The following is a 55,693-nucleotide window of genomic DNA, read 5'->3' on the forward strand; positions in this document are numbered from 1 at the left end:
ATGCTGAAGATTTTGGAGAAGCGCTCCCCCGCGGAGCGCCACGCCATCGCGCAGCAGTACGCGGACATGAACGGCGGCGTGCCGGCGGGCCAGAAGCCCGAGGACGTGCTGCTCGCCCGCCTGGGCCTGGGTGTACTCCGGCGCGGCCCCGGCTCCCGCCCCGGCCGCGCCGGAGTACACCCAGGCCCAGGCGGACAAGGACGCCAGCGCCCTGCGTGAGGCCATGGACGGCGGCATGACCGGGTGGGGCACCGACGAGGACAAGCTCTTCCGGACGCTCGAGGGCAAGACGCCCGCGCAGATCGCGATGATCCGCCAGAGCTACCAGGACCACTACGGCAAGAACCTGGACGCCAAGATCCGCGACGAGCTGGGCGGCTCCGACCTGCAGCGCGCGGAAGGCCTGCTCCAGGGCAACGGCGCGAAGAGCGACGCGGTCAACCTCCAGTCCGAGATGGACAGCGTCTTCGGCTCCAACGAGGACATGCTGAAGATTTTGGAGAAGCGCTCCCCCGCGGAGCGCCACGCCATCGCGCAGCAGTACGCGGACATGAACGGCGGCGTGCCGGCGGGCCAGAAGCCCGAGGACGTGCTGCTCGCCCGCCTGGGCCGCGAGATGGACGGCGCGCAGCTGGACCGCGCGCGGAGCATGCTCGGCGCGGGTCGGGCGTCCACGCCCGCGGAGGCCAACGCGCTGGAGACGCGCGCGCTCAAGGCCGGCCTGGAAGAGGACATGGCCGGCTGGGGCACCGACGAGGGCCGCATCTTCGAGCGCCTGGAGAAGGCCACGCCCGAGCAGCGCGCCGTGCTCGCCCAGGACGAGGGGCTCAAGGCGAAGCTCAAGGACGAGCTGTCCACCGAGGAGTACGACCGCGCCATCGGCCTGATGCAGGGCAACTCCGCCCAGGCGGACGCGGCCCGGCTGCGCGAGGCCATGGGCGGCTTCTTCGGCGCGGACGAGAGCGGCGTGCGCGACATCCTCCAGGGCAAGCAGCCGGACGAGGTCAACGCCATCAAGGCCGAGTACCAGCGCCAGACGGGCCAGTCGCTGGACACCCAGGTGCGGGGCTGGAGCGGCGGCGACCGCGACGTCACGCTGCGCATGCTCAACCCGCCCGCCGCCAACGACGCGGCGGGGCAGGCGGAGGCCTCCGCGGAGCGGCTGTTCCTGGCCATGGACGGCATGGGCACGGACGAGGACGCCATCCGCGCCGAGCTGGGCGGCAAGTCCAAGGCGCAGCTGGACGACATCGCCGCCGCGTACCAGGACAAGTACGGCAAGGACCTGCGCGCGGAGCTGGACGGCGAGCTGGACGGCCGCGACGAGCTGGAGCTGCTCAAGCAGGACTACGACCTGGGCGCCATCGACCCCAACGCCCCCAACGCCGCGCGGGAGCGCGTGCGCCGGCTGCGCGAGGTCCAGCAGAACGAGTCCGGCTTCGGCGTGAACCTGCTGGACGGCATCCAGCACCTCACCAAGGGCGAGTCCGACAACGACATCCTCAACCGCAACCTGGGCCGCGCGGACCAGGCCATCGCCACGGGGGACACCCAGCGCGCGAACACGCTGACGGGCTACGCCACGGACGACCTGAAGGCGCTCCAGGCCTCCAAGGACTCGCTGGCGGAGACCACGGCCACCGTGGCCGTCGTCGCCGCGACCACCGTCGCCGTCGTCGCCACGGGCGGCGCGGCCACGCCGCTGGCCATCGCCGGTTACGCGACGGTGGGCGCCACCACGCGCGCGGTGACGTACGCCGCCATCCAGGGTGACGCCGCCGGAGCGCAGGACCTGAGCCGCCAGGCGCTCATCGGCGCGGTGGAGGGCGGCACGGCCGTGATTCCCATTGGCAAGGGCGCCACCGCCGTCACGGGCGGCACGCGCGCCGCGGCCACCACGGCCACGGAGGCCGCGGCCCGCACGGCCTTGCGCGAGACCACCGAGGGCACCGTGCGCACCGCCATCAAGCAGGGCGTGAAGGAAGGCGCCTTCGGCGGCGCGGCCGGTGGCGCCGTGGACGCGGCCACCCAGAGCGAGACGTGGAAGGACGGCGCGCTCACGGGCCTGGGCCGCGTGGGCACCCGCGCGGTGACGGACGGCACCGTGGGCGCGGTGACGGGCGGCGTGGTGAGCGGCGGCCTGGCCAAGGGCGGGGAGCTGCTCCGCCCGCGTGAAATCCCCGTGCTGCGCAACCCCGACCTGCCGGGCAGCACCACCAAGGTGCGCTACGACAACGGCCAGGTGCGCATCGAGGCGGGGCCCACCGCCTCCGCCGCGGACATCGCCGCGCACCAGGAGACGGCCCGCCTGCTCCAGAAGTACGAGGGGCCCACCGGGCAGATCCGCCAGCTCAAGGACCGCGTCCAGCAGGCCCTCACCAAGACGCCGGGCTACGGCACGCAGGGCTTCGAGTCCAAGCTGGAGGTGCAGAAGCTCAAGAACATCCTGGGCGGCCTGGAGGCGGCGCAGAAGCGCATCGACGACAGCATCGCCAGCATGAGCGGCAAGCCCACCGCGGCCACCGTCGCCGAGCGCGCGGCGCTCCAGCGCGACATCGCCAACGTGGAGTTCCAGATCGACTTCCACGCGAAGCGGCTGGACTCGCTGGCGCCGGGCTCGGGCTCCGTGGCCATGCACGGCACGCCCACCACCACGACGCCGGACTGGCCGGGCGTGGGCGACTCCGTGAACACGCAGCTCGCGGTGTCGCCGCCGGCGAAGGGGCCCATGTCGCCCGCGGAGCACGCCGCCATCAACGACGTGCGGGCGCCCACGGAGACGAAGGCGCAATTCAAGGCCCGCCAGGCGGAAGGGCACCGCGCGTACGCGGAGCGCACCTACGACCCCACGACGCGGACCCAGGCCCAGCTCAACCGGGACCTGGACCCGAGCCCCTTCACCCAGGTGGATCCGTCCACCGGGAACAAGGTGCCCGTGGAGACGCAGCAGTACGCCAAGGCCCGGGCGCAGCTCGCCGAGCAGGAGATGCTGCGCCGGGCCATCGTCCGCGAGCAGCAGCTGACCGAGGCCTTCCCCAACGGCCCCACGCTCGACGTGGCCGCCAACGACGTGGCCCACGGCTCGGCCCACAACGCGCACACCCTGGACCGGCACGGCGCCCAGCTGCCCTACACCTCCGCGGGCCAGCCGCCGGGGACGCGCACCATCGAGAGCCGCGTCACCACCGGCGACGGCTGGGGCAGCGTGGAGACGAACTCGTTCCAGTGGAACAGCGATGCGCAGATGGACGCGACCATCAACCAGTACGTCCAGGACAACTGGTCCAGCATCAAGGACAAGCTGATGATGCAGGGCTACGCCGACGAGCTGAACATCCCGGCGCCGCCCGGGACGACGGTGGGCCGGGGCTTCACCCAGGTGAAGGACCCGGTGACGGGCGCGGTGAGGGCGGCTCCGGCCAACGCGACCACCTACAACATCAAGCTGCGACTGGTCGACGGCGTGCCGCCCCAAGTGGTGGTATTGACCGCGTTCCCTGGTCCCTGAGGCGAACTCCCGATGACTACCCTCGAACAGCTCAAGGCGCGCATGGAGGACCTCAAGAGCGCGCCCCCGCTGGAGAAGGCGCGCACCTTCCTCAAGGCCTACTGCGCGAACAACTCCACCCTGCAGGAGGTGGAGGACCAGGTCCGGCACGCGCTGGGCTTCAACACCATTCCCCTCATGACGGGGCTCGATGGGCTGGAGGCCGTCCTCGCCGACAAGAAGGTGCCGGGCGCGGCGCTCGTGACGCTGGCGCGTGAGGACGCGAAGCGCCAGGAGCTGCCCGCCACGCCGGACGCCGCCCGGAACTACCTGGGCCAGGTGGTGGCCCTGTTGCGCAAGTACCTGCCGGAGCAGCCCGAACCGGAAGGCGCCGCCGGCTTCGGCATCGACGACGTCTACAACCTGCGCGACCCGGCCGGGAAGCTGGAGCGGCTGCGCTGCACCGACATGATTGGCGTGGGGAGCGAGAGCTTCGCGGTGCTCGTGCCGGAGCACGCCAGCGAGGACAAGGGCCCCTTCACCGTGTACCGCTACCAGGCGGTGCCCGGGCAGCCCTTCAAGTACGACCGCGTGACGGACGCGGCCGTCGTCGCGAAGGTGCTCAAGGCGTCCCGGAGCTGACCCGCGGGGACACCATGCCCCTGCCGCTGCCTTTAGCGGCGCGCGTAGGAGCCGGTGCGCAGCTCGTCGAGGAAGGCCGGCCCCTTGGGCGCCCAGCCCAGCAGCTTCTGCGCCTTCTCCGACGTGAAGCGCTGATCCAACGCCAGCGCGTCCGCGAACGGACCGAACTGCTTGCGGGCCTCCTCCAGGGGCCACGCCACCGTCTTGCCGGGCACGCCCGCGGCCTCGCTCGCGGCCTGGGCGGCGTCCTTCACCTTCACGCCCGGGCCCTGGGTGGCGATGAAGACGCTGCCCGCGGGCGCCTTCTCCACGGCGCGCACGTAGAGGTCCGCCAGGTCGTCCACGAAGACCACCGCCCAGTGGTTCTCCCCCGTGCCCACGTAGCGCACGGCGCCCCCGTCCTTCACGGACGCGCCGAGCATCGCGGGGATGCCGGTGCCCTGCCCGTAGACGACGCCCGGACGCAGGACGATGCCGCGCACGCCCGGCGTGCTCAGCGCGCGCTGCTCGACGGCGGGACGCCACGCGACGATGGGCGTCGAGTTCAGCGGCGAGTCCTCGTGGGCCACGCCCTGCGTGTGGCCGTGCACCCAGACGCCGCTCGTGTAGAGGAACGTCTTGTTCGTGCCCTGGAGCGCGTCCAGCACCGCCGCCACGGCCGGGCCGTCCACGTCCTTGTCATTGGACGTCGCGGTCCAGATGACCGCGTCCACGTCCTTCACCGCGGCGGCCAGCCCCGCCGGGTCCTTCAGGTCGCCCCGCACCACCTGGACGCCCCTGGCGGCCAGCTTGCCCCGAGCCTCGTCCGACCGCGCCAGCCCCGCCACCGTGTGTCCCGCGCGCTTGAGCGCGTCCACGACCGCCGCACCGATGTAGCCCGTCGCGCCCGTCACCAGGATTCTCATGGTCCACCCCTTCTTTGGGTTTCAGGTTCGCGCCCCTGGATGCACCAGGGCCCTCCGGGTTTCACACCGCCTGGAGTACGGTGGGGGCCCATGAGCTTCGCCGACAAGATGCGCGCCTGGATGCCCCTGCATGAGAACGGCGTCAGCCGCACCGCCCACTTCATGGGGGCCTACCTCTTCACGTTCGCCCTGCTGGTGCCGCTGTGCTGGGTGCGCGTCCCCGGCACGCCGCTGACCGCCGCGCACCTGCTGGTGGCCGCGGTGGCCGTGTACGCCCTGACGCTGGAATGGACCGCGGGCCTGCTCATGGCCGTGCCGCTGGTGCCCACGCTGTTCGCCGCGGAAGGAGTGGCCCGGCTCCCCACGGGGACGGCCGCGGGCATTGCCGTAAGCGTGATGGTGTTCCGCTTCGCGATGGTGGTGGGCGCGCACGTCCTCTTCGAGAAGAAGACCCACGGCCTGTCCCTGGGCGGCCCCCTGCTCTTCTTCATCGAACCCGTGTACCTGCTCACCCTGGCGCTCTTCGCGCTGGGCCTCAAGCAGGACCTGCGCTCGCGCGTGGCCGCCAGCGCCTGAGGCGCCCGCCCTCAGGGGGCCCGGGCATTCACCATGGCGATGCCCGCCAGGATGACGCCGATGGCCAGCAGCATGGGCAGCGTCAGGTGCTCGTTGAAGAAGAGCAGCCCGGACACCACCCCCGTCGCGGAGACGACGTAGCCGAACTGGCTGAAGTACACCGGGTCCGCGACGCGCTGGAAGTGGAAGTACACGCGGTAGCCCAGGCTGGTGAAGACGCACTGGGCCAGGATGACCGTCCAGCCCGCCATGCCGGGACGGGTCAGCCCCCCGTTCGCCACGAGCAGCGGCAGGAGCGCGAGCGCACCGCCCAGCAGCATGCCTCCCGCGAGGAGGCTGACGGGCGCGCCCTTCGGCATGCGCAGCTTCCGGTACACGTTGCCCGCCGCGATGCTGATGGGCGTGCAGAGCGCCAGGGCCAGCCACCAGGCGGAGCCGGAGCCCCCCGCCATGCCCCGCCCCAGCACCAGCAGGGCCGCGCCCGCCAGCCCCACCACGATGCCCGCGAGCCGCAGGGGCCGGTACCGTTCAATGCCCAGGCCCCAGGCGAAGGCATACGTGAACAGCGGCGGCAGCGTGTACACCAGCGACGTCACGCTGGTGCCCACGCTCTGCATGACGATGAAGGTGACGCTGTTGGGCACGGCGACGCTCAGCACGCCAGCGATGAGGCTGTAGCGCAGCACGGGCCCGGCCTCCGGCGCCTGGGAGGCGCCTCGCGCCCCCGCGAACGCCAGCGCCAGGCCGCTGCCCAGCGCGGGCCAGAACGCGAACGCCAGCGGCGACCAGCCCTCCGCGCGGGCCACCCGGGACATGGGGAGCATGCTGCCCAGCAGCACGCCGGTGGCGATCAACAAGAGCAGCGGCGCGTCCCCCAGCTGGCGCAGCCGGCTTCCAACGAGCGTCTGGGTTGTCATGGGCGGGCGTCCGTCAGAAGGTGGTGCCCAGCGCCAGCGCCGCCGCCCAGAGGCCGTTGTCGGAGAAGGCGAAGCCCAACGGCGCATCCAGGTTCATCACCAGCCGCCCCTCCACGAAGCCCGCCGTGCCGTACACCCGGACGTGGGGGATGAGCGCCAGGAAGGTGGGGTCCGCGCCCTCCGCCGCCGTCGACACGTAGATGGCCTGGAAGGTGGAGCCCAGGAGGACGTGCGAGCTCAGGTCCACGGCCGCCGTGCCGGAGACCTGGAAGACCGCGTCCACCCGCTGGCCGCGCTTCTCCGACAGCTGGGCGGACATGGGGATGCGCCCGTCCAGGGCGAAGCGCCACCGTCCCTGGCGCAGCGCCGCGTCCGCCCAGGGCGTCAGGCCCAGGAGCCCCGGGGCCACCAGGCTGAAGCCGCTGTTGCCGCGCAGCGTGGCCGCGCGCCGCAGCAGCGCCGAGCCGAAGTCGTCCGGGTCGGTGATCAGCGTGAAGGGCAGCACCAGGTTGCCGCCCGTGCGGACCTTCAGCGCGCCGTCGTCGTACAGCACGCCGCCCAGGCCCACGGACGGGTTGCCCGCCTGGAACGCGGTGGGGCCTCCGGCCCGTGACGGCGCGTAGGCGAACAGCCATGCGGCGTTGAGGCTCACGCGCTCCGACAGCGACAGGGACCCGGAGAGCGCGGGCGCGAACACCGTCGTGGGCTGCCCGTTGAGCGTCCCGGAGTAGGCATACGTCTCATAGAGCAGGGCATTCGGAGGACGCGGCGCGGGGTCCGCGGCCAGGACCTCCGGGGCGGCGAGGAGCAGCGCGGCGGCGCAGAGACAGCGGATGAGTGGGTTCATGGCGAAGGACGCAAGGGAAGCAGGAAGAAGGAAGGAGGAAGGTCACGGGCCCGGGGCCGCCCAGGTGGCGCCGAACTCGAGCAGCTCGGGCAGCAGGTCCCGGCCCAGGGTGAAGGCCATGCCCAGCGGAGCGCACACGCCGCGCTCCAGCGCCGTGGGCGCGTTGGAGGACGCCTCCAGGGGCTCGGGGGTGGCGGGAGGACAGGCGGCATCGAACCGGCCATGGGACGGACGCAGCTGGTGCGGCACGTCCGGCAGCGCCTCGGCCACCGCCCGGACGATGGGGGCCTGCCCGTCGGAGACGACGCCCACGACGGGCACGTCCAGCGCGCGCACCAGCGTCTGGAGGTGCTCCACCAGCGCCCCGGCCCGGGGCTCCGGCAGGCTCCAGGCCGCCAGGACCTCGGAGGACAGGCAGTCTCGCGCCACCCAGAGCACGGCGTCGCCCGCCTCCGGGACCAGGCCGCTCAGGGCCAGCACCACGCGGCCCAGCCTGCGCGTCACCGCCTGGAGCCGCGCGGGGTCCAGGGACCGGGGGGACAGCAGGGCGTCATAGCGCTCCAGCAGGTTGGAGACGCTGCGCGCGGAGATGGGCACGTCCCGGGCACGCAGGGCGGCGTGGATGGCGGGCACGCTGCGCTTCTCCTGGTGGCGCAGCGCCCCGATGAGGGCGATGACGTCCAGGCCGAACTCGTGCTCCGGCAGGACCCACAGCCCCTCCTCCTCCGCGCGGATGGCCTTCTGGCGCAGCGGACACCCCTCGCGGTGACACACCCGGACCTGCACCTTGAGCGCGACGACGCCGTTGAGCGTCACCACGTTGCGGCGGGCCCGGTAGTCCGCCGGCACCCGTCCACCACAGGCGGCGCACTGCCGCCTTCGATTGTCGAGCCCCACAAGCCGGCTGGCCGGGGGATGTCCGGTGGTCCGCGCCATGACGCCACTCCCTGGGAAGGCGGCACCGCCGCAGGCCGGTGCCAGACGTGGCTAGGGCGTGTTGCCCGCGGCCGACTTCACCGGCTGCGCCGGCTGCTTCTTCACGAGCTCGATCTCCAGCGTGATGGAGACCTCCTCGCCCACCGCCACGCCGCCCGTCTCCAGCGCGGCGTTCCACTTCAGGCCGAAGTCCTTGCGGGCGATCTTCGTGGTGGCCGTGCCGCCCCGCTTCACGTTGCCGTACGGGTCCTTCGACTCCACGTCGAACCCGTCCAGCTGCAACACCACCGGCTTCTTCACGCCGCGGATGGTGAGGTCGCCCGTCAGCTTCAGGCCGTCACCGGACTTCTCCACCTTCGTGGACTTGAACGTGAGCGTGGGGAACTTCGTGACGTCGAAGAAGTCCGGCCCTCGCAGGTGCTCGTCGCGCGAGGCGTCGTTGGTGGTGACGGTGGTGGCGTCGATGACGGCCTCCACCGACGACTTCGTCAGGTCCTTCTCGTCCAGCTGCACCGTGCCGGTCACCTTGGAGAAGGAGCCGCGCACGTTGGACACCATCATGTGCTTCACGGAGAAGAGGGCGGACGAGTTCGTCGGGTGGATGTCGTACGCGGTGGCGCCGGCCAGCGAGGGCACGGCGAGGGTGGCCACGAGGGCCAGGGACTTGAGGAACGGCGTCATGGGGCGTGTCTCCAACAGGAAAGGGGAATGGCGCTTCAGGTGGCGTAGATGCGCTTGTGGTCGCGCGTGCCCTGGTAACGGAAGCCGGTGCCGGCGGCGTCCGCGGCGGGCCGCTCGTCCAGGTGCTCGCGCGCCCGCATCACGTCTTCGTATTCGGGGATGGACAGCGCGCGGCGGCGGGTGAGGCGGGCCTCCAGCCCCAGCGCCTTCACGCGCTCCTGCGCGCCGGCCTGCACCACGCCGCTGAAGAACTCCGCGCAGGACCCGCTGCCGTAGGAGAACAGGCCCACGCGCTGGCCGGTGAGGTCCTGGGACGCCGTGGACAGGAGGCTCGCCAGCGCCAGGTACATGGAGCCCGTGTAGATGTTGCCCACCTGCGACGGCAGCACCAGGCTGTTGCCCACCAGCCGGTCGAAGCTCGCGTCCGGCGCGGTGTCCCCGTCCAGCGTGCGCAGGTGCCGGTGCGCCTTGCGGGACATCTTCCCGTAGGGCACGTGGTAGACGAGCGCGGCGAAGCGGTCGCTGTACGCGCCCTCGCCCGCGGGCTCCGCGGCGGCCTCCTGGTAGGCCCGGTACGCGCCCTCCAGCGCGTCCAGGTAGCACTGCACGGAGTAGTGCCCGTCCACCAGGGCGTCCTTCGAGTACAGCGGACGCCAGAAATCCATCACGTCCTTGGAGTAGACGCCCGTCTTGCCCGCCTCCAGGGCCAGCAGCGCGGGCGTGTCCGAGACCAGCATGGCCACCGCGCCGGCGCCCTGCGTGGGCTCGCCCGGCGTGCCCACGCCGTAGCGGGCGATGTCCGAGCACACGATGAGCGCCTTGCGGCCCTTCGCGCTGCCGGAGCGCACCCAGTCGAGCGCCATCTGGAGCGCCGCGGTGCCGCCGTAGCAGGCGTGCTTCGTCTCGAAGATGCGGCAGCGCGTGGGCAGCCCCAGGAGGCCCTGGACGTAGGAGGCCACCGGCTTGGAGTGGTCCACCGCCGTCTCCGTGCCCACCACCAGCAGGCCCACGTCCTCCGGCGAGCAGCCCGCGGACTCCAGCGCCATGCGCGCCGCGCGGGCCGCCAGCGTCACGGTGTCCTCGTTCACCAGGGGCACGCCCATGCGCGTCACCCCCAGGCCCTCCACGTACTTGCCGGGCGCCACGCCGCGCGCCATGGCCAGGTCCGCGAGCTCCACGTAGGTGTCCGGTACGGCGACCCCGATTGCTTCCAGTCCTGCCTGCATGATGTCCCCCTCGACTTGCTGCGAGATGTCTTCTTTTCGCGCGCACGTCTCCCGTGCACCGCGGGATGCGCGGTGTCCGGGGGCGTGGGCGGAGGTGTCTGGGATTGCGGCCCGGCGCGAGCCGGGCCCCTTCGCTTGACGTCAGCCTCGCGCGTACGAGCCGCTGCGCAGCTCGTCGATGATGCCGGGGCCCTTGGGCGTCCAGCCCAGCAGCGACTGGGCCTTCTGGGCGGAGAAGCGCTGATCCAGCGCCAGCGCGTCCGCGAACGCGCCGAACTGCTTGCGCGCCTCCTCCAGGGGCCAGGCCACCGTCTTGCCGCCCGCGCCCGCGCCCTCGCTGGCCGCCTGGGCGATGTCCTTGAGCTTCACGGCCGGGCCCTGCACTGCGACGAGGACGGTCCCCGCGGGGGCCTTCTCCACGGCGCGCACGTAGAGGTCCGCCAGGTCCTCCACGAACACCACCGGCCAGTGGTTCTCCCCGGTGCCCACGAAGCGGGCCGCGCCGTCCTGCTTCGCGGAGGCGGTGAGCATGGAGGGGATGCCCACGGCGCGTCCGTAGACGATGCCCGGGCGGATGACGACGCCGCGCACGCCCGGCGTGTTCAGCGCGCGCTGCTCCACCGCCGGACGCCACGCCACCAGCGCCGCCGCGGCCAGGGGCGAATCCTCCGTGACGACGGCGCCCTGCGTGTCGCCGTGCACCCAGACGCCGCTCGTGTAGATGAACGCCTTGTTCGTGCCCTGGAGCGCGTCCAGCACCGCCGCGACGGCGGGCGCGTCCACGGCCTCGCTGTTGGCCGTGGCCGTCCAGACGACCGCGTCCATGTCCTTCACCAGCGCGGCCAGCCCCTTGGCGTCCGCCATGTCGCCCGCCACCGCCGTGATGCCGCGGGCGGCGAGCTTGTTGCGCGCGTCTTCGGAGCGCGCCAGCCCCAGGACCTGGTGGCCCGCCTGCTTGAGCGCGTCCACGACCGCCCCGCCGATGTAGCCCGTCGCGCCCGTCACAAGGATCTTCATGGTGTGCCTCTTCTCACGTTCAGGTTGCGTCATTCGACCGTCACGCCCGCGTCCTGGCCCTCATGGGCCCAGGCGTAGGAGCGCAGCAGCAGCTGCCACACGACCTCGAGCTCGGCCTCGTCGCGCGGACCAAAGAGCATGGGCGTCCCGGAGCGCGGATGCGGCATGCCCCAGCCCTGCTGGAACACCCGCCGCGCCGTCTCCGGCGGGAACGTCAGGTGCAGGCTGCCGTCCTCCGCCGGGTGGATGTGCGCGAACTCCGTCCCCACCTGGAACGCCGCGCGAGGCCCCCGGGCCGACTCGGGCCGCAGCCAGAAGGCGCGCGCCCCGGGGACGGAGATGCCGCTGGGCGCCACCCGCACGTCCGGCAGCGCGGCGGCGCGCGTGAACAGGCGCTCCTGCAGCTCCGGGGGCGCCAGCTGGCTCAGCTGCCGGTGCGCCAGCGGCGTTCCCGGCGGCGCGTCCGTCGTCTCCGGGCGAGGCCCCTTGCGCGCGGGCAGCCGGAAGGACGGCTCCGGCGCCGTGGACGCCAGCACGCGGGACTCACGGACCTCCGGCGCCGCGCGCGGCACGTCACTGGCTGGCGAGGTGCAGGACAGCGCGGCCAGCAGCACCGCGAGCCCCGGGAGCACCGGGCGTGGGGAATCCATGGCTTTCCTATAGAGCCCGTTGACGTCTGGACACTACGCGCCGATTGGAAAAGGATTGTTTCCTGGAGGTGACCAATCCCCATGGAGCAGGTGGCGCCCTATTTCACGTTCGCGGAGGTGGTGCGCACCGGCAGCTTCACGGTGGCGGCCCGCTCGCTGGGGCTGTCCAAGGCGACCGTCAGCAAGCAGGTGATGGCGCTGGAGGAGGCGCTGGGCGTGCGGCTGTTGCAGCGCACCACGCGCAAGCTGTCGCCCACGGCGGAGGGCCGGGCGCTGGCGGCGCGGTGTCAGCGGATGACGCAGGAGCTGGAGGCGGCGAAGGCGGAGGTGCTGCTCTTGCGCCGCAAGCCGCGCGGGCCCCTGCGCGTGAGCATCCCCATGTCCTTCGGGCTTCTACGGGTGCTGCCGGCCATGCCGGAGTTCCTGGAGCGCTACCCGGAGATCGAGTTGGACATCCAGCTGGATGACCGGGTGGTGGACCTGGTGGAGCAGGGCTTCGACGCGTGCATCCGCATCGCGCAGCTGCCGGACTCGTCGCTGCTCGCGCGGAAGCTGGCCTCCAGCCGCCGGGTCATCTGCGCGACGCCCGCGTACCTCCACCGGCACGGCACGCCGCACCGGCCGGAGGACCTGCGCCAGCACCGCTGCCTCCAGTACACGTACCTGGCCTCCGGCGCCGCGTGGCGCCTGCGCGGCCCGGGGGACGTGGAGTCCCTGGTGGAGACCACCGGCACGCTGAAGGCCAACAGCAGCCTGGCCCTGAAGACGGCGGTGCTGGGCCACGCGGGCATCGCGCAGTTCCCCCTCTTCGCCGTATGGGAGGAGCTGCGGGACGGACAGCTCGTGGAGGTGCTGGACGACCACACGCTCCCGGAGCTGTCCATCTGGGCCGTGCACGCGCAGGGGCGCACCGTGACGCCGAAGGTGGGCGCGTGGATGGACTTCCTGGCGCGGCGCTTCGCGGACGAGCCCGGGTGGAACCTGGGCGCCCAGGCGAAGCGCGGCGCCTGACTTCAGCCCTTGCGGGTGTTCGTCTGCCAGTCGTGACGCATGCGCAGCTTGCTCAGCTGCGCGGACGCCACCTGCGTGCGCGCGCCGTCCGCGGCCAGCTTCCAGGCGTGGCTCTGGGTGAAGATGACGTTGCGGCCGCCGCGCAGCACGGTGGCCTCGAACTCCACCACCGTGCCCAGGGGCGTGGCGGACAGCATCATCGCGTTGAAGTTGCTGGTGAGCGCGTACTCGTCCGGCCCCAGCGTGGGCAGCGTGGCCAGCATGCTGACCACGTCCAGCATGGAGTAGATGACCCCACCGTGCAGCGTGTGGCTGAGGTTGTCGATGGCCTCCGTGACGCGCAGGCGGCACTTGCAGAAGCCGGGGCGCTGCTCCAGCAGCTCCAGGCCGCAGTAGCGCTGGTAGGCGTGCTCCAGGAGGGCGCGGGAGTGCGCCTGGGCGTGCTCGCTCAGGTCCGTCGTCGTGTCGTTCGTCACAGGGTCCGTCCGATGATGTCCAGCATGACTTCCCGGGCGCCGCCGCCAATGCCCAGCAGGCGCGCGTCGCGGTAGATGCGCTCCACGCGCGAGGGTTCGACGCAGCCGTGCGCGCCGTGCAGCTGGACGGCGTCGTGGGCCACCCGCTCCAGCACGTCCACGGCGGTGTTCTTCGCGATGGCGGCCCGCGCGGCGGTGAGCTGTCCTTCCGCCTGCCAGCGCACCGCCTGCTCCACGAAGACACGCGCCACGCTCAATTCGGAGTGCCGCTCCGCCAGGCGCTGGCGCAGCACGGACTTGTCCAGCAGCGCTTCCGGCCCCACGCGCCGCGTGCGGCAGTGCTCCACGGTGTCGCGCAGGGCCAGCTCCGCGGACGCCAGGGCCATCACCGCCAGGTTCAGCCGCTCCTGTTGCAGACACTGCTGGAGGAGCCGGCCCGCCTCGCGGCCGTGGATGAGGAGGCGCGCGGGCGTGGACTCGAAGCGCAGGGCCGCGAGCGGCAGGCAGCGCCAGCCGAGGCACGCCAGGCGTTCATGGCTCAGGCCCGGCGCGTTGCCCTCCACCAGGAACAGCGCCAGGGCCCCATCCAGGAGCGCACCCACCAGGAGCAGGTCCGCGCGTCCGCCGTTGCAGATGAAGCGCTTGTCGCCGGTGAGCCGGTGGCCATCTCCATGAGGTCCGGCACGGCACTCGAAGCCGCGCAGGTCCGAGCCGGCCTGCGGTTCGGTCAGCGCGAGCACGATGCTCTGGTCGCCCCTCAGCACGGAGGGCACCACCCGGGCCGCCACCGCCGCGTCGGCGCCCTGCACCGCCTTGAGGCTGACGAAGTGCGATGCGAGCCCCATGGTGATGCCCTGAGCGCCGCCCAGGGTCAGCTCCTCCACCAGCACCGCCAGCGCGCCCGGGTCGTCCGGGAGCCCCTCCGGGGAGTGCCCCAGCGACAGCAGGCCCGCCCGGCCCGCCTGCCGCCAGAGCTCCAGCGGGTAGGCCCCTTCGCGCTCCCACGCGTCCACGTGGGGCCGCACCTGGTCGTTGACGAAGGTGCGCACCCGCCCCCGGAAGTCGTCCGTCCTGGAGTCCATCTAGAACACCGTGCTCTGGGCCAGCTGCTGGAAGCGCTGGACGATGGGCGCGAGCCTCGCGGGGGACACCTCTCCCTCCGGCTCGAAGTAGTAGAGCCGGGTGAAGTCGTCCATCACCTGGAGCATCTCCCGCGAGCGCCGCGCGGCGCGGATTTCGTAGCGCTGGAGCGCCGCCTCCAGGTCCGCGTCGCAGTGCCCCACCAGGGCCTGCGCCAGCATGAAGCCGTTCTCCAGGCCCAGCGTCAGCCCGTAGCCCAGGGTGGGCAGCATCGCGTGGATGCTGTCACCCAGGAGCACCACCCGGCCCCGGAACCACCGGCCCTCGCCCGTCAGCGCCTTGAGCTTGTGGGTGAGGATGTCCTGTTCGGGCGTCTGGCCCATCATCCGCAGCAGGTCCTGGGGCAGCGGCGCGAACAGCTCCAGCAGCCCCTGCCGGTCCAGCAGCGGCTGGTTCCGGTGCTGGTAGGCGGCGAACCAGTAGCGCAGCGACGTGGCCTTGTTGAGCGGGTACGTCACCACGCGCGAGTGCCGCGACGTGAAGATCTGACAGCGGTCGGAGTGCAGCAGCGGCGAGTCGAAGTTCACCACGCCCCGGCTGGCGACGAGGCCCGTGTCATGGGGCACGAGCCCCGGGTTGACGAAGGCGCGCGTCGTGGACGACACGCCGTCCGCTCCCACCGCGAGGTCGAAGTCGAAGCGGTGGCCGTTGGTGAAGGTGAGGCGCACCTGGTCGCCCACGTTCTCCAGTGACTCGCAGCCCATGCCGTAGTGGATGTCGTCCTCGTCCAGGCGGTCCGCCAGCAGGCGGAACAGCTCCGTGCGCAGGAACATCATCGCGGGCGCGGGCAGCCCCATCCCGGCCGGGCGCACCGGCTGGCTGTGGATGAGCTGCCCGTGCTTGTCGTGCGTGTCCAGGAACTCGATGGGCTGCCCCCGGGAGAGGAAGGCGCGGTCCTTGAGCACGAAGCGCAGCACCTGCATGGCCTGGGGCCAGACGTAGATGCCCGTCCCGGAGTCCCGGGGCCCCGTGCCGCGCTCGAAGACGACGCAGTCCACGCCCAGCCGCTTGAGCATGACGGCGCAGGCCAGCCCGTTGAGGCCCGCGCCGATGATGGCGACCCTCATGCCGCCTCCTCGCGGGCGCTCCACAGGGGCTGGCTGCTGGAGGCGCGCAGCGAGTACCGGTTCTGCAACAGGCACAGGCTGGTCAGCTCCATCAGCATCGGGTCCAGCAGGCCCTGCTCATGCGCGCTCAGCGTGGGCAGCTTCTCCAGCAGGCCGCGCACCCGCGCGGGGTCGAAGAAGGGCAGCGCGTCCAGCTCCGAGCCGTTCAGCACGTCGCGCACCAGCTGGTACAGCCGGCCCTTCTGCTGGAGCGTGGCGGGCGGCGCGCGGAAGTAGTGCTTCTTGCGCTTGTAGAGGGCGTCCGGCAGGTACGGCCGCATGGCCTCACGGAAGACGTACTTCTCCGTGGAGCCGCGCACCTTCATCCAGACGGGCATCTGGCACGCCAGCTCCACCACGTGGTGGTCCAGCAGGGGCACGCGGCCCTCGATGCTGTGGGCCATCTCCATGCGGTCACCCAGCGTGGTGAGCACGAAGTTGGGCAGGTAGGACTTGGCCCACAGGTACATGGACTTGTGGACGGGGTCGCGCCCCTCCAGGTTGCGGTGATCCAACCGGTCGTAGAACTGGCGGTAGGGGTCGCTGCCCGCGAACTGCTCGCGGAAGTCCGGGCGGTAGAGCGCCTCCAGCGCCTTGAACCAGCCGGCCTGGTTGTCCAGCCAGGACACGCCATGGGACAGCTGCTGCACCATCCAGTGGATGTCCTGGGGCATGTCGGGCTGGACGTAGCCGTTCTCGCTCTCCTGGATGCGCTGGCGCAGCCTGGTGACGAGCGCCGGGTCCTGCCGCTCCGGGTTGTAGAGCAGCATGTCGCGGCGGAAGTGCGGGTAGCCGGCGAACACCTCGTCGGCGCCCTCGCCGGTGAGGACGACCTTCATGCCGGCGTCGCGCACCGTCTCACTGAGGATGTACTTGGCCACGCCGTGCGCGTTGAAGAACGGCGTCTCGTTGTGCCAGAGCGCCTGCTCGAAGTGGTCCGCCAGGTCGTCCTGGGACACGGCCACGGTGTGGAAGCGCGCGCCGTTGTGCTCCGCGGCCAGCCGCGCGAACTTGTTCTCGTCGTAGTCATCCATGTCCGTGAAGGACAGGTTGAACGCGTCCAGCGGCTGCCCGGACAGCTGCGTGGCCACGCCCAGCATGGCGGAGGAATCAATGCCGCCGCTCAGGTAGACGCCCATGGGCACGTCCGCGCGCAGGCGCAGGCGCACGGACTGCTCCACCGCGGCGCGGATGGCCTCCACCATGCCCTGCTCGTCCGCGGGGTCCGGCGCGTCCTGGCGGGCGAACTCCATGTCCCAGTAGCGGCCGTGGTGCAGGCCGCCGCTGTCCGCCATCACCCAGCACCCGGGCTGCACGCTCTTCACGCCCTTGAAGAGCGTGTGGTCGCGCAGGTAGAAGGCGCGGCTCGCGTACGCGTGCTCGTCCCACTCCGCGGGGACGCCCGCGGCCAGCAGCGCCTTCACCTCCGACGCGAAGTACCAGGCGCCCCGGTGCTGCGCGTAGAACATGGGCTTGATGCCCAGGCGGTCGCGCACGGCCAGCATCAGGCGGCGCTGCCGGTCGAAGAGCAGGATGGCGAACTCGCCGCGCAGCTGCTTCAGGCCCGCGAGGCCCGAGCGGCGGTACAGGTGCAGGGCAATCTCGCTGTCGGACTCCGTCTTGAAGTGGCAGCCGAGCGCCTGGAGCTCGCGGCGGATCCGCTCGTGGTCATAGAGCTCGCCGTTGACCACCAGCGCGATGTCCCCCTCGTCCGCGACGATGGGCTGACGGCCGTTGTCCAGGCCGATGATGCTCAGCCGGACGTGGCCCAGCACCGCGCGGCCGGCCGGGTCATGCCACAGGCTGCGCTCGTCGGGGCCACGGTGGTGGAGGGTGGTCAGCGCGGTGATGAGGCTGCGCTCGTCGAAGCCGGAGGGGGAACGCTGGTAGACGCCAATGAATCCGCACATAGCAGGGCCGCTTCCTTCAATGGATATGTGTCCGTCAGCGCCAGCGCACGCGGGCCCCCGGGAAAGGGCCTTCGAGGCTGGCGGAGCCCATGGCGGTCCGTCCTGGAATCACGTCCAGACCGGCCACGGGTTTTCTGTCAATGGATTGCAACCCGCTGGAGGAACTGGCGCGTGCTCAGCCATGCCCCGGTCCAGCGGAAGTTGTTCAGGCGGTCATCGAGTGCTTCCGGTACCGCGACAGTCTCTACCCATGATTCCCCCTCTGAAACCCGGCCCACGGCGGTCCTGACGGCGGATGGACGCACCGCGACCGACGGACATTGGACATAACATCATCAAAAACAAATCGATAGCAGAAATCTCGTAACAAGCTTTTTAACAAGTTCAATCCGCCCACACTGGACTGTTTCGCCACCCAGCCCCGGGAGCGAGGGCTTACGGCATTTAACGCCTGCCATTGGGGCAGATATCGCCTGACGTGAAGCCCACGGCAGATAACGCCTGTCTTGAGAGCCCAGCCCATACACAGACATCCACTCCCCGGTGCCGGAGACGTGAAGCGGGCGTGACGGCCCCGTGAGGCGCTCCTTCAAGGAGGGCCCACGAGGATTGAGCGCGGGCCCCGGGCGGGGTTTGTTACGCCCCCCATGGAAGGCCCCGGCATCCTCGTCCGACACCCCGCCGCGCGGTGGGGGCTGCTCACCCTGCTGTCGCTCCTGCTGCTGTCCGCCGTGCCCCTGTCCGGGGTGACGTCGCTGGGGACGCTGAAGGAGGGCTACACGGACCACGTGCGCCATCCGTACGTGGTCTGGGTGGGACTGCACCGGGGGCTCCAGGCCCTCTACACCGCGCCGCTGGGCGAGCTGCGCGAGGGCATCCCCTACCGTCAGGCCATCGACCAGTGGCTGGACGTGCCGTACGTGTATCCGCCCGGCGCGCTGGTGCTCTTCCTGCCGCTGGCGCTCGTGGGCGAGTGGGTGCCCATGACGCCCCAGGCCTTCGGTCAGGTGTGTCTGTTGTACCTGCTCGTCTTCGCGCACGTGGCGCTCTACGCGGTGCTGCGGCTGTTGGACGGGCAACCGGCGGGAGGCCGCTGGGCGGTCGGGTTTCTCTGCTGGCTGGTGCTGATGCGGCTGGCGCTTTATGGCCAGTACGACGGCGCGTGGCTCGTCTGCGGGGTGCTGGCGTTGGCGGCGCTGGCGAAGGACCGGCCGGTGGTGGCGCTGCGCTGGCTGGCGCTCGCGGCGCTGCTGCACTACCGGGCGCTGGTCCTCATCGCGGTGGGCGTGGTGGCGCTGTGGCGCGTGGTGCGTGGACGGCCGGTGCGTCAGTGGCCGTGGGTCACGCTGTTCGGTGTGGCGGCGGCGGGCTTCCTCTGCGTGCGCACGTTCCTGTGGATGGCGCCGCTGGCGGCCCAGACGGACGCGGCGACGCCTTCCATCCTGGGGGAGCCGGGCACGGTGGCCCTGGTGATGGGCTTGAGCGCGGCGGTGCTGGCGCTCTCCTGGCGCGGGTCGGACGGGCTGGTGACCGCGTCGGTGGGGCTGGGCGTGGTGCTCGCGGTCATCGACACGCGCCACTGGTGGCATGCCTCCGCGCTGATGCTGGTGCCCCTGTCCGTGGGCGTGCTGCGGGCTCCGCGCTGGCCGTCGGCGGTGAGGCTGGGGCTCGTCGTCTGGGCGGCGGTGCTGGAGAGGGCCGTGTGGTACGGCAATCCCCTCTGGTTGTTCCGAGACCTCAATCGCTTCCTGCGGCTGATGTGAGGCGGAACCGCGCCTCGTCCCAGGCGAGCCCGTAGCGGCGCAGGAGCGCGTTGACGTCCGCGCCGGGCTGGGGCGGATGCGCGAGGGTGTCGAACCGGTACCACTGGAGCGTCCGGTCGGAGGCCGCGGACACGAGGAACGCGCCGTCCGGAGAGAACGCCAGGGCCGCGAGGAAGCCCTGCTGTCCCGCGAGGATCCCCAGCGGTTCTCCGGACGGCAGGCTCCAGACCTTCACCACTTGCTCCAGCCCTGATGACGCCAGGAAGCGGCCCCCCGGCGACACGGCCAGGGCCAGCACGCCCACCGTCTTCTCATCCAGCGTCTTCAACAGCCGGCCCGCCGTCACGTCCCAGACGCGGATGGGCTGCCGCAGCCCCGCCGTCACCAGGTGGGGTTCGGACGGAGTGAAGGCCACGGCGCGCACGGGCTCGCCCATGTCGAGCCGCAGCAGGGGCTGAAGCCGCTCCACGTCCCAGGTCCGCACCGTCTTGTCCGTGCTGCCCGACGCGAGCCTGCGCCCCGTGCTGTCGAAGGCCAGGGTCCAGACCTTGCCGGTGTGTCCCTGGAGCAGTCCCACGGGCGTGCCATCGGCCACGGACCACAGCTGGATGTCCGGGTCGCCCGCCACCGCGACGAGCGCCCCATCCGGGCTGAACGCCACCGCGCGCACGGAGCCCTTCACCCCGGGCAACTCCAGCAGCACCCGCCCCGAGCGCGCGTCCAGCACGAGCGCCTTTCCCTTCAGGGTGCCCACCGCGATGCGCTCGCGGTCCGGGCTCACCGCCAGGGACACGGCGGCCTCCGTGCCGCCCGGCTCGGAGTGGAGGTCCGTTCCTTCGGCGATGCGCCACCGCCACCATCCGCCCTCACCGCCGGCCAGCAGCTCCCGGTCCTGGGAGAACGCAATCGCCTCCATCCAGCCGCCAGGGCCGTGAACCCGCACCTCCGCGGGGACGTCCGGCCGGCGCCACACGTCGAGCACGCCGTCCATCCCGCCCGAAGCGAACGTGCGCCCGTCCGGAGACAAGGCCACGCTCATCACCGCCGCGTGATGTGCATCCATCCGCTCCAGCAGCGCGCCCCCACGCCCATCCACAAGTTGCACACGCCCATCCCATCCACCCTGGACCAGAAGCTGGAACGCGCCGTCGATGGCGGCCACGGAGACGTTGCCGGAGTTGCGGAACACGTCGGTGAGCTGGCCCGAGCGGGCGTCCCAGAAGCGCACGGCCCGGTCGCCCGCCGCGGTCATGATGCGCTGTCCATCCGAGGAGAACGCGCCCGCCTCCACCTTCTCTTCATGCCCCAGGAGGCGGTGGACCTCCTTGCGTGACGCCAGGTCCCAGACCCGGGCGCTCCGGTCAGCGCTCGTGGACAGCAGCTGCTTGCCGTCCGGGGAGAAGGTGACGTCGATGACGTTGTCGTCATGTTGGAAGCGCAGCAACTCGGCGCGGGTCTCGAGGTCCCAGACGCGGACCGCATGGTCCAGGCCGCCAGAGGCCAGCCGTCCGCCGTCGGGAGAGAAGGCCAGGCCGAGCACGACGTCGGTGTGGCCCGGAATCACCGCGTGCTCCCGGCGCTGGCGCCAATCCCAGATCCGGAGCTCGCCGGGCCTTCCCGCGGAAGCCAACCAGCGGCCGTCCGGAGAGAAGGCGACGGCGTGGACCTCGGCCGTGTGGCCCTTCAGTTCGGCCAGCAGGTCACCGCGCTCCACGTCCCAGAGCCGGACGACGGAGTCATAGTGCCCGGACGCCAGCATCCGGCCGTCCGGAGTGAACGCCAGGGCAAGCACCGACCCCTGGATGTGTTTCGACCAGCGCAGCGTGGAGGCCCGGTCCAACGCCCGGGCCTGTCCCCATTGCGCGCCGGGCGAGTCCCGCGACGTCCGGGCCAGCGCGAACGAAGCCGCCGCCACGCTCCACTGCGAGGACTCGGTGGCCGCTTCGCCCCGGGCCTCGAGGATGCGGGCGCGCAGGTCGCGAGTGTTCGCGGCGTCCAGCGCGCCATTGCCGGAGGAGCGATGCGCGGAACAGGAAGCAAGCAACAGCGCGAGACACCACCACCGCATGGAGCACCCTCCGGAGCCGGGGCACGGCTTGCCAGGGCGCGGAGCATCCGCACCTCTGGGCCAGGACCGTAACCCGAATGAGAGGAAGCCATGCCCGACAAGGCGACCGTGGTTCGAGCGAAGAAGGACCTGCGCGAGGGCAAGAGCCCCAGCACCGCGGCGGGTGAGTTCGTGCGCGAAGAGATGGAGCACATCCGCGAAGGCGAGCACGGCGCACGGTCCACGAAGCAGGCCATCGCCATCGGTTTGTCGAAGGCGCGCCGCGCGGGCGTACCGCTGAAGACACCGAAGAAGGAGCAGGCCTCCGCGAGAACAAGGCGCTCGGCGAAGCAGGACCTGGAGGTGGGCCAGAAGGAGCGCAAGCCTCCAAGCAGGCACTGTCCGCACAGGCCAAGACCGCTGCACGGAAGCGCCAGGGCCCTTGATATTCCCGTGGCCCCCCGCCCGACCCGGTCATCCAAAACCTGTCCGACTGTCGGACAGGTTTTTTCGGTTCGCCTCCGGAGGGCGTGGTCCGTTTGGGCACCACGCGTAGGCAGCGTTCGCGCCTCGGGCCCTTGCGGCTAGAGGCCCGTGGGATAGGTCTCCGGTGCTTCGCCCTGCTCCCAGCCGGTGGTTCGCTCCAGCGGTTCGAGCGCTCGCGTTTCGTCGATGTGGAGCAGCGCGTCGAACTGGTCCGGCAGCCGGGTGTGGAAGTAGTGGCTCATGCGCTCCGTGTCGGGCCGGTAGATGACGCCGATGGCCCGCTGCAGGCGCCGCTCGCGGAGCGCTCCCGTGGCCTCGCCCAGTTCCCGGAGGTCCAGCAGGAAGCCTGGCAGCCCGACCTGATGGAAGAGCGATTCGTAGCTGCCCGCCAGCCCGTGGCGGACCTTCTTGCGCTCCGCGGCCCCACCCCAGTTGGAGGCCGCGGTGACCGTGCCCCGGTACGTGCTGAAGCCGATGAGCCGCGTTGCTCCCGGATGCCGCTGGCGCGTCAGGTGCCCCAGGTTCACCTCGCCCGCCTCGCCCATCTCCGTCGCGTGCGCGTCCCCGACGTGCGAGTTGTGCGCCCAGACGACGACGCGTGCGTGCCTCGACCGCCGCGTCAGGAACCCCAGCAGCGTGTCCAGCGTGTCCGCCATGTGCGTGTCACGCAGGTTCCAGGACGAGATGCGCCCGTGGAACATGGACCGGTAATATTCCTCCGCGTTCTGGACGACCCTCGCGTTCTGCTCCGCTTCGAACTGCGCGTCCTCCGCCAGCTGCCCGTCCCGGTGCAGCAGCGACTCGCGCTCCCGCTGCAGCTCGCGGAGCTGCGCGATGACCTGCCGCTCGCAATCCGGCGACAGTCCCAGTGACGTCGCGTGGCCGTAGTCCTGCGGGTCTTCGCCGAAGTGCTCGAAGCATGCGTAGCGGTGCCGGGCGCGCTTCGCGGCCTCCGGATCCGCCTGCTCCAGGTACTTCAACACCGCGCCCATGGAGGCGTGGAGGCTGTAGAGGTCCAGCCCGTAGAACCCGACCTTCTCACGCGCGGAATGGCGGTCGTTGCGCGTCCGCAGCCAGCCCGCGAAGTCCAGCACGTCCGCGTTGCGCCACATCCACGCGGGGAAGCGCTGGAAGTCGGAGAGCGCCTCCACCGCATCCGCGTCGGTGCCCATGGCGCGCACGTAGCGGTTGATGCGGTACGCGTCCGGCCAGTCCGCCTCCACCGCGACGGCGTTGAAACCCTTCTCCTCGATGAGCCGCCGCGTCAGGAGCGCTCGCAGCCGGTAGAACTCGTGCGTACCGTGGGTCGCTTCGCCAATCAGCACGCACTGCGCCTCACCGACCAGCTCCATCAAGGGATCGAAGTCCTCCCGGGTCCCCCGCAGGGGCCGCACGGACTCCGCGAGCGCCCGCACCAGCAGTCCGTCGTCTCGGTGCGCCATGACGTGTCCTCCCCTTTCTCTTCAAAGGTTGGGACGTACACAGACTGACGGAAGGCAGCAGGCGGGCAGGCAGCGCCCTGCCCTACGGGAGCTCTCATCTTCAGAGAACCAAGCAACTCCTGCCTGGGTCAGACGATAACCTTCGCAAAGGAATCTTCATGACCCAGATCAAATCCCCCACGGGCTTCGTCTCCTCGCTCCAGACCGCGCTGAAGACCGCCAGCACTGCTGGCAAGGCGGTGGGCGCCCCGGCCCTCAAGAAGGCGCTCCAGGGCGCCGACGCGGCCCAGCTGAGCCCCCAGCAGAAGAACCAGCTTCGCGACGCCTTCGAGCAGGTCAAGTTGACCCCGAAGGCCCGGGAGCTCGCGGACAAGTTCGTGGGCGGCAAGGGCGTGGGCCTCAAGCCTCGGGAGAACAACGGCGTGGTGAAGGTCATGATGGACGACCCCACCCGTGGCTCGAAGCTGCCGGACTTCAAGCTGCCGGACGGTGGCCGCGTGAAGATCCGCATGGACGATCCGACCGGTGGCCTCAAGGTGCCGGACTTCAAGCCGCCTCAGGACGGCGGCATGGTGAAGGTCATGATGGATGACCCCACGCGCGGCTCGAAGCTGCCGGACTTCAAGCTCCCGGACGAGGGCCGCGTGAAGATCCGCATGGATGATCCGACCGGTGGCCTGAAGGTGCCGGACTTCAAGCCGCTGGATGGCGGCATCGTGAAGGTCAAGATGGACAGCCCGGTCTGAACGCCGGGCAGGCGAAGTCACGGTTCCCATGACGTCTCGCAAGAAGGTCGTGGTCATCGGCTCGCGCTCGGATGACGCCACCCGCTTCGTCGCCGAAGCGGTGGAGCGGCGCCGCGCGCGAGCCGTCGTCCTGGAAACGGACCGGGTCCCGGACTCCGCCGCGTTGTCCTGGGAGGACGGCGAGGTGCACTGGGACGGTGAATGTCTCAGCGACCTGCGCTCGTTCTACATCAAGCTCGTGCGCCTCTCGCTCCCGGTCCCCGAGCCCGAGGCCCTGTCCGAGCGCAACTTCCCGCGCTGGCAGGAGCAATACCTCGCCGAGCGGGAGCGCCAGTCGTTCCTCCACTCCGTGCTGCGCTCGCTCCACCGGCGCGGCGGCTCGTTCGTCAATCCGATGGAGGCGGTGGAGCTGCACTACCTCAAGCTGCACCAGCTGGCCCTGCTGCGCCGCCATCGCATCCCCGTCCCCAGCACCCTCGCCTCCGCCTCACCGGACGCCGTGCGCGAGTTCGTCGCGCGCCACGGGGCCGTCGTCTACAAGCCGCTGGGCGGCGGCGCGCTGGTGCGCAAGGTGGGGGAGGCGGACCTCACCGAGGAGCGGCTCCAGCTGCTCGCCAACTGCCCGGTGCTGTTCCAGGAGCAGATCCAAGGCGACGAGTTCCGCGCCTACGTGCTCGACGGCGAGCCCGTGTCCGCGTTCCACATCCCCACCGACGGCGTGGTGGACGCGCGGCAGAACCTGCACCGCGTGAAGCCCGCCCGCCTGCCGAAGGCAGCCTGGGAGGTGTGCCTCAAGGGAGCCAGGGCGCTGGGCATGGTCTTCACGGCGGTGGACCTGCGGCGCACCCCGGACGGCGCCTTCGTGGCGCTCGAATTCAACCCCACCCCCGCCATCTCGTTCTTCGATGATCCGCGCGACGGCAAAGTCATCACCCGGCTCGCCAGCTACCTCGTCTCCAAGGCCTGAGCGCCCGAGCGGGTTCTTCATCCCGGACTTCGCCGACAGCATGTTCGGCCCCGTCCCGGCCGCGAAGCCCGAGGTGTTCCCGGCGTCCGCTGCGGGCTGGACGCGGCTGGCCTCCGTGTCCGAAGCACTGCACGCCACCCTCCGCCAGGAGTTCATCGAAGGCGGGCGGGTGCCGCACCTCTGCCTCCGGGACGCGCTCCTCCCCGAGCGCGCCGAGGCCCTGCACCAGGCCCTGCGCGACGCGCACTTCGTGCGCCACCACCACGGGCCCTATCCGCTGCACATCGCGCCGTTGAAGCAGCAGGCCCCCTCCGCCCTGACGGACTTCTGCGCGTGGCTCCAGAGCGCGGATGGCGCGGCCTTCCACGCCGCGCTGGTGGGCTGGCCTGAACCGCTGGAGACGCGCCAGGTGCAGGTGTCGCGCATGGACGTGGGCGAGTTCTTTCCGGAGCACCGGGACACGGACGAGGAGGGGCTGGCCGTCGTCTACAACTTCACGCGCCCGTGGGAGGACCGCTTCGGCGGCGTCCTCACCTTCCGGCATCCCGAGGTGGACGCGGACATGATGCGCGTCCCGCCGCTCTTCAACTCGGTGTTCATCTTCCGCGCGAAGGGCGCTCCCCACCGGGTGACCGAGTGGACGTCCGAGGCCCGGGGTCACCAGCGCTATTCCGTCACGGCGTTCATCCTCGCGAAGCGCTGAGGGCTAGACTCGGGGCCATGCCCCCACGCTCCGCCACGCTCTCCGCGCCACGGCTCGCCGAAGTGACCTCCGCCCTGCGCGGCCACGTCGAGGGCGGCGACCTGCCCGGCGTCGTCGCCCTGATTGCGCGCGGGGACACCGTGCACGTCGACACGCTGGGGACGCAGGGCCTCACGGCCTCGGATGGGCCCATGCGGCGGGACAGCCTCTTCCGCCTCGCGTCCATGGGGAAGCCCATCACGGCGGTGGCCACGCTGATGCTCGTGGAGGACGGGACGCTTCCGCTCGACGGCGCCGTGGACGCGTGGCTGCCGGAGCTGGCGAACCGCCGCGTCCTGCGCACGCCCGACGGGCCGCTGGACGACACCGTCCCCGCGAAGCGCGCCATCACCGTGCGCGACCTGCTCACGCTGCGCTGGGGCCTGGGCGCGGTGATGGCACCTCCCGGCACGCACCCCATCCAGCGGGCCATGGCCGAGGCCCGCTTGACGCCCGGCTTCCACATGCTGACGGATCCGCCCGATGAGTTCATGCGGCGGCTGGGCTCGCTGCCGCTGCGTCATCAACCCGGAGAGCGGTGGGCCTATCACACCGGCTACGAGGTCCTGGGCGTGCTGGTCGCGCGGGCCTCGGGAAGGCCCTTCGACGACTTCCTGCGCGAGCGGCTCTTCGCGCCGCTGGGCATGAAGGACACGGCGTTCGTCGTGCCCACGGAGAAGCTCGACCGGCTCACGACGGCCTATGGGCTCGACGAGGCCACGGGGAGGCTGGAGGCGTGGGACACCCCGGCGGACAGCTTCTGGTCGCGGCCTCCCGCCTTCCCTTCCGGAGGTGGCCAGGGCGGGTTGGTGTCCACGGCGGATGACATCCTCGCGTTCTGCCGGATGCTGCTGAGCGGGGGCCAGGGCCTGCTGTCCTCCGCGAACCTCCAGGAGATGCTGACGGATCAGATCCCGGAGGAGACGAAGGCCGCCTCGCCCTTCTTCCCCGGCTTCTGGGATGCATCCGGGTGGGGCTTCGGCGGCGCCGTGTGCACGAAGCCGGATGGCGTCTCCCCCACCGCGGGCCGCTATGGCTGGGCGGGCGGCTATGGCCCGATGTTCTTCGTCGATCCCCGGCAGGACCTGACGGCCATCCTCATGGTCCAGCGAAGGGCGCAGGGCCCCGACGACGAGGCCCTGGCCCTGGAGTTCTCCAAGGGCGCCTACCGGGCGCTGGAGGACTGAGGCGCGCGCTTCAGCGCGCCTGGGCGCTCGCGCCGGAGGCCGGGGCAGCGCCTCGCGCGATGGCGTCCATGTTCGCGAGGCCCTGCTCGAAGTTCTTGCCGAGCATCGTGTCCATGTTCACGACGAGCGACATCACCTTGCCCATCAGGGTGTTCTCGCCCTCCATCGCCCAGCTCACGCGGGTGCCGCCGTTCTCCGGCGTGAGCGTGAAGATGGCCTGGTTCGTGGCCTCGAACGGCTTGAAGAACTCCAGCTTGATGACGACGCGCTCGCCGGGCTGGCTCTCCAGGATGGTCAGGCGCCCGTCCCCGGACTCACCGCCGGCATAGGAGAAGCTGGCGCCCGGCCCTTCGTTGGGCCCATCCCAGGACTTGGTCACGCCGGGGGCGGGCTCGGAGCGGAACGGGTTCCACGTGTCGAAGCGGTGCAGGTCGTTGATCAGCGCGAAGACGGTGGCCGGGGGCGCGGCCACGTGCGCGTTGCGCTCGATGCGGAAGTGGTCCGGCCGGGTGGCGACGAAGGCGCCCAGGGCGGCGACGAGGACAAGGGCGGCGATGGCGAGCTTGATGGCCATGAAGGGATCCAGGTTCGAGGGTTCAGCTCCACGTCGAACGAGGGGCCGTGGAATCGACACGGCATTTCCGCCCCTATTTCCCGCCCCGGGGCCTACCCGGGCCTACAGCTCACTTCACGGTGGGCTGGAGGGCCTGGAGCCGCGCCTTGTCCAGCTTCGCGGCGACGCCCACGCTGCGCCCGGCGAGGTTCGCGACGACGTACTGCACGGAGCTGCCCAGCACCTGGGCGCTCTCCGACAGCGTGAGCCCGGAGTCCTGCTCCAGCCACTGCGTCGCGGAGCGCAGGGCGTCATCCAGCGAGCCGCCCTGCCCCAGGGCCATCAGGTGCGCGGGGGACTCCACGCGGGGCGTGGAGGGCGGCGGCTTGCCGTGCAGGACGTCCAGGTCGGTCGTCACGAGCCAGGACTCGGAGGCCGCGAGCGCACCCGCGGGCAGACAGCAGAGCAGGACACAGAGGGCGCGGAGCATGGGCCGGCGCAGTGTAGCGGTAGACTCCGGCCCGCTGTTTCCCCGAGGAGGCATCATGCACAAGCGGATGATGAAGTTGGCCTTTGTCCTGGGAGTCCTGGCCGGCGGAGCGGCGGGCTTCATGCCGACAACGCAGGCCGAGGCGTTTCCCATGTGTCCCAGCGTCTGCGTGGACCCGGACTGCACCTGTCAGCTGAGGTGCTGGTACGAGCGCGCCAACGGCTGCGTCTGCGAGGACTCCTGCGTCGTCGAATGAGGCCGCGCCGACTCCATCAGCGCAGCCGCTGGCCGAAGGCCCGCAGGCGGTCGCGGGCCTTCAACACCTTCTCCTTCGGGATGGAGAACACCGCGCGCACGCGCTCCGGATCGCCGCACCAGGCGCCGCCGTTGAGCACCACGTGGGTGTGCTCGTAGATGATCCGCGGCAGGTTCTCCGGCGTGAGCTTCACCCCGTCCACCGAGCGCCCCAGCCACGCCGTCATCGGCGGCGCGAGGAACAGGCCGCCCGCCTCGGTGGCCTCCGCCCGGCCGTCGTCGGGCAGCGCCTCCGCGATGAGCGCCCGCTTCTCCGCGAGCTCCCGCCGCATCCGCGCCAGGTAGTTCCTCAACGCCTTGTGCCGCGCGGGATAGAGCAGCTGGCCATCCGGCCCCCGCGCGTGGGCCGCGTACAGGTACGCCGCCGCGCGAGCCGTCGGCGTGTGCAGCACACCCGGGGCGCTGTCCCGCAGCGCCGTCACCAGCGCCCGGTCCTTCGTGGCCAGCCAGCCCACGCGCAGGCCTCCGGCCGCGAACTCCTTCGACAGGCCGCCCAGCAGCACCGTCCTCGCGCCGATTCCGGGCACCGCGCCCTCCAGCGTCACCGGGCTGTGCACCGTCTCCGCCGTGGGGTTGGTGAGGTTCACCAGGCCGAAGATTTCGTCGGAGATCCACAGGCAGCGCTGCTCCACCACGAACGTCGCCAGCGCCATCAACTCCTCGTGCGACAGGTAGTGCCCCGTGGGGTTCGCCGGCTGCGACAGCACCACCGCGTCCGGCGTCCCCCCCCGCGCGCGGCGCGACAGCAGCGTGCCCAGCGGGCCGGACTCCACCTCGCACCCCGCCGCGAGGAACGTGGGCGCGAGCACGCCGTAACAAGGCGTCACCAGGAACACGCGCGGCCCCCGGCCCAGCCGCTGACGCAGCGCCACGCCCAGGTGGTGCATCAGCGGCCAGACGCCGGGCGCCACCACGACGTCCTCGGGGGCATAGCGGGCGCCTCGCGTCTCCAGCAGGAAGGCGGCCACCGCCTCCGACAGCCCCGTCTGCGCACCGTCCGAGCGCGGCGCGACGCCCGCCGCGATGAGCCCTTCAACGAGCGGTAGCGGCAGCGGGCCCTCGTTCTCGCCGTAGTCCAGGCGCACGAGCTCCGGGTCGTCCTCGCGGAAGAACTTCGGCGCGAACGCGGGCAGCTCCGCCAGCCGCGCGATGCGCTGCGAGCGCGGCAGCGGCACCTCCGGCACCCGGTGCGGCGAGGGCGGCTCCGGCTCCGCGAAGGCCATGCGGAAGGCCAGCAGCTCGGAGAAGGTGCGCTCGTAGAACCACTCCGCCAGGACGCTGATGCGCGAGTACGTCACCTCCGCCGCCACCTCCAGGTCCACGCGCAGCGGCTCCGGCACGGGGAGCAGCAGCGTCAGCTCCAGGTCCGGCCACACCGCGTTCTTGATGAGGCCATACAGGATGACCAGGTTGGGCGCGTGCTGCGTCCGGGCCAGGAACTCGAACAGCGTGCGCGGCTCCACCTCCCCGGTGATGTTGAAGAAGGCGCTCTCGTCCAGCACCACCCAGATGCCGCGCCGCGCGGCCTCCGCCACGATGTCGCGCAGGACGGCCAGGTTGGTGCGCTCGCCCGGCTCCACCGTCAGGAGCACGGCCTTCACGTCGAAGGCGCTCAGCAGGCGGCGGATCTCCCCCAGCGTGTTGTGCGTCACCGTGGCGCGCACGCCCGCCTTGTCCAGCGCTCGCGCGTAGAGCGGATGCAGGCTGCGCGACACCAGCACCGCGTCCCCGGGGTCGCACGTGGCGAGCAGGAACGAATAGACGGCCTGCTCCCGCTCCGGCGCGACGAACAGCGAGTCCTCCGACAACCTCAGGCCGAAGTGCCGGTCCAGGTAGCGGGCCACCAGCCTGCGGAAGGACGCGTCACCGGACTCGTGCGCGTAGGGCAGATACGGCGCCTGCGACAGCCGCTCCGCGAGCGCCGTGACGAAGCCCAGCTGCTCCGCGGACACCGCCCCCAGGTCCAGCTCCTCCTGGAGCGCGGCGACGCCCAGCGAGCGCAGCGCGGCGCGCAGGGCCAGCGTCTCCCGGGGCAGTGACAGGTGCGCCTCCCACACCGCCACCTCGTGCCAGATGGGGTGGCCCGCCTGCAGCCAGCCCAACGCCGTCGCCGCGCGCAGGGGCTCCGGGCTGTGGGCCTCCATGAAGAACTCGAACTCGCGCCCGGTGCGCTGCTCCAGGGACACGAGCGGACGGATGTCCGTGTCCGCCGCCTGCATCACCCGCCGGGCCACGCGCACGCGGGTGGTGAAGCCCCGCCGCGTGAACATCCGCGCGATGATGGCGCGGCCCGGACGGCCCGCGAGGTTCAGGAGCAACCGGCCTCCCGGCAACAGCCGCTCCGGCGCCTCGTTGAGCAGCCGCGCGATGAGCCCCAGGCCGAAGTGATCCTCGTAGACGTTCTGCAACGACGTGTAGTTGGACAGGTCCAACAGCGCCTGCGCATCCGCCTGCGCCAGCTCCGCGGGCAGCTCGTCGCTGCGCAGCACCTGGGGAATGCACCCGACGATGAAATCCCACGCCGGCTTCTGCGGCTCGCCGAGCAGCAGGTCGCTCTCCCCAAAGGACAGCCGCGACACCAGCTGCTCGTCGCCGTTGAGCCACGCGTTGCAGAGCCCCACCGCCGGGGCCTGCGGGTTCAGATCCAACCCCCGGATGCGCTGAAGCCCCGTGAACTTCGCCAGCGCGATGCAGATCCACCCGGAGCCGGAGCCCACCTCCACCAGCTGCTTGCCGGCGTACTCGTCCAGGGGGACCTTCAAGAGGCCCTCCAGGAACGTGAAGGCCCACGCCTCGGGGGCGAAGATGGACGGCGGAATCAGCAACTCCAGCCGCTCCTGCGACGCGCCCACCGCCACCACCACCGACGCCAGGCGCAGCGGCGCGCCCTCCGGCTTGTCGCGCGCCAGCTCCGCCAGTTCCCGCAGCTCCGCCAGCGCCTGGGCACGCTCCTCCGGCCGGGCCAGCGCCTCCGAAAGCGTACGCAACTGGACAAAGGCTTCACGGGCTGACGCGGGATAGGTGGCCATGGCGCGGCTGACTGTCCGGGCCCGCTCCCCCTCTGTCAACGACAGCCTTTGCGCGAATGCCTGACGCATCGCAGTACGGATTTACAGATTGCCATTCCGAGTTTACATGGGAAAGCCCGAGTCAAACACCCGTAAGCAGGCGCCATGAAAAGACAGTCGCAACGGGCCTTGCTCGCGGTGTTCGCCGTCATGCTGTTACACGCGCCACCGGCAAAGGCTCAAATCGCCGCCGCGCACGTGTATCACAATCACATGCCCAACTTCTGGGCGTACTACGACCTGACCCAATACAACGCGACGCCAGTGGGCGGCCCCATCCGCTACGCGTATGACGCGCAGGTCATCCAGATCAAGCAGTCGCCTCCGGCGAACTACACCTATTTCCTGCCGTCGGGCGCGCCCATGCCGCACGACGACCTGGTGACGTACTACTCGCACCACGCGAAGGTGGGCGCGGGGAAGTACCGGCTGGAGGGTGGCAAGTACATCGAGGACATCAACGGCCCGGTGACGGGCACGTATCCGTTCCTGCGCGTGGACACCACGGCGCCGTCCGTTCCCACGGGGCTCGCGGCGACGCGCACGGACCGCTCCGTGACGCTCACGTGGACCGCGTCCACGGACAACGTCGGCGTGACGGGCTACCAGGTGTTCCGCAATGGCACACAGGTGGGCACGCCCACGTCCACGAGCTACACGGACAGCGGGCTGTCCTCCAACACGGCCTATAGCTACACGGTCAAGGCACGCGACGCGGCGGGCAACACGTCCGCGGCCAGCAGCGCGCTCTCCGTCACCACGTCCACCAGCGGGGCGACGGTCACGTTCAACGTCACGGCGAGCACCGTGGTGGGACAGAACGTGTACGTGGTGGGCAGCGTCGCCGCGCTGGGGAGCTGGAGCCCGGCCAACGCCATCCTGCTGTCCGCGGCCAACTACCCCACTTGGAGCGCGGCCGTCGGACTGCCGGGCTCCACGGCGGTGGAGTACAAGTTCATCAAGAAGGACGCCGCCAACAACGTCACCTGGGAGAGCGGCGCCAACCGCACCCTGACGACGCCGGCCACGGGCACCTCCACCGTGAACGACACGTGGCGCTGAGCCGTTGAAGCGGACTCGCGGCGGGCCTGGAAACCGGGCCCGCCGTCTCAGTCCGAGTCGCGAGCGGCGGCCACCGCCTCGCGGTCGTAGGCTTCCTGGTGCTTCTGGATCGCGTCGATGTGCGCGAGGGTCCAGTCGTACAACACCGCGAACGGCTCCTGGAGCGACCTGCCCAGCGGGGTGAGCGCATATTCGACGCCCGGCGGCGAACCGCCGAGGACGCGGCGGCGGACCATCCCGTTGCGTTCGAGCTTTCGCAGCGTCTGCGTCAGCACGCGCTGGGTGATTCCCTCGAGCTGTCGCTTGATGGCGTTGAACCGCCTCGGCGCGGGCACGAGCACGGCAAGGACCATCATCGACCACTTGTCGCCAATCTGGTCGAGGATTGGCCGGGTGGGGCAGTCGGCTCGGTAGATGCGTTCGTCTTCAGTATCGCGCGGCATACCTGGGATGCTGAAGGTACGCTCTTGAACCTAGGTATGCAACGGATACCTTGAACGCGCCATCCTTGAAGGAGAGGAATCCAGATGACGCGTTTCAAAGACAAAGTCGTGGTCGTCACCGGCGGAAGTGACGGCATCGGGCTCGTGACCGCCAGGGCCTTCGCCGCGGAGGGGGCCAGGGTCTACGTCACCGGGCGAAGGCAGGAGCGGCTCGACGAGGCAGTCACCGAGATCGGGGGTGCCACCGTTGGCATCCAGGGGGACGTTGGAAACCTCTCCGACCTCGACCGGCTCTACGAGCGCATCCAGCGCGAACACGGCAGGGTCGATGTCGTTTTCGCCAATGCGGGAATCTCCGAGACCCGGGCGCTCGGTGAGATTGACGAGGAGCACTTCGATCGCGTGTTCAGCGCGAACGTGAAGGGCATGATCTTCACCGTGCAGAAGGCGCTGCCGCTCATGACCGACGGAGGGACGGTCATCCTCGCCGGGTCGGCCAGTGGCAGCAGAGGCTTCCCTGCCCTGTCGGTCTACAACGCGACCAAGGCCGCGATCCGCTCCCTCGCGCGAACCTGGACGACCGACCTGAAGAGCCGGGGCATCCGCGTCAACGTGGTCTCACCGGGGGTCATTGAGACGCCCGCGATGCAGACGTACCTCCAGCGCAACGCGGGGATGGAGGACGTGCTGAAACAGCTGACACCGCTCGGGCGGCTCGGCCAGCCGGAGGAGGTCGCGAGCGCGGTGCTGTTCCTGGCGTCGAACGAGAGCCGCTTCGTCGCGGGCGTCGAGCTCTTCGTGGATGGCGGGGTCATGGCGGTCTGACACAGGGATATTCCACGGTGCCCATCATCGGGACGGGAGTTCTTCCGGAGCCTCCGTGCGGGCTCGACGCGGCATCGCGGTTTCCTCCCTTCCGCGCGGAGGACTGGTCCTGGGCGGAAGCCGGTGCCCTCCCGGAGCGCAGTGGCGGAGTGATGCCGCTGCGCGCACCCTCACCCGAGGACGATGGCCGGGTGAAGGCCTGGCGCAAACACGCCCGGGACGGGACGCTTCCGCCGGTCCTGCTGATTTACTTCGCCCTGGTCGAGCGCTGGCTGGTGGTGGAGGACCTGTCCACGCTGTACCGCCAGGACGGCGCCATGAAGGCGGCGGAGCTGCGCCTGCGTGCGAAGCCCGGTGAGGTCGAAGCGGTCAATCGCAGCCTCCTGCGTGACCATGAACAGGTTCACCGGCTCGCGGTCACGCGTGCGTTCCCCCTGCGAGGCGGCGCCGCGGCCTGGAAGGCGGAGGTCACTGCCTGGCGGAAGGGGTCGGGCGTCACGGTCCAGTCAGATGACTGGGCGTTCTTCGTCGGCGGGTGAATGAGCCAGACACGAATGCCGGAGCAGGTCATGCAGGCCCTGTTGGACCTGCTGGCGGAGGAACCCGAGTACCGCGTGGGGCAGGCGCTCGCCATCGCCGCTGCCCGGAGGACGGGCTACTCGGATCCCTTTGGAGGGCAGCCTGACACCCACTTCCTGGCCCGCCATCATGGCAGCCCCATGCGCCGCCCTCTTGATGAGTTGCGCGACCGCGACGTGCATCGACAGCGAGACATGCTGCGTAGAGGCCCACCCGGGCAACCCTGCCGCGTGCGGCCTCACGGATGCCGAAGCAGCCGCCATCCTGGGAGCCACCGCAAGCGGTGCTGCTGCTGGCGCCGCATTGTCCGAACTGGACGATCCCGACAAGGGATGGCGGGAGCACTGCATCAAGACCTACGTGCAGTGCAAGGACTCGAAGAAGCCCTACTGGGTAGGTGACTGCTACGCCTGCTTGAGGAACTGTGAGGGCCAGCGTCAGTGGCCATTCGCGCAGTGCCACCCGCGACTCCGCCAGCACGGAGGCACACATGCCCGACCCCAAGGCCTGGGATGAAATCTGGGAGCTGAACCGAAGCGTGTCGGAGCTGGGCCAGCCCCTCACACTGACCGCGAGCGTGTGCGCCCTGCTCCGAAGCACCGCTTCTGACGTTGCCATCCCCTCCGAAGAAGCAGAAAGGGCCCTTCAGGCTGAAGCGAGTGCAGCCGCGCTCCTGGCGCAAATCGCGCAACGTATCCGCGAGGGCTCCCGTCGCCTCTCCCGCGCTCTCAACACCTCCTACCAGCGTCAGCAGGCCGGAGACACCGAGGGCGCACGCCAGCCCATGCTGGACGTCCTCGCCGTCGAAGTCGTGCCGCACTACCGGGACATCGCCCAGACTCAACTCGATGCCCTGGACGAGGACTGATGCGCACGTGCCGGAAGCTCAGCCCTGTGGCGCTGCCGGCGTCAGCAGCAGGTCCGACAGGCCGGGCTTGGAGCGGCGCAGCAGGTCCTCCAGCGAGTACTTGTCCAACGTGGCGAGGAACGCGTCGCGCGCCTCCGCCAGGACTCCCTTGAGGCCGCACGCCGGCGCGATGGGGCAGGTGTTGTGCTCCCGGTCGAAGCACTCCACCAGGTGGAAGTCCGGCTCGGCCGCGCGCACCACCTTGCCCAGCCGGATGTCTTTCGGCGCCTTCGCCAGCAGCACGCCCCCCGCCCGCCCGGGCCTCACCTCCACGTTGCCCTCCTGCGCCAGCGTCTGCACCACGCGCACCAGGTGGTGCTTGGAGATGCCGTAGGCGTCCGCCATCTCCTGCGTGGAGGACGGGCGCCCCGGCCGCGCCGCCAGGTACATCAGGACGCGCAGCGAGTAGTCGGCGTGAAGGGTCAGGTGCAAGTCAGGCGGCTCCGGCGACGGGCCCTGCTCGCGGCGTGCTCGGCAGGAAGGCATCCGCGTGGATGTCCTTCAGCGAGAACCCCGCGAGAAAGAGCTTCTTGCGCAGGGATAGCACCGCTTCGGGGTTGCCGCAGAGGAACGCTCGCCAGCCCACCGGCCGCTTCGGGAGGCATGTCAGGACCTTCGCATCCAACGCCCCCTCCTCCATCTGCCCACCTCCTCCCGCCAGCACGACGGGACGGTAGTGGAGGTTCGGGTGGCTCGCCGCCAGCGCCCTCAGCGCGTCCACCAGGTACAGCCCGGCCGGCTCCCGGGCCCCGTGGAACAGGTGGATGGGGCCGGTGTGGCCCGCCTCCAGCGCGTCCCTCAGGATGCCATACAGCGGCGCGAGCCCCGTGCCCGTCCCCGCCAGCAGCAGGGGCGCCTCCGGCTGACCGGGCACGTAGAAGCAGTCCCCCGCCGGCCCCTGGAGGTGCACCCGCTCACCCGGCCGGACCTCTCGCGCGAACCAGCCGCTCATGGCGCCGCCGGGCACGAGCCTCACGTGCAGCTCCAGCTGGCCCTCGCGAGGCAGGCTCGCCAGCGAATAGCTGCGCGCGAGCCCGTCCGCGCGCACCACCGTGACGTACTGCCCCGCGCGATAATCAAGCGGCGACTCCACCTCCAGCCGCACCGCGAACACGTCCCCGCTGAGCGACTCCAGGGCCACCACGCGCGCGGGGACGCGCAGCTCCGACGCCCCCGCCACCTCCAGCGCCGTGCCCTCCTGGGGCCGGCACGCGCACGCGAGGAAGTAGCCGCGTGCCCGCAGCGTGTCCTTGAGCCCCACCTGCGCCGCCTCGGGCACCGCGCCCGAGGTCGCCCGCATCAGACAGGACTGGCAGGCCCCTGCCCGGCACGCATGAGGCACGTGCACGCCCTGGCGCAGCAGCCCGTCCAGCACCGTCTCCCCGGGCTCCAGCGGATACCACTCGGATTCATGCCGCACCTTGGCCATGACGTGCCTCCTTGTTGCTGCCTTCAGCGGTTCAACACGTCCGCGCGCGCCCCTTCGGCGACGGCCATCACCTGGCCCACCAGGTCCGCGGGCACGCCCAGCTCCTCCAGCGTCTCCTTCAGGTGCCCAGCCACCGCGTTGAAGTGCATGTCGTTCAGCCCGCGATCCACCAGGTGCTTGTGCCCCGCGCGCATGTCCTTGCCCGAGTAGTTCGCGGGCCCGCCGGTCACCATCGTCAGGAACGCCTTCTGCTTCGCGGCCTGGCGCTCCATGTCCACGTCCTCGAAGAAGTGGCTGATGCGCTCGTCGGCCAGCACCTTCCGGTAGAACACGTCCACCGCCGCCGCCATCGCCGGCTCCCCGCCAATCTTCTCGTACACGCTCGTCATGGCTTCGCTGCCTTTCCGGGCCCACGCCCCAAAAGATGCATTACAAATGCATCTTTAAGGGCAGTGCCGTCAACACCTCGTGCCGGCGTGCATCGGTTCCGCTTCTCGCGCATGTGTCCCGGCCTCATGCGCACAGCCTGCCCGCAGGCGCGAGGGCTCAGGCGGGCAGCAGGGCCCGGGCGCGGCGCACCACGCGCTCCATGCCGCTCTTCACGTGGTCCAGCGGCAGGAAGCGGTTCACCGGCGTGGGCTGGTAGCCCAGGGGGCCCAGGCGCTTTCTCAGCGCGTGGTTGGCTCGCAGCGCGCGCAGGTGCCGGGCCGTCTCACGGGTGTTGAAGATGATGGACAGCGACACGGAGACGTCCTCCGCGCCGTTCTTCACGTAGTGCGGCGCCACGAAGGGGATGTGCAGCGCGTCCCCGGGGCCGAACGCGTAGCGCGTCGCCGTGGCGTCGAAGGACTCGCGGTAGTTCACCTTGGAGCCGGAGCGCGCGACGAAGGACTCCAGGTCCGGCGCGGGGACCACCTGTTCGTCCCACGCCTTCGAGACGTGCACGGCCTTGGTGCCGCGAAACTGCATCAGCAGCGTGGAGTAGCGGTCCAGGTGGAAGGGCGTGACGCTGCCGGGGGACGCGATGAAGAGGTAGAGCATGGGGTCCACGGCGCGCGTGCCCACGCCCTGGGCGCGCATCAGGTCCTCCACCTCCGACAAGAGCGCGCGGTACAGCTCATGGAAGCTTCTGTCCTGCTCCGGCGCGCGCAGCATGATGTACGAATTGCTCGTCATCATGTTCTCCACGGTGTCCTTCAGCGACAGGCCGGTGCGGTAGTCCACGTGCGCGCGGTCGAAGTCCGCGTCCTTGGGCACCAGGCCGGAGCTGAAGAACACGTTCTCGGAAGGCAGCCGCTGCACCACGCCCGCCAGGTTCTCCAGCTCCAGCGCGGGGTGTCCCAGGAGCGTGTGACGGCACCGGAAGGACTCACGGTCGAACTGCAACGGCGCCCCGGTGGATTCAAAGATGCGATTCACGGATGTGAACTCCTTGCCGCGCGTGGCGACAGGTGTTCACTCGATGCCAGCAGAGCGCGAACACAGCGTCAAAATGGGGCGTTTTGCCCCACGTCTTCGTGGGGCATTCTGCCCCGCTTCCCTCTGGAGCCCTTCCAGGCTGCCTGCCTGCCCTGCCGTCGCCCTTGGGGTGGGGCGAGCGCGGCCGGAATTCATGCCCATGTTTCGTCCATCACCTCGCTAGGGAGGAAAAAGACATGGCGCTGGAGACAATCCTGTTGTGGGCGGTCATCGGCCTCATTGCTGGATGGCTCGCGTCCGCGGTGGTCGGTGGTGGATACGGCGTGATTGGCGACATCGTCGTGGGCGTGGTGGGCGCGTTCCTGGGAGGCTTCATCCTCCGGGCGCTCGGCACGGGCGCCCCGTTCGGTGGGCTCGCGGGCACCATCTTCGTGGCGTTCATCGGAGCGGTGGTCTTGCTACTCATCCTGCGGCTCATCCATTCGAGCACGGTCCGAAGGGTCTGACCTGGACGGCCTGAAGCCGTGAAGACTTCTCGCGCGGGGCGCATGCGTCCCGCGCGAGAAGTGTTTTCAGGTCCTGCTACGGCGCGCAGCGCGGCAGGGCCTTGTCCCGCCGGGGATCATCAGGCCCCTTGAAGCCGAGGCAGATGCAGCCGCCGTCCACGCAGAAGAAGCCCGCGCCCGTGAGACACTTGTTTCCACAGCCGCCGCAGTTGTTGTTGTCATCCGAGGTGGTCGTGCAGACGCCGTTGCACATGGCCTCGTCCGGTGCGCTGCAAACGGCCGGGCAGACGCCGTTCGAGCACGTCGCGCCGCCGGGGCAGGTCTTCTGGGTGCCGGAGCAGCCACCGCCGCTGTCGCACGTATCGCCCGTGGTGCAGGCGTTGCCGTCGTTGCAGGAGGCGCCCGTGGTGTCGCGCTCGCACGCCTGGGTCTCCGTGTAGCTCGAAGCACCGCCACAGGATCCACCCCCGCACGCCATGTTCGTCACCGTCCGGGACCGGGTGCCCGACCGGCCACACGTGCCGCTGAAGCCGCCGCACGCGGACCAGGCGCCGACCTGGGTGCCACAGGCATTGCCTGACGTGCTGCGGCTGCAGGTCGACGTCTCCGTGGACGAGGAGGCGCTGCATGAGCCAAACGAGCACGTCCGCGTCGTCACGCTGCGCGACTGCGTGCCGGATTCGTCGCAGGAATCCGAGTAGCCACTGCACGTGCTCCAGCTTCCCGTCGTGGTGGTGCCGCACGACTTGCCCTCGGTGTTGCGGTAGCAGTCCGCCGTCTCCGTGTCGCTGAAGGCCTGGCACGTCCCGGCGGAGCACAACCGCTCCGTGATGGTGCGCGACTGGACGCCGTCCTCCCCGCAGGTGCCGGAGTAGCTGCAAGAGCCCCAGCTGCCCGTCGTCGTGCTGCCGCAGGTGATGCCGTCGGTGTCGCGGGTGCAGGCCTCCGTCTCCGTCCGGCTCGACGGCTGGCAGGTGCCCGCGGAGCAGAAGCCCTCCGTCACCGTGCGGGACCGGCTGCCGCTCTCGCCACAGGTGCCGGAGTAGCTGCACGTGCCCCAGCTGCCCGTGCTGGAGGAACCACAGGCGCTGCCCTGCGTGCTGCGCGTGCAGGCGCGGGTCTCCGTGGTGGGGGACGCCTGGCAGCCGCCGTTGAAGCAGGCCTGCACCGTGACCGTGCGCGACTGCGTGCCCGTCTCACCGCACGTCCCGGAGAAGCCCTCGCACGCGCCCCAGGCGCTCTCGGTTCCGCCGCCGCACGTGGTGCCGTTGCCCAGCGCCACATCGCCCGGGCACTGCGCGCTGCTGCCCGTGCAGTACTCGGCCGCGTCGCAGACACCCGAGGCCGAGCGGCACTGCGTGGTCGCGGGCTTGAAGCTCCAGCCCGTCGTGGACAGCGTCGGGTTGCACACCTGGCACGCGCCCGCCGGGTTCGTGGCTCCGGAGGCGTAGAGCGTGCCGTCGATGAAGCAGTTCGCGGAGCACTGGCCGGACGCATCGCAGATGCTGCCCGCGCCGCAGCTGGTCCCCGCCGCGACGTCGCCGTCCGCGGGGCACTGCGCGCTGCTGCCCGTGCAGAACTCCACCGCGTCACAGGCATCCGCCGCGCCCCGGCACTGCGAGGCCGCGGACTTGAAACTCCAGGCCGACGTGGAGCGGGACGGGTCGCACACCTGGCACGCGCCCGAAGGGTTCGTCGTCCCCGCCGCGACCAGCGCTCCGTCGATGAAGCAGCTGGAGATGCACTGCGCGGACGCGTTGCACACGCTGCCCGCGCCGCAGACCGTGCCCATGGCCAGCACCGGATGCAGGCACGAGCCCGACGCATCACAGACATCCGTGGTGCAGGGGTTGCCGTCGTCCACGCACGCCGTCCCCGCAGGCTGCTTCAGGTCCGGCGGGCACTCGCCCCCGGCCCCTGTGCAGACCTCCGCCACGTCACACGGGCCCACCGCCGCGCGGCACGCCGTGCCCGGCGACCGGGGCGTGTACGTGCACGCGCCCGTCTCCGGCTGACAGGCCCCCGCGTTCTCCAGGCACACGCCGCCCGGCGACTCGCAGACCTTCAGCGTGCCGTTGGCACAGCTCGCGTCGGTGCCGCAGGTCTCCCCGCTGGTGCAGGCGTTGCCGTCATCACACGCGGTGCCCACGGGCTTCGTCGTGTACGTGCAGGTTCCCTCGGAGCAGGCGCCCACCGCCTCGTGACACTGGTCCGGCGGGGCGTTGCAGGCCTTGGGCGTGCCGCCGCAGGCGGTCGCGCTCTCACCGTCGCAGACGTCTTCGAGGGTGCAGGCATCCCCGTCGTCACACGCCGTGCCGCGCGGGGCGACGGTGCAGATGCCCTCGTTGCCGGGCAGGTTGCACGCGTCGCATGCGCCGTTACAGGCGGAGTCACAGCAGACGCCATCCGCGCAGGTGCCGCTGTTGCAATCCCGGTTGGCGGCGCACACCTCGCCGTTCTCCTTCTTCGTCCCCCACTGCGCCTCCACCGGCGTGGGGATGATGACCGCGGGCTGGACGCAGTCGCCCCCGGTACACACCTCTCCGTCGGGACACACCACCCCGACACAGGCTTCATCGATACAGCCTCCGTCCTGGCACGCCTCGCCCGCGACACAGCCCGCGTCGCAGGCGTCATCCAGCTCATCCGTGGCACAACTCACCGACAACAGGGAAAGGACACACAACACGGCGGTGCCCATCAGGGCACGCACCGAACGCGGTAGGGACATGGGGAGCTTCCGGCGACGACGGGGGTGACTGCGGAAACGCCCGAAGCCCCCAGGGCCCGACGAGGACCTGGAGGCTCGGGGCGGAAGCGGCGCTTCAGGACGCCGCGACGCCTACGGCGCGAAGATGCCCGTCACGAGCATCGCGTGCGCCTCCGGCCAGGCGGACCGGAAGGGGTGGCCCTGGAAGTCGGCGTTGCCAGACGAGGCCGCCTCCAGGATGGCGTAGTACTGCTTGCCCGCCGCCAGCACGCCGGGCGGGAAGCGCAGCGACGTGGCCGCCGTGTACAGCTGCGCCACCGGCCCGCCCGCGGCCTGCGCCGTGCGGCCCTGCGCGTTCACGAACACCTCATAGACGCGGACGCGGTAGTGCGTGGCGGTGCCCACCGACGGCGCCGTCCAGGCAAGGCGCGGCGTCAGGCCCACGCCCGTCACGTTCCCGAAGGCATCCTGGCCCGCCAGCGTCGGCGAGCGCGCGGGGCCCAGCCGGGGCGCCAGCGCGGAGGCGTGGAACGACGGCAGCGCGTCCGCCTGGCCCACCGAAGGCCGCACGGTGAGCGCGGTGGTCGCGCCCGGCGCCAGCAGCGGCACCGTGAAGGACGTCTCCGCCAGGCCCGCCTGCGTGAAGCCCGGGAAGGGGTTGCCGTAGCTGAAGGAGAAGGCGCGGTTCGCGGCGCCCGTGACCGGGAAGTAGGTCAAGAGGTCCGGCGCGGACGCGTAGCTGCCCCGCGTGCCGTCCGGGAACGCCGCGACGAACAGCGCGTGGTCCACGGGCTGGGCGCTGGGGTGCACCTGGGTGCGCAGCGCCTCGAAGTCCTGCGTGCGCAGGTCCACGTTCAGCACCTGGTCCTGCGCGAGCACGGCCAGGGTGCCCGTGAAGCTCGCCGTGCCGCCCTGGGCCACCGCCAGCGGCGCGGAGAAGGCCCGCGTCGCCGCCGTGTAGGCCACGGGCGCGCCGCTCGTCGCCTCCGACTTCAGGGAGAGCTGGTGGAACGTCACGGTGTCACCCGAGGCGGCCTCCACCGGGCTCGCGTTGCGCATGCCCGCGTACTCCAGCGTCTGGGTCCAGCGCTGGCTGCCCGCGCCCAGCGCGGCGCCCGTCAGCGCGTACTCCGGCACGCCCTGCGCCCACAGGCCCGTGCCCGCGGAGAAGACTTCGAGGTCGTCTCCGGCCTGCCAGGGCGCCAGGCCCTGCAGGTCCACGGACAGGGTCGTGCTCGCGCTGGCCGGGGCCGCGTCCGGGCGGCCCTGCCCGTCACGCCCCAGGTCCGGCGCGCGCGAGTTCGTCACCACGTAGTCCTTGCCCAGCCGCAGGTAGTACGCGCCCGAGGGCACGCCCTGGATGGAGAACGTCCCATCCGCCGCGCCCGCGCCGTTGAACGTCGTGAACGTGCCGTTGCCCTGCTCCACCAGCGCCTGCACCACCGTGGCGCCCAGGTCCGTGTTCCGGCTCAGCTGCGCGTTGCCCGTCGTCACGAAGCGGTCCACCGACGCGCCGCGCACGGCCAGCGGCTGGATGGTGAAGGCCTGGCTCGCCAGGGACGGCAGCCCCGCCACGGACGCCACCAGCGTGTAGCCCACGCCCGACGCGTCGATGCTCAGGTCCGCGAACGTCGCGATGCCCGCCGAAGGCGCCGCCTCCACCGTGCCGGACAGCGTGCCCGCGCCGGGGTTCGCGCCCAGCGCCAGCCGCACCGGGCCCGAGGGGGCCAGCGACGTGCGGCCCAGGCTGTCCAGCAGCACCACGCGCACCGCGGGGGTGATGACGTTGGTCGCGAGCACGTCCGAGGGCTGCGTGAGGAAGCCCAGCGCCGTGGCGCACGCGGGGCCCGTCCAGGTGAGGGAGAAGGTCTGCACGGCCTCCAGGCCTTCCGCGTCCGTCACCCGGGCGTGCACCACCGGCGTCGCCTGCGCGTCCACGCACGCGGGGGCCGTCCACGTCACCTCGCTGCCCTCGGAGATGGGGGCGGACGTGCCCAGGGTGCCGGCCGTCGTCTCCCAGGCGAAGCCCAGGGCGGTGCCCTCCGGGTCCATGGCGCGGACGTTGAAGCGCACGGTGCTGCCCGGGCCCACGGTGCGGGCCGTCTGGAAGGCGCTGGTGATGCTCGGCGCCACGTTGGCGGACACCGGCGCGCCCACGCACACGCCCAGGTGGCCCAGGCCCTCGCCGCCCCGGCCGTCCGTCACGCGCACGGTGAGCTGGCAGTTGTCACAGGTGCCCTGCGCGGGCAGCTCCGAGGGGGTGAAGCGCGCGTTCGCGGTGCCCTCGTCCGTCCAGGTGCCCGCGCAGCTCGCGGTCCAGGCGTAGTGCAGGTTCGCCGCGACGTCGTCGTTGTCCTGGCCCTGCGCGCTCACGCCAATGGACTGGCCGGGGACGACCTGCGTGGGGAAGCCGGTGAGCGACACCACCTGCGGCCAGGAGTTGAAGCGCACGAAGACCTCCGCCTCGCCCACGCCCGTGCCCTCCACGAGGATGGGGAAGCTCACCGCGGTGGACGCGCCCAGCTGATCCGCCACCGTCAGCGTCAGCGTCCGCACGCCCTCCGTCATGGGGGCCGTCCAGCGCGAGGCCAGCGCCGCGGGCGTGCCGAAGGTGCCCGCCGTCGCCGTCCACGCGTACGTGAGCACGTCGCCGCTGTTCGGGTCGTAGGCCGTGGCCCGCACGTCCACGAAGCCGCCCACCTCCACCGAGGAGCGCGACACCACCAGCGAGGTGATGATGGGGCCGGCGTTCTCGAACTCGGGGGACGGGTCCACCTGCTGGAGCAGGATGTTCACCTGGACCGTCTGGTTGGCGGTGATGGTGACGTCCAGCGCCTCGCCCCGGTAGATGAGCCGCGCGTTCGAGTCATACGCGAAGGCCCGGAAGCGGCGCCCGGCGCCCGCGGGCAGCTGGCTCAACAGGCCCGTCCATACCGAGTTGTCCGGCGCGAGCTGCACGGTGAGCTCCGGCTGGCCCGGGCCATCCACCGTGAGGTCCACCCGCTGCACGTCGGAGGCGGTCACCGCCTGGTGCACGGCGACGACGAAGCGCGCGGCGCCCACGTCCTCCGCCTGGGGCTCGGCGGGAGCGGCGGCCTTCTGACAGCCGGCCAGGGTGAGCAATGCGGACACGACGACCAGGAACCGTCCCCACGAAGGGGGCGGCGCCCGAAGAGGCATTTGAACGGACATAGGAATGGGGAGCGAAGAAGGGAGACCCGCGAGGGAATGCGGCGACGCGCGCGGGAGCACGCCCCCGACCCACACCCAGCGTCGAGGTGTCAAGTTGGTAACACCCAATCCCAGACATGCGAATTTTTCACCTTCCAAACAAACAAACCCTGTGCGTGGGTCTGTCTGGACAGGCGTTTCATGAGACACCCTTGGGTAGGGCACCACCCATGAGGTCCCGGTGGACGCTCAAACGATGACGCCAGCCATCAACGGATGACTGTCTTCACGGGCCTGATGACGGCAGACACCAGGGGCCTGACGGCAGTCATCAGTCCGGCGGCCTGCTGCCGCTCCACACGCCAGTTGTTTCAGGGACTTGGACCGTGGGGAGGGCTGGCACGCGCCCTGCTCCAGCCCCCTGCATCGCTGCACCGGACGGCTTCTTCCCGGCCGCCCCATCCAATCTTCCGAGGAACACCGCCATGGCGCTCACCCCCCTGTCGAAGCCGTCCGTTGCCAGCTCCTCCTTCTCCCCCCGCGTGTCCGCCACGGAGCTGTCCGGCCCGGTGGCCGGCCCCGCGGCGGTGACGGCGAAGAGCGGCCCGGGTTCGCTCCAGGGGCTGTTCCAGGCGGATGGCTTCGACGCGCCGGCGGGCGTGGGCAAGAAGGGCGCGCTCCAGGGCGGCAACCCGATGGAGCAGCTGAGTGAGCTCGTCCAGATGCTCACCCAGCTGGTGCAGACGCTGGGCGCGCAGGCCGCGGCTCCTGCTCCGGAGGCGGCGGCTGCTCCCGCGGCTCCCCAGAAGAACGCTGACGTCGCCGGTCCCGCGTCCGTGGGCGCCTCGGGCGCGTCGAAGGGCAAGAACACCCTCACGCTCAACAACGACGGCGACAAGCCGATGACGGTGAACTTCACCCCCAACGCGGGCGAGAAGGCCGTCGACTCCGTCACGCTGCAGCCCGGTGAGAAGAAGACGGTGCAGTTCCCGGACAACTGGTCCGGCAACTTCCGCAGCGACAACGGCGACGGCAAGAACGCGACGTTGGGTGAAGTGAAGTTCGACGGCGGGTTCGGCAACACCTACTACGACGTCAGCTACATCGAGGGCCACAACGCCGCGATGACCATCCAGCCGGAGGGCGGCGGCCGCCTGTCGGGCACGATGGACAACCTGCTCGCCTCCGCGCCTGACTCCGTGAAGGCCAGGGGAGCGGACGGCGCCGCGTACGGCATCAAGAAGAGCACCACGTCCAACGTGCAGGATCCGGAGGTGGTAGACTTCTTCCGCAAGCACGTCGGCGCGGATCAGGGCTACGTCATCCCCACGGATGACGCGAGCACGCTGGGCAGCAACAACAGCAACCTCGTCGTCCACCTGAAGAACCTGGCCTGATTCCCCCCTCCCCGAGGCCCCGTCCATGAGTGTCCGCCTTCCGTCTGGCCTTCCCCGCCCGGGCCTGCCCCTGCAAGGGCCCGCGCAGGAGAAGGGTGAGAAGGCGCAGCAGCCCGCCGAGTCCAGGACTCCGGGCAAGGCCACCGGGAAGGGAGCCCCCGCGAAGGGCGGCGCCAGCGTCAAGGGAGGCTCCGCGCACGGCGCCTCCGCCAAGGGAGGCCTGGAGCAGTCCTCCGGCCAGGACGGCATGGACACCTCCGTCCGCTCCGGAGAGGCGGAGCGCAACGAAGGCGGCGGCGCGCGTGGAGCCCAGCAGCAGGAGGGACTGGCGGCCGGCACGCCGCACGAAGCCGCCCCCCTGGGCGCCCTGGAGCAGCCCCCGGCCCTCGCGGCCCAGACGCCCCAGACGGCCCCGGCGCTCCCCCAGCCGCTGGTGGTGCCGCAGCAGGCGAACGTGGAGCCCCGGTTCGCGCGCAAGCCGGGCGCTTCCGAAGCTCCCCGCGAGCGCACCGCCACCGACGGCCAGTCATCCGACGCCGCGAAGCAGGCGCTGGAGGGCCGCGCGAAGCTGCGCCTCGCCGTCCTCAACCGCCTCCACCGCGGCCTCATGGAGGTGGAGGGGAAGATGGGCGCCTTCCTCCCCAACGCCGGCCGCCAGGGCGTCGTCACGCTCCCGGTGGTGCTGAGCGTGAGCACCGTCACCTTCGAGTGGTGGAAGTCCGCGAACGCGGTCCCCGAGGACCGGGCCTACCTGGCCCAGGTGCTGGGCGAGCCCGGCACGGCGGACGACGCCACGCTCATGGGCAGGCTGCGCGACGAGATTGCCCAGGCCTTCGCGGAGTTCCCGCGCACCCCGCAGGGCGTGGAGGCCCGGAAGGCGTACGACGGCGTCCTCCAGAAGTACGAGGCCGCGCGCATCCAGCCCATCATCGCGGGCCACGACAGCGGCCCCGTGGTGGAGGAGTGCGCGCGGCTGGGCCTGTCGTGCGAGAAGGACTTCACCCGTTCGGTGCTGCTGTCCCCGTGGATGCTGGCCACCAGCCAGACTCCGGACGAGGGCACCGCGACGCAGGTGATGGTGGCGGGCCTCACCCTGCCCCAGCTGGGCGCGCTGGTGGGCCACCTGCGCCAGCTGAACCCGCTGCTCTCCAACCCCCAGCTGCGCGCGCTGCTCCTGCGAGCCTCCACGGACAAGAAGCTGGCGCTGCGCAAGGTGATGGGGGAGCAGGAGGTGGAGCAGGTGCAGGCGCTGGCGCGTCAGCTGCTCCGGCTCCAGGCCGTGCAGCACCTCACCGTCTGAAGCGGTGAGGCGCGCGGCCTTGAGTCCCTCATGAGGACTCGCGGCCGAAGTTGCCCATGGCGCGCGAGCCGCCGCCATCCGTGTTGCCGAGCGCGACGGCCTTGAGCCCGCCCTCCTGCGCGGCCTGGGCCTCCGACATGCCCTGCGCGCTTTCGACGATCATCTGCCCGCCGCCCTGGTGCTGGTTCCAGGAGATCTCCATGGAGTCCGCCAGCCGCTGCGCGTCCACCGGAATCTTGGAGCCGGTGCTGGGGTCCTTGAGCAGGTAGCGGCCCTGGTCGTCCTTGCCCTCCACGGAGACCCAGTGCGCGCGGCCCGTCTCGCCCGGCTTCGTCGTGGGGTCCACCAGGCAGGAGTCCACCATCACCGCGCCCTTGGCGCCGCGCGCGAGCGCGTCATCCAGGGCCTTCGTGTCGAGCTTGGACGACGTCTGGGTCACCTTCGTGCCCTGGTTCGCCAGCATGTTGGACAGCTCATGCGGCGACGTGCCCTGGCCCTGCGTGAAGCGCGACTCCAGCGCGGCCATCTTTTCCTTGTCCGACGTGGGCTGCGCCTTGCTGGTGCCAATCTCCTTGCCCAGCATCACCGCCACGGCGGCGCCGCAGTCGTTCGCGTTGGTCTGCTTGACGACCTCGGGGTCGGCCGCCGCGGTGTCCCAGCCGCCAATCTCCGGGGCCTGGGGCGCGTTCGCCAGCGCGCCCGTGACGCCCAGCTCCTGCGCGGAGGCGCCCGCGTTCACCTGGAAGCGGTTCGCCCACGCCTGGTTGAGGGCCTGCACCGCCGAGAAGGCGTCCGTGGCCTGCTCCGTCTGGACGGGGGTGGGCGCGCCCTCCACCTGCGAGACGACCTTCTCCTCCGGCAACCCGACCTGCTGCGCGGTCTGCTGCGGGAGGGCGGACGGCTTCACCTCCGCCAGCTGCTGGAAGGTACGGAGGAGGTTGGAAGAGAGGTTCACGCTCACGGTAGCGTCTCCGGAGGGGGGGGATGGGGGATGCCATCCTACCCCGGGTGCCGCTCCGTGTTAAGGGTCCCCGGACGGATCCAACCCGTGCTTGCGCAGGAGTTTCCGAAGGTAGACACGATCGATGTCCGCCTCTCGGGAAGCCCGGGAGATGTTGCCCTCGCAGCGCTCGATGAGGTTCTTCAGGTAGTCGCGCTCGAAGACTTCAATGAGGTGCTCCTTGGCCTCCTTGAAGGGCAGGTCCAGGTCCGGGCCCCTGCGGCCGTCCGCGCCCGGGGGCGCCTCCAGGTCCGGCAGGGCCTCCTCGCCCAGGTTGACGACCTGCTCCACCACGTTGCGCAGCTCGCGCACGTTGCCGGGCCAGGGGTACTGCATGAGCAGGGCGCGCGTCTGGTCCGACAGCGCGCTCTGCGGCCGGCCCATCTGCTTGAGCATGTGGTCGATGAGGTACGGGATGTCCTCCGGGCGCTCGCGCAGCGCGGGCAGCGTGACGCGCAGCACGGCGAGCCGGTGGAAGAGGTCCCGGCGGAACTTCCCCTGGTTGACGGCCTGCTCCAGGTTCACGTGCGAGGCGGCCACCACGCGCACGTTCACCGTGAAGTAGTCGTTGCCGCCCACGCGCTTGACCTGCCGGCGCTCCAGCACGCGCAAGAGGCGCGGCTGCAGCTCCAGGGGCAGCTCGCCAATCTCATCCAGGAAGACGGTGCCGTTCTGCGCGCGCTCGAAGGCGCCCGCGCGGTCGGCCTGGGCGCCGGTGAAGGAGCCCTTCACGTGGCCGAAGAGTTCGGACTCGATGAGGGTGGAGGGCACGCCCGCCAGGTCCACGATGACGAAGGGGCCCTTGGCGCGCGGGCTCTGCTGGTGGATGGCCTCCGCGCACAGGTCCTTGCCGGTGCCCGTCTCGCCGTGGATGAGGACGTCCGCGCCGCCGGGCGCCAGGCGCTCCAGCACGGTGAAGGCCTCGCGCATCTTGCGGCTCTGGCCCACGAGCGCGCCGAAGCGGTCCTTCGAGGACAGGGGCAGCGAACGCTCGCGCGTGTCCTCCGGCACCAGCTTCAATTCGGTGGTGCCCAGGGTGATGACGCTGCCGGGGCGCAGCTCCATGGCGGTGAAGCGCAGCCCCTCCACGAACGAGCCGTTGTGCGAGCCCAGGTCCGTGGCGACGACGTGCTCGTCATGCACCTCCAGCTTCAGGTGCTGGCGCGAGACGGCCTTGTCGGAGAGGACGATGTCACACGTGGGCGCCTTGCCCACGGTGTACGTCCCCTGCTTGAGCGGGTGGGCCTTGCCGGCCTCCGCGCCGGAAAGCACCCGGAGCACCATCCGCACCTGTCCCGCACGGCCCCGGTTCAGGGTGGCCGTGGCATCCAGGAGCGCCTCGTCCTCGTCTGGTGGCAGCGACACGGCGCGGGACGCTAGCACGCCCCGCCTGGGTCGCCAGCAGCCGCGCGTGACGTCCTACCTGCGCCGGCCCCGGCCCGGCTTGCGGGCAGGCGGGCGCGGGGACTCCTCGGGCAGCGTCTGAAGCCACGAGTCCACCTCGCCCACGCGGTCGTCCATGCCGGACTCGCTGAAGCGCGCCCTTGCGCGGGTGGCCTCGCCGCGGGCCTGCGCCCGAAGCTCTGGTGACTGGCCCGTCTGGTACAGCGCCCGCGCCAGCGCGAAGCCGGACTCCGCCAGCGCGTCCGGGGGCGCGGAGGCGAAGGACACCGCCAGCTGGAGCGGCGCCACGGAGTCGCGCGCCCGGCCCAGGCCCAGCAGCGCCTGGCCCACGCCGTCGTAGGAGGGCTGAAGGCCCTCGTCGCCCTCGGGCAAGAGCTCGCGCTTGAGGGCCACGGCCTGCTCGTAGGTCTTGAGCGCGTCGTCGTAGCGCTTCATGCCCAGCTGGCACATGCCCAATTCGTCCAGCGCCTCCGCCACCTGGGCGCTCTTGTCGCCGTGGAGCTTCTTGAAGAGGTCCACCACGGCCTGGGCGTGCGGCAGCGCGCGCTTGGGCTGACCGGCGTCGCGCAGGGCCAGGGACAGCAGGCCGTGCCGGTTGGCCATGTCCGGGTGCACCGGGCCCACGGCCGCCTCGGTCTTCGCGAGCGACGCCTCCAGGAGCGGCACCGCCCCCTTCGCGTCGCCCGTGCCCAGCACCAGCCGGCCCAGGAGGAAGAGGGCCCGCGCGCGCTTGGGGTGCTCGGGGGGCAGCGCCTTGTCGTAGAGGGCGCTCGCCTCCTCCAGCCGCGCTCGGGCCTCCTCCATGTGGCCCTGGGACATGGCGAGGTTGGCCTGGTTCACCTTCACGTCGGCCTGGAGCACGGGCTCGCCGCCCAGGCGCTGGAGGGTGGCCTCCGCCAGTTCGCCCCAGTTCGCCGCCGGGTCGTAGTGCTTCTGGCCGTCCTCCACGTAGAGCAGCTTGTTGAGGATGGCGACCTTCAGCCGGTCCGCCCTGCCCGCCTCCGCGTCGAACACCGCGCGCGACAGCAGGCGGGAGGCCTCCGGCGACTGGCCCGTCTGTTCCTGGAGCCAGCCCAGGTGGAAGCGCATCTCCGCCTTGAGCGGCAGATAGCCCGTCTTCTCCACCGGCGCCTCCAGCGCCTTCACCGCCGCGAGCGCCGCGGGGTAGCGGCCCGCGTCCACCTGCGCGCGCACCTCCGACAGCTGGTCCTCCAGCGCCTCGATGGTGTCGCGCAGGGCGGGGTCGGAGGGGCGGCGCTGCTGTTCGGCCAGGCCCTCCACGTCCTCGCACTCGTGCAGCGCGGGCAGCGCGTGCACCATGTCCACGGACTTCGCGACCATGGCGGCGTCCGCGCTCGCGAGCAGGTCCACCGTGGCGCGCAGGTCCTTGCGGCGGCGCTCCAGGCACACCACCTGCCGGTCCAGCTGCTCCTCCGGCTTCACGCCGCTCACGCGCGCCTCTTCACACGCCTGGACGCGCTGGTGTTTCCACGCGTCCGCGTACTGCCCCAGCACCTGCACCGCGCGGGAGGCCATGCCTTCCGCGAAGGGCTTGCCGGTGGCGCGGAAGGCGGACTCCAGCTTCGCCTTCGCGTCCGGCGTCCACACGGTGTCCATCAGCGCGCCCGCGTCCGTGCACACCTGGGACTGCTGCCACGCCACGCCGCCCGCCACCGCCAGCGCGGTCGTCATCGCGCCCGCCGCGCCCAGCCAGCGCTTGCGCTGTCCGTGGCGCTGCTCCTGGGAGAGCGCGTCCAGCAGGGCCTGCATGGAGGCAAAGCGCGCGTCCGCGTCCAGCGACAGTCCGCGCAGCACCGCCTGGCGCACCCAGCCGGGCACCTTCGCGTCGCGCGGCGGCTCGCGGATGAGCGCGGGCGGCGGCGAGATGACGGGGGCGGGCTTCGCGGGACCAGCGTTCAGGGACTGCGTGCCGCCCAGCGACGCGGTGCCGTCCGCTTCCACTTCCGCGCTGCGGCTGGCGGACACGTAGGCCTTGATGCTGCCGGGGTCGAAGGGGCGCGTGCCGTAGAGCGCGCCGTAGAGCGCCGCGCAGAAGCTGAACTGGTCCGTGCGCGCGTCCAGCTGCGTGCCCCGGAACTGCTCCGGGGACATGTAGTTGGGCGTGCCCACCAGCAGGCCCGCTTCCGTGAGCGTGGTGTCCAGCATGCGCCGGTCGGAGGACTCCAGCACCTGGGCCTCCTCCGGCGAGGCCGCGGTCTCCGGCCCTTCCCCCACCTGCCGCGCCAGCCCGAAGTCCGTCACGTAGACGCGGCCCGCGTGGCTCACCAGCACGTTGGCGGGCTTGAAGTCGCGGTGCACCAGCCCCGCCGCGTGCGCGGCCTGCAGGCCCCGGCCCGCCTGGAGGTAGCGCTCCAGCACCTCGCGCCAGGAGGGCTTCGCCTCCTTCAGCCACGAGCCCAGCGTGCCGCCCTCCACCAGCTCCATGGCGACGAAGACCTGGTCGCCCCACATGCCCACGTCGAAGACGGGGATGACGTTGGGGTGGGAGACGCGCGCCATGGCCTGCGCTTCGCGCAATAGCCGGGAGCGCGCCTCTTCATTGTCCCGGTTGGCGTTCGGGTGCAGCAGCTTCAGGGCAATCTTGCGGTCCAGGTCCGGGTCATAGGCGGCGTACACCACGCCCATGCCGCCCTGCCCCAGCTTGCGCAGCAGCAGGTAGCGGCCCACCTGGGGAACCGGAGGCACGTCCTCCGCGCGGCGAGGCCGGGGGCCCGTTCCGTATCCCGAGCCCCGTCCCGTCCCGGCGCCCGAGCGCGCGGAGTCCATGGAGCCGGTGCCTGCGCTTCGCCTTCCGGTGTCTCTCTTCGTCATGGGCCGTGGGCCGCGAGTCTACCGCCGGCCCTCGCCCGCTCCGAACATCCTTCCGCGCCGCGTCAACCCAGGACGCCTGCCTGGTGACGGTCGTCATCAGCGGCCAACGCCCGTCATCAGGGCGTGCGCACAGGGTGGGATACAAACCCCTGGAATCAGGGGCGGCCCGGGGGCGACGGCGCTGGCATGCGGGACGCAATGGGGTGGCGCATCGCGGTGCTCGCAGCCCTCCCCTTCTGGAGTTCCTCCATGGTCCTCACCCCCGCCACCCGGAAGCCGCTGACTCCCGTCACCCCGCCCGCCGTCGCGAAGAAGCCGGCCGCGGCCGCCCCCCAGGCCGCGCCGGTGGAGGCGAAGAAGCCCGCCGTGGTGGCGGACGGGTTCGACGTGAAGAAGCCGGCCGCGGGCCCGGACCTGAGCGGCGTGGGCCGCGCGGTGAAGGCCGCCGCCACGGCCGTGACGCCCCCTGCGGTCCCCCAGCTGCGCGTAGGGCTGGCCGCGACGGGTGCGGCTCCGCCGGAGCGCCAGACGGTGTCCGGCGAGGACAAGGCGAAGCAGGCCGTGGACCTGAAGACGGTGGGCGAGACGCGACAGGAGACGTTGGATGCGCAGAAGTCCCTGCGCGAGAAGACGACCCAGGAGGCAGACCGGCTCTTCGCCATGGCGGACGGCCAGGAGAAGGTCCCCGAAGGCGCCAGCGTCAAGCGCCTGTCCGACACGCAGGTGGAGCTCACCCGCGTCAACGGCCAGAAGGAAGTCGTGGAGCGCTCCGTCGCGACGAAACAGGACGGCGCGGTGGTGGTGGACAGCGCCACCTATCAGGACGGCGTCAACACGCGCGACCGTCTGGAGATGAAGGCGGACGGCGCCACGCTGGTGGAGCGCGCGGAGTGGAAGGGCGACAGGAACGAGGCGGCGGACCTCAAGTCCTTCGGTGACATCTCCAAGACGCGCGACGCGGGGCTGACGTATACGCGCAACGAGGTCTCCATCGAGAAGCACAAGGATGGCGACCGGCTCCACACCGACGAGTACTCGCAGGTGAACGGCAACGCCGAGGGCAGCCGCACGTCCTTCTACCAGCAGAAGGGCGGCGGCAGCATCGACAACAAGCTCAAGGGCCCGTTCGACTTCGACAAGCCGGTGGACCGCTCGGACACGTATGCGTATTCCATCCCGGCGCCGGGCGCGGACGGCAAGCAGGGCGACCCGCAGTACAGCCGCGTGCAGAACTTCTCCCAGGACAACGTGAAGGCCACGTCCTACGTGGACCGCACGCTGGACGGCCACACCCGGTACGCAGGCGAGGGGCCGCACACGTACGAGGACATGGCCCGCGTGCGCGACGAGTACTCCCAGCACGGCGGTGAGGACTACGACGCGGACAAGACGGGCGACGGCCGCCCGCCGAAGCGCTGGACGGTGGACCTGCAGAAGGGCGCGGACCGGCTGGACTCGCAGACCTTCATCGAGGGCTACCCGGACGCGACCCTCAAGACGGAGCGCACGCGCGAGGGCAGCACCTTGAAGGAGAAGTTCGAGGGCAAGACCTTCGAGAGCGCGGACTCCTCCAAGCGCGTGCCCGTGAGCGGCGAGTCCTCCACCACGTACGGCCAGGACGGCTCCATCGAGAAGCTGGACGCCAGGAGCCGCGAGCCGGACGGCTCCGACCTGGAGCAGCACTACAACAGCAGCCGCAAGGCCACGGACCAGGGCCTGGAGCTCCAGGAGTCGCTGGAGACCCGGCGCACGAAGGACGGCAGGACGGAGAGCGCGCTCAAGGAGGACACGTCGCTGGTGTCGGATCAGGGCGCGCAGCTGGTGGGCTCGCGCACCACGGTGACGGACGCGGACGGGCGCAAGGGTATCCACGAGGTGGGCAAGGACGGCGAGCGGATGCAGCTGTCCGGCAAGGACGGCGCGGACCTGCGCGACGTCACGGACGCCGAGTCCTTCAAGGACGACGAATTCGGAAAGGTCCTGCTGGAGCAGGCGTCCATCTCCACCGCGAACACGGTGAACCAGTACGCCAACAGCGGCGGCGCGAAGGCGCTGACGATGCTCCAGGGGCTGAGCCAGGACGCAGGCCGGCTGCCGGCGAAGGCGACGGAGATCCTGGGCAGGGACACCGTCTCCAAGGGCCTGAACGCGGCGCAGGGCGGCGCGAGCGCGCTGGGCGGCGTGGCGGGCGTGGTGGCGGGCGGCATGTCGCTGGCGCGAGGCATCCGCGAGAACAACATGCCGGACATCGTGAAGGGCGTGGCGGACACGGCCAACGGCGCGCTGAACATGTACACCGGCGGCAAGGCGTTCACGGAGGCCATCAAGGGCTTCAAGAACGCGGGCGCGCTCACCACGACCGCCAACACGGCCAACACCGCGAAGAGCATCCCCTGGGCGAAGACGCTGGCGGATCCGAAGGTCGGCGGCGCCCTCACGCGCACGGTGCTGGATTCGGTGAAGGGCATGGGCGGCATCGGCAAGGTGGCCGGCACGGCGGCGAGCATGGGGAGCAAGGCGCTCTCCGCGCTCAAGGCGGCGGGCGGCGCGGCCAACGTGCTGGGCGCGGTGGGCGGCGCGGCGGGCGGCGTGATGGACATCGTCAACGGCGCGAAGGTGAACGACGGCGCGCAAATCGCCAAGGGTGCTGTCGGCATCGCGGGCAGCCTGGGTGGCGCGGTGGCGGTGGGCGCGATTGGCGGCCCGCTGGGCATGGCCGTGGGCGCGGGCATCGGCCTGCTGACCTTCGGCTTCGGGAAGCTGATGGACCTCATCAGCGACAAGCCGCACAAGATCGCCGAACTGCAGATTGATTGAAGCGAAGCATGGAGCGAGGCGGCGGTGGAATCGGAGCCACCGCCGCCTCCTCGGCTTCAACGCTTCACGCGCGGGGTGCGCTCGTAGTCCTCGTAGCGCAGCTTCGCGATGGTGCGCCGGTCGCGGGTGCGCACCACGATGCCCTCCGGGTGCTTCCCGGCCCCGCCATCCAGCGCGCACCGCGTGGACGGCGCGTGCTCGCGCAGCCAGGCGGACGCGCCCTCCAGGTCCTTCGGAAGCGCGGCGCCGTCCTGCTCCAGGATGCGCGGCGTGGTCTCCAGCCCGTGCTCGCGGGTGAAGGCCTGGAGCGCGTCCTCGGTCACGAAGGGCTGGCCGCCGGACTCGCGCCAGCCGGAGAGCTGCTCCGCGGACCCGGTGAGCGGCGTCTCGTGGTCGGTGAGGCGCACCACGTCGAAGACGCGGTAGCCCACGTTCGTCACGCCCTGCTGGCGGAACACGGTGACCAGCCGCCGGAACGCGGCCGCGAACTCCGCGGGCGTGCCGTGGGCGGTTCCCGCCATGTCCGGCTCGTGAAGGAGGAACGCCCAGGGTGCCAGCC

Annotated in this window: 48 protein-coding genes; 20 read left to right on the forward strand and 28 right to left on the reverse strand. The window is 71.1% G+C overall.

Translation table 11 applies throughout. The features are described from left to right. The 3 genes from D7X96_RS40405 to D7X96_RS10215 form a co-directional block, all read left to right on the forward strand. The coding region (locus D7X96_RS40405; RefSeq protein ID WP_121769613.1) for a hypothetical protein at positions 1–219 on the forward strand (219 nt) is incomplete at its 5' end. Further along, on the forward strand, positions 131–3,508 hold the full coding sequence (locus D7X96_RS10210) for an annexin (RefSeq protein WP_121769614.1): 3,378 nt from the start codon (positions 131–133) through the stop codon (positions 3,506–3,508). The genes D7X96_RS40405 and D7X96_RS10210, both read left to right, overlap by 89 nt. Positions 3,509–3,520: 12 nt before the next feature. Further along, positions 3,521–4,129, forward strand: coding sequence for a hypothetical protein (locus D7X96_RS10215; protein WP_121725267.1), 609 nt, complete (start codon positions 3,521–3,523; stop codon positions 4,127–4,129). Between the two features lie 32 nt (positions 4,130–4,161). Here the strand turns inward: D7X96_RS10215 and D7X96_RS10220 are convergent, their stop codons facing one another. Beyond that, positions 4,162–5,034 carry an NAD-dependent epimerase/dehydratase family protein gene (locus D7X96_RS10220; protein ID WP_121725266.1) on the reverse strand — a complete coding sequence of 291 codons (873 nt, stop codon included), beginning with the start codon at positions 5,032–5,034 and terminating at the stop codon, positions 4,162–4,164. Between the two features lie 90 nt (positions 5,035–5,124). Here D7X96_RS10220 and D7X96_RS10225 point away from each other — a divergent pair, with 90 nt between their 5' ends. Next, on the forward strand, positions 5,125–5,610 hold the full coding sequence (locus tag D7X96_RS10225; protein ID WP_121769615.1) for an Mpo1-like protein: 486 nt from the start codon (positions 5,125–5,127) through the stop codon (positions 5,608–5,610). Positions 5,611–5,621: 11 nt separating this feature from the next. Here the strand turns inward: D7X96_RS10225 and D7X96_RS10230 are convergent, their stop codons facing one another. From D7X96_RS10230 to D7X96_RS10260, 7 genes are all read right to left on the reverse strand, one after another. Then, positions 5,622–6,527, reverse strand: a complete 906-nt coding sequence (locus D7X96_RS10230) for a DMT family transporter (protein ID WP_158626569.1) — start codon at positions 6,525–6,527, stop codon at positions 5,622–5,624. 13 nt (positions 6,528–6,540) lie between these two features. Continuing rightward, a complete protein-coding gene (locus D7X96_RS10235) occupies positions 6,541–7,374 on the reverse strand; it encodes a hypothetical protein (RefSeq protein ID WP_120547780.1) in 834 nt (277 codons plus the stop codon). Between the two features lie 42 nt (positions 7,375–7,416). Next, the gene (locus D7X96_RS10240; protein WP_147468274.1) at positions 7,417–8,310 is read right to left on the reverse strand and encodes a hypothetical protein; all 894 of its coding nucleotides are present in this window, start codon (positions 8,308–8,310) and stop codon (positions 7,417–7,419) included. A gap of 51 nt (positions 8,311–8,361) precedes the next feature. Next, a complete protein-coding gene (locus tag D7X96_RS10245) occupies positions 8,362–8,991 on the reverse strand; it encodes a YceI family protein (RefSeq protein ID WP_121769617.1) in 630 nt (209 codons plus the stop codon). A gap of 35 nt (positions 8,992–9,026) precedes the next feature. Then, positions 9,027–10,217 carry a hydroxymethylglutaryl-CoA synthase gene (locus D7X96_RS10250; protein ID WP_233609738.1) on the reverse strand — a complete coding sequence of 397 codons (1,191 nt, stop codon included), beginning with the start codon at positions 10,215–10,217 and terminating at the stop codon, positions 9,027–9,029. 141 nt (positions 10,218–10,358) lie between these two features. Further along, complete coding sequence (locus D7X96_RS10255; protein WP_120547789.1) at positions 10,359–11,234, reverse strand: NAD-dependent epimerase/dehydratase family protein; 876 nt, start codon at positions 11,232–11,234, stop codon at positions 10,359–10,361. Between the two features lie 29 nt (positions 11,235–11,263). Next, positions 11,264–11,884 (reverse strand): luciferase domain-containing protein, encoded by a 621-nt coding sequence (locus tag D7X96_RS10260; RefSeq protein WP_233609737.1) that lies wholly within the window; start codon positions 11,882–11,884, stop codon positions 11,264–11,266. Between the two features lie 81 nt (positions 11,885–11,965). Between D7X96_RS10260 and D7X96_RS10265 the strand changes: the two genes are divergently transcribed. Further along, entirely contained in the window at positions 11,966–12,895 is a 930-nt protein-coding gene (locus tag D7X96_RS10265) for a LysR family transcriptional regulator (RefSeq protein WP_120547777.1), read from the forward strand. A 2-nt stretch (positions 12,896–12,897) separates the two neighbouring features. Here the strand turns inward: D7X96_RS10265 and D7X96_RS10270 are convergent, their stop codons facing one another. Genes D7X96_RS10270 through asnB form a run of 4 tightly spaced genes read right to left on the reverse strand, consistent with a single transcriptional unit; the run spans position 12,898 to position 17,527 of the window. Further along, positions 12,898–13,371, reverse strand: coding sequence for a PaaI family thioesterase (locus tag D7X96_RS10270; RefSeq protein ID WP_121722848.1), 474 nt, complete (start codon positions 13,369–13,371; stop codon positions 12,898–12,900). Further along, positions 13,368–14,453 carry an acyl-CoA dehydrogenase family protein gene (locus D7X96_RS10275; protein ID WP_120547775.1) on the reverse strand — a complete coding sequence of 362 codons (1,086 nt, stop codon included), beginning with the start codon at positions 14,451–14,453 and terminating at the stop codon, positions 13,368–13,370. Before D7X96_RS10275 ends, D7X96_RS10270 begins: the two co-directional genes overlap by 4 nt. Beyond that, the gene (locus tag D7X96_RS10280) at positions 14,454–15,578 is read right to left on the reverse strand and encodes an FAD-dependent monooxygenase (protein ID WP_121769618.1); all 1,125 of its coding nucleotides are present in this window, start codon (positions 15,576–15,578) and stop codon (positions 14,454–14,456) included. It lies immediately after the preceding gene. Then, on the reverse strand, positions 15,575–17,527 hold the full coding sequence (asnB, locus tag D7X96_RS10285; RefSeq protein ID WP_120547773.1) for an asparagine synthase (glutamine-hydrolyzing): 1,953 nt from the start codon (positions 17,525–17,527) through the stop codon (positions 15,575–15,577). The genes D7X96_RS10280 and asnB overlap by 4 nt, the downstream gene beginning before the upstream one ends. Positions 17,528–18,174: 647 nt before the next feature. On the opposite strand from asnB, the gene D7X96_RS10290 reads away from it, so the two are divergent. Continuing rightward, positions 18,175–19,290 (forward strand): hypothetical protein, encoded by a 1,116-nt coding sequence (locus tag D7X96_RS10290; RefSeq protein ID WP_120547772.1) that lies wholly within the window; start codon positions 18,175–18,177, stop codon positions 19,288–19,290. Here the strand turns inward: D7X96_RS10290 and D7X96_RS10295 are convergent. Continuing rightward, positions 19,265–21,358: a WD40 repeat domain-containing protein gene (locus D7X96_RS10295; protein WP_121769619.1), complete on the reverse strand. Its 2,094-nt coding sequence runs from the start codon at positions 21,356–21,358 to the stop codon at positions 19,265–19,267. The genes D7X96_RS10290 and D7X96_RS10295 overlap by 26 nt on opposite strands. 183 nt (positions 21,359–21,541) lie before the next feature. Between D7X96_RS10295 and D7X96_RS40855 the strand changes: the two genes are divergently transcribed. Continuing rightward, positions 21,542–21,925, forward strand: coding sequence for a DUF6496 domain-containing protein (locus D7X96_RS40855; RefSeq protein ID WP_233609743.1), 384 nt, complete (start codon positions 21,542–21,544; stop codon positions 21,923–21,925). Here D7X96_RS40855 and D7X96_RS10305 read toward each other — a convergent pair. Further along, positions 21,922–23,265, reverse strand: a complete 1,344-nt coding sequence (locus D7X96_RS10305) for an erythromycin esterase family protein (RefSeq protein WP_120547770.1) — start codon at positions 23,263–23,265, stop codon at positions 21,922–21,924. The genes D7X96_RS40855 and D7X96_RS10305 overlap by 4 nt on opposite strands. A 158-nt stretch (positions 23,266–23,423) precedes the next feature. On the opposite strand from D7X96_RS10305, the gene D7X96_RS10310 reads away from it, so the two are divergent. Genes D7X96_RS10310 through D7X96_RS10325 form a run of 4 tightly spaced genes read left to right on the forward strand, consistent with a single transcriptional unit; the run spans position 23,424 to position 26,907 of the window. After that, positions 23,424–24,011, forward strand: a complete 588-nt coding sequence (locus D7X96_RS10310; RefSeq protein WP_121769620.1) for a hypothetical protein — start codon at positions 23,424–23,426, stop codon at positions 24,009–24,011. A 28-nt stretch (positions 24,012–24,039) separates the two neighbouring features. Further along, positions 24,040–24,978, forward strand: a complete 939-nt coding sequence (locus D7X96_RS10315) for an ATP-grasp domain-containing protein (RefSeq protein WP_121722845.1) — start codon at positions 24,040–24,042, stop codon at positions 24,976–24,978. A gap of 40 nt (positions 24,979–25,018) precedes the next feature. Continuing rightward, complete coding sequence (locus D7X96_RS10320) at positions 25,019–25,681, forward strand: 2OG-Fe(II) oxygenase (RefSeq protein ID WP_244219520.1); 663 nt, start codon at positions 25,019–25,021, stop codon at positions 25,679–25,681. Between the two features lie 17 nt (positions 25,682–25,698). Next, positions 25,699–26,907 carry a serine hydrolase domain-containing protein gene (locus D7X96_RS10325; protein ID WP_121769622.1) on the forward strand — a complete coding sequence of 403 codons (1,209 nt, stop codon included), beginning with the start codon at positions 25,699–25,701 and terminating at the stop codon, positions 26,905–26,907. A 10-nt stretch (positions 26,908–26,917) separates the two neighbouring features. On the opposite strand, the gene D7X96_RS10330 is transcribed toward D7X96_RS10325, so the two are convergent. Continuing rightward, on the reverse strand, positions 26,918–27,481 hold the full coding sequence (locus D7X96_RS10330) for an SRPBCC family protein (RefSeq protein ID WP_120547765.1): 564 nt from the start codon (positions 27,479–27,481) through the stop codon (positions 26,918–26,920). Positions 27,482–27,590: 109 nt separating this feature from the next. Beyond that, entirely contained in the window at positions 27,591–27,950 is a 360-nt protein-coding gene (locus tag D7X96_RS10335) for a hypothetical protein (RefSeq protein ID WP_244219521.1), read from the reverse strand. A gap of 55 nt (positions 27,951–28,005) precedes the next feature. On the opposite strand from D7X96_RS10335, the gene D7X96_RS10340 reads away from it, so the two are divergent. Next, positions 28,006–28,206, forward strand: coding sequence for a hypothetical protein (locus tag D7X96_RS10340; protein WP_121769623.1), 201 nt, complete (start codon positions 28,006–28,008; stop codon positions 28,204–28,206). Positions 28,207–28,222: 16 nt separating this feature from the next. Here D7X96_RS10340 and D7X96_RS10345 read toward each other — a convergent pair whose 3' ends face one another. Continuing rightward, the gene (locus D7X96_RS10345; RefSeq protein WP_120547763.1) at positions 28,223–31,294 is read right to left on the reverse strand and encodes an aminotransferase class I/II-fold pyridoxal phosphate-dependent enzyme; all 3,072 of its coding nucleotides are present in this window, start codon (positions 31,292–31,294) and stop codon (positions 28,223–28,225) included. A gap of 252 nt (positions 31,295–31,546) precedes the next feature. Between D7X96_RS10345 and D7X96_RS10350 the strand changes: the two genes are divergently transcribed. Further along, positions 31,547–32,395 carry a CBM20 domain-containing protein gene (locus tag D7X96_RS10350; protein ID WP_370450108.1) on the forward strand — a complete coding sequence of 283 codons (849 nt, stop codon included), beginning with the start codon at positions 31,547–31,549 and terminating at the stop codon, positions 32,393–32,395. 47 nt (positions 32,396–32,442) lie between these two features. On the opposite strand, the gene D7X96_RS10355 is transcribed toward D7X96_RS10350, so the two are convergent. Then, the gene (locus tag D7X96_RS10355; RefSeq protein WP_121769624.1) at positions 32,443–32,838 is read right to left on the reverse strand and encodes a winged helix-turn-helix transcriptional regulator; all 396 of its coding nucleotides are present in this window, start codon (positions 32,836–32,838) and stop codon (positions 32,443–32,445) included. Positions 32,839–32,922: 84 nt separating this feature from the next. On the opposite strand from D7X96_RS10355, the gene D7X96_RS10360 reads away from it, so the two are divergent. The 3 genes from D7X96_RS10360 (at position 32,923) to D7X96_RS10370 (ending at position 35,110) form a co-directional block, all read left to right on the forward strand. After that, complete coding sequence (locus D7X96_RS10360) at positions 32,923–33,663, forward strand: glucose 1-dehydrogenase (protein ID WP_121722838.1); 741 nt, start codon at positions 32,923–32,925, stop codon at positions 33,661–33,663. A 152-nt stretch (positions 33,664–33,815) separates the two neighbouring features. Further along, positions 33,816–34,202 (forward strand): hypothetical protein, encoded by a 387-nt coding sequence (locus tag D7X96_RS10365; protein WP_208647293.1) that lies wholly within the window; start codon positions 33,816–33,818, stop codon positions 34,200–34,202. 530 nt (positions 34,203–34,732) lie between these two features. Continuing rightward, complete coding sequence (locus tag D7X96_RS10370; RefSeq protein ID WP_121769625.1) at positions 34,733–35,110, forward strand: DUSAM domain-containing protein; 378 nt, start codon at positions 34,733–34,735, stop codon at positions 35,108–35,110. Between the two features lie 18 nt (positions 35,111–35,128). Here the strand turns inward: D7X96_RS10370 and D7X96_RS10375 are convergent, their stop codons facing one another. From D7X96_RS10375 to D7X96_RS10390, 4 genes are all read right to left on the reverse strand, one after another. After that, on the reverse strand, positions 35,129–35,581 hold the full coding sequence (locus D7X96_RS10375) for an RrF2 family transcriptional regulator (RefSeq protein ID WP_121724443.1): 453 nt from the start codon (positions 35,579–35,581) through the stop codon (positions 35,129–35,131). A 1-nt stretch (position 35,582) separates the two neighbouring features. Further along, positions 35,583–36,578 (reverse strand): 2Fe-2S iron-sulfur cluster-binding protein, encoded by a 996-nt coding sequence (locus D7X96_RS10380; RefSeq protein WP_121769626.1) that lies wholly within the window; start codon positions 36,576–36,578, stop codon positions 35,583–35,585. A 23-nt stretch (positions 36,579–36,601) separates the two neighbouring features. Beyond that, positions 36,602–36,967 carry a group I truncated hemoglobin gene (locus D7X96_RS10385; protein WP_120547754.1) on the reverse strand — a complete coding sequence of 122 codons (366 nt, stop codon included), beginning with the start codon at positions 36,965–36,967 and terminating at the stop codon, positions 36,602–36,604. A gap of 157 nt (positions 36,968–37,124) precedes the next feature. Further along, the gene (locus D7X96_RS10390; RefSeq protein WP_147468275.1) at positions 37,125–37,997 is read right to left on the reverse strand and encodes a cupin-like domain-containing protein; all 873 of its coding nucleotides are present in this window, start codon (positions 37,995–37,997) and stop codon (positions 37,125–37,127) included. 236 nt (positions 37,998–38,233) lie between these two features. Between D7X96_RS10390 and D7X96_RS10395 the strand changes: the two genes are divergently transcribed. Then, positions 38,234–38,503 carry a GlsB/YeaQ/YmgE family stress response membrane protein gene (locus D7X96_RS10395; protein WP_120547752.1) on the forward strand — a complete coding sequence of 90 codons (270 nt, stop codon included), beginning with the start codon at positions 38,234–38,236 and terminating at the stop codon, positions 38,501–38,503. A 76-nt stretch (positions 38,504–38,579) separates the two neighbouring features. Here the strand turns inward: D7X96_RS10395 and D7X96_RS10400 are convergent, their stop codons facing one another. Beyond that, on the reverse strand, positions 38,580–41,234 hold the full coding sequence (locus tag D7X96_RS10400; protein ID WP_147442707.1) for a hypothetical protein: 2,655 nt from the start codon (positions 41,232–41,234) through the stop codon (positions 38,580–38,582). Positions 41,235–41,345: 111 nt separating this feature from the next. Continuing rightward, on the reverse strand, positions 41,346–44,345 hold the full coding sequence (locus D7X96_RS10405; protein WP_147468276.1) for a hypothetical protein: 3,000 nt from the start codon (positions 44,343–44,345) through the stop codon (positions 41,346–41,348). 524 nt (positions 44,346–44,869) lie between these two features. Between D7X96_RS10405 and D7X96_RS10410 the strand changes: the two genes are divergently transcribed. Together D7X96_RS10410 and D7X96_RS10415 are read left to right on the forward strand one after the other, a co-directional pair. Continuing rightward, positions 44,870–45,781 (forward strand): glycoside hydrolase 64/thaumatin family protein, encoded by a 912-nt coding sequence (locus D7X96_RS10410; protein WP_121769629.1) that lies wholly within the window; start codon positions 44,870–44,872, stop codon positions 45,779–45,781. Positions 45,782–45,806: 25 nt separating this feature from the next. Then, positions 45,807–47,081 (forward strand): hypothetical protein, encoded by a 1,275-nt coding sequence (locus D7X96_RS10415; RefSeq protein ID WP_120547748.1) that lies wholly within the window; start codon positions 45,807–45,809, stop codon positions 47,079–47,081. Positions 47,082–47,109: 28 nt separating this feature from the next. On the opposite strand, the gene D7X96_RS10420 is transcribed toward D7X96_RS10415, so the two are convergent. From D7X96_RS10420 to D7X96_RS10430, 3 genes are read right to left on the reverse strand one after another with little or no spacing between them, the layout of a single operon-like run. Further along, a complete protein-coding gene (locus D7X96_RS10420) occupies positions 47,110–48,042 on the reverse strand; it encodes a hypothetical protein (protein WP_121725182.1) in 933 nt (310 codons plus the stop codon). 60 nt (positions 48,043–48,102) lie between these two features. After that, entirely contained in the window at positions 48,103–49,446 is a 1,344-nt protein-coding gene (locus D7X96_RS10425) for a sigma 54-interacting transcriptional regulator (RefSeq protein WP_244219523.1), read from the reverse strand. A gap of 54 nt (positions 49,447–49,500) precedes the next feature. Next, entirely contained in the window at positions 49,501–52,317 is a 2,817-nt protein-coding gene (locus D7X96_RS10430; RefSeq protein WP_121769630.1) for a serine/threonine-protein kinase, read from the reverse strand. A gap of 249 nt (positions 52,318–52,566) precedes the next feature. Here D7X96_RS10430 and D7X96_RS10435 point away from each other — a divergent pair, with 249 nt between their 5' ends. Further along, positions 52,567–55,134: a hypothetical protein gene (locus D7X96_RS10435; RefSeq protein ID WP_121769644.1), complete on the forward strand. Its 2,568-nt coding sequence runs from the start codon at positions 52,567–52,569 to the stop codon at positions 55,132–55,134. 56 nt (positions 55,135–55,190) lie between these two features. Here the strand turns inward: D7X96_RS10435 and D7X96_RS10440 are convergent, their stop codons facing one another. Then, complete coding sequence (locus tag D7X96_RS10440) at positions 55,191–55,655, reverse strand: hypothetical protein (protein ID WP_120547745.1); 465 nt, start codon at positions 55,653–55,655, stop codon at positions 55,191–55,193. Positions 55,656–55,693 lie beyond the last annotated feature (38 nt).

It is taken from the genome of Corallococcus interemptor (genome assembly GCF_003668875.1).
Taxonomy (GTDB): domain Bacteria; phylum Myxococcota; class Myxococcia; order Myxococcales; family Myxococcaceae; genus Corallococcus; species Corallococcus interemptor.

What these genes read in the sequence shown, in the direction of transcription:
- D7X96_RS10215 (WP_121725267.1), top strand. Translation starts at nt 3,521, where the DNA reads ATGACTACCCTCGAACAGCTCAAGGCGCGCATGGAGGACCTCAAGAGC.
- D7X96_RS10220 (WP_121725266.1), bottom strand. Translation starts at nt 5,034, where the DNA reads ATGAGAATCCTGGTGACGGGCGCGACGGGCTACATCGGTGCGGCGGTC.
- D7X96_RS10225 (WP_121769615.1), top strand. Translation starts at nt 5,125, where the DNA reads ATGAGCTTCGCCGACAAGATGCGCGCCTGGATGCCCCTGCATGAGAAC.
- D7X96_RS10230 (WP_158626569.1), bottom strand. Translation starts at nt 6,527, where the DNA reads ATGACAACCCAGACGCTCGTTGGAAGCCGGCTGCGCCAGCTGGGGGAC.
- D7X96_RS10235 (WP_120547780.1), bottom strand. Translation starts at nt 7,374, where the DNA reads ATGAACCCACTCATCCGCTGTCTCTGCGCCGCCGCGCTGCTCCTCGCC.
- D7X96_RS10240 (WP_147468274.1), bottom strand. Translation starts at nt 8,310, where the DNA reads ATGGCGCGGACCACCGGACATCCCCCGGCCAGCCGGCTTGTGGGGCTC.
- D7X96_RS10245 (WP_121769617.1), bottom strand. Translation starts at nt 8,991, where the DNA reads ATGACGCCGTTCCTCAAGTCCCTGGCCCTCGTGGCCACCCTCGCCGTG.
- D7X96_RS10250 (WP_233609738.1), bottom strand. Translation starts at nt 10,217, where the DNA reads ATGCAGGCAGGACTGGAAGCAATCGGGGTCGCCGTACCGGACACCTAC.
- D7X96_RS10255 (WP_120547789.1), bottom strand. Translation starts at nt 11,234, where the DNA reads ATGAAGATCCTTGTGACGGGCGCGACGGGCTACATCGGCGGGGCGGTC.
- D7X96_RS10260 (WP_233609737.1), bottom strand. Translation starts at nt 11,884, where the DNA reads ATGGATTCCCCACGCCCGGTGCTCCCGGGGCTCGCGGTGCTGCTGGCC.
- D7X96_RS10265 (WP_120547777.1), top strand. Translation starts at nt 11,966, where the DNA reads ATGGAGCAGGTGGCGCCCTATTTCACGTTCGCGGAGGTGGTGCGCACC.
- D7X96_RS10275 (WP_120547775.1), bottom strand. Translation starts at nt 14,453, where the DNA reads ATGGACTCCAGGACGGACGACTTCCGGGGGCGGGTGCGCACCTTCGTC.
- D7X96_RS10280 (WP_121769618.1), bottom strand. Translation starts at nt 15,578, where the DNA reads ATGAGGGTCGCCATCATCGGCGCGGGCCTCAACGGGCTGGCCTGCGCC.
- asnB (WP_120547773.1), bottom strand. Translation starts at nt 17,527, where the DNA reads ATGTGCGGATTCATTGGCGTCTACCAGCGTTCCCCCTCCGGCTTCGAC.
- D7X96_RS10290 (WP_120547772.1), top strand. Translation starts at nt 18,175, where the DNA reads ATGGAAGGCCCCGGCATCCTCGTCCGACACCCCGCCGCGCGGTGGGGG.
- D7X96_RS10295 (WP_121769619.1), bottom strand. Translation starts at nt 21,358, where the DNA reads ATGCGGTGGTGGTGTCTCGCGCTGTTGCTTGCTTCCTGTTCCGCGCAT.
- D7X96_RS40855 (WP_233609743.1), top strand. Translation starts at nt 21,542, where the DNA reads ATGGAGCACATCCGCGAAGGCGAGCACGGCGCACGGTCCACGAAGCAG.
- D7X96_RS10305 (WP_120547770.1), bottom strand. Translation starts at nt 23,265, where the DNA reads ATGGCGCACCGAGACGACGGACTGCTGGTGCGGGCGCTCGCGGAGTCC.
- D7X96_RS10310 (WP_121769620.1), top strand. Translation starts at nt 23,424, where the DNA reads ATGACCCAGATCAAATCCCCCACGGGCTTCGTCTCCTCGCTCCAGACC.
- D7X96_RS10315 (WP_121722845.1), top strand. Translation starts at nt 24,040, where the DNA reads ATGACGTCTCGCAAGAAGGTCGTGGTCATCGGCTCGCGCTCGGATGAC.
- D7X96_RS10320 (WP_244219520.1), top strand. Translation starts at nt 25,019, where the DNA reads ATGTTCGGCCCCGTCCCGGCCGCGAAGCCCGAGGTGTTCCCGGCGTCC.
- D7X96_RS10325 (WP_121769622.1), top strand. Translation starts at nt 25,699, where the DNA reads ATGCCCCCACGCTCCGCCACGCTCTCCGCGCCACGGCTCGCCGAAGTG.
- D7X96_RS10330 (WP_120547765.1), bottom strand. Translation starts at nt 27,481, where the DNA reads ATGGCCATCAAGCTCGCCATCGCCGCCCTTGTCCTCGTCGCCGCCCTG.
- D7X96_RS10335 (WP_244219521.1), bottom strand. Translation starts at nt 27,950, where the DNA reads ATGCTCCGCGCCCTCTGTGTCCTGCTCTGCTGTCTGCCCGCGGGTGCG.
- D7X96_RS10340 (WP_121769623.1), top strand. Translation starts at nt 28,006, where the DNA reads ATGCACAAGCGGATGATGAAGTTGGCCTTTGTCCTGGGAGTCCTGGCC.
- D7X96_RS10345 (WP_120547763.1), bottom strand. Translation starts at nt 31,294, where the DNA reads ATGGCCACCTATCCCGCGTCAGCCCGTGAAGCCTTTGTCCAGTTGCGT.
- D7X96_RS10350 (WP_370450108.1), top strand. Translation starts at nt 31,547, where the DNA reads ATGCCCAACTTCTGGGCGTACTACGACCTGACCCAATACAACGCGACG.
- D7X96_RS10355 (WP_121769624.1), bottom strand. Translation starts at nt 32,838, where the DNA reads ATGCCGCGCGATACTGAAGACGAACGCATCTACCGAGCCGACTGCCCC.
- D7X96_RS10360 (WP_121722838.1), top strand. Translation starts at nt 32,923, where the DNA reads ATGACGCGTTTCAAAGACAAAGTCGTGGTCGTCACCGGCGGAAGTGAC.
- D7X96_RS10365 (WP_208647293.1), top strand. Translation starts at nt 33,816, where the DNA reads ATGCCGCTGCGCGCACCCTCACCCGAGGACGATGGCCGGGTGAAGGCC.
- D7X96_RS10370 (WP_121769625.1), top strand. Translation starts at nt 34,733, where the DNA reads ATGCCCGACCCCAAGGCCTGGGATGAAATCTGGGAGCTGAACCGAAGC.
- D7X96_RS10380 (WP_121769626.1), bottom strand. Translation starts at nt 36,578, where the DNA reads ATGGCCAAGGTGCGGCATGAATCCGAGTGGTATCCGCTGGAGCCCGGG.
- D7X96_RS10385 (WP_120547754.1), bottom strand. Translation starts at nt 36,967, where the DNA reads ATGACGAGCGTGTACGAGAAGATTGGCGGGGAGCCGGCGATGGCGGCG.
- D7X96_RS10395 (WP_120547752.1), top strand. Translation starts at nt 38,234, where the DNA reads ATGGCGCTGGAGACAATCCTGTTGTGGGCGGTCATCGGCCTCATTGCT.
- D7X96_RS10400 (WP_147442707.1), bottom strand. Translation starts at nt 41,234, where the DNA reads ATGTCCCTACCGCGTTCGGTGCGTGCCCTGATGGGCACCGCCGTGTTG.
- D7X96_RS10410 (WP_121769629.1), top strand. Translation starts at nt 44,870, where the DNA reads ATGGCGCTCACCCCCCTGTCGAAGCCGTCCGTTGCCAGCTCCTCCTTC.
- D7X96_RS10415 (WP_120547748.1), top strand. Translation starts at nt 45,807, where the DNA reads ATGAGTGTCCGCCTTCCGTCTGGCCTTCCCCGCCCGGGCCTGCCCCTG.
- D7X96_RS10430 (WP_121769630.1), bottom strand. Translation starts at nt 52,317, where the DNA reads ATGACGAAGAGAGACACCGGAAGGCGAAGCGCAGGCACCGGCTCCATG.
- D7X96_RS10435 (WP_121769644.1), top strand. Translation starts at nt 52,567, where the DNA reads ATGGTCCTCACCCCCGCCACCCGGAAGCCGCTGACTCCCGTCACCCCG.
- D7X96_RS10440 (WP_120547745.1), bottom strand. Translation starts at nt 55,655, where the DNA reads ATGGCGGGAACCGCCCACGGCACGCCCGCGGAGTTCGCGGCCGCGTTC.